Here is a 57671-nt window from a genome sequence, read left to right as displayed (position 1 = left end):
TGGCTGAAGGCCGCAGTGATCCGCGGGTTCAGACACTGATCGCCCTGGCTGCGGAAAATCGCGTGGCCGTCGGCCAGGCCGAGCGCCGTGAGCTGGATGCCTGGGTTGAGGGTGTGCACCAGGGCGTCGTGGCGGATGTGAGCCCGAGCCAGGTCTGGGGCGAAGCGATGCTCGACGAGTTGCTCGATCGCACCGAAGGCGCGCCGCTGCTGCTGGTGCTCGACGGCGTGACCGATCCGCACAATCTGGGCGCTTGCCTGCGTTCGGCCGATGCGGCCGGTGCGCTGGCGGTGATCGTGCCGAAGGACAAGTCAGCCACCCTGACCCCGACGGTACGGAAGGTGGCTTGTGGTGCGGCGGAAGTGATTCCGTTGGTCGCCGTGACCAACCTGGCGCGAACCCTGGAAAAACTCAAGCAGCGTGGCTTGTGGGTTGTCGGTACGGCGGGCGAGGCTGAGCAGAGTCTGTATCAGCAAGACATGACCGGCCCGACCATCCTGATCATGGGCGCGGAAGGCAGTGGCATGCGTCGCCTGACTCGCGATCTTTGCGACTACCTGGTGCATCTGCCGATGACGGGCAGCGTCAGCAGCCTCAACGTGTCTGTGGCGACTGGCGTTTGCCTGTTCGAGGCCCAGCGCCAGCGCAGCGTCAAAGCTGCGGCGGGTGGCAAGAAGTCTTAAGCCGGTTGTAATCCCTGTGGGAGCGCACCTGCTCGCGAAAGCGGAGTAACATTCAGCATCAATGTTGAATGTCATGCCCCCTTCGCGAGCAGGCTCGCTCCCACAGTGGTTTGTGTCAGGGCGAAAAGTTGCGGTGCGAACGAACTGTTCAAATAATCACCAATTGCCTTGCACCTCTTCTATCCCTTCTCTACAATTGCGCCCCTTGCTGTGACGGCAGGCACTCACGTGTCTATCGCAAGCAAGTCCATAAGTGTCATTCACTCCTTGTCTGACCGTTTTTGAACGGCAGGCTACAACCCGTAAGGAGCATTCATGCGTCATTACGAAATCATCTTTTTGGTCCACCCGGATCAAAGCGAGCAAGTCGGCGGCATGGTTGAGCGTTACACCAAGCTGATCGAAGAAGACGGCGGCAAAATCCACCGTCTGGAAGATTGGGGCCGTCGTCAACTGGCCTACGCAATCAACAATGTTCACAAGGCTCACTACGTGATGCTGAACGTTGAGTGCACTGGCAAGGCCCTGGCCGAGCTGGAAGACAACTTCCGCTACAACGATGCAGTGATCCGTAACCTGGTCATCCGTCGCGAAGAAGCCGTTACCGGCCAATCCGAGATGCTCAAGGCTGAAGAAAACCGCAGTGAGCGCCGTGAGCGTCGCGACCGTCCTGAGCACGAAGGCGCTGAAAGCGCTGATAGTGATGACAGCGACAACAGCGATAACGCTGACGAGTAATCCACGGACCTTTTAAGGAGCCTATCAAATGGCACGTTTCTTCCGTCGTCGTAAATTCTGCCGCTTCACCGCTGAAGACGTGAAAGAGATCGATTACAAAGATCTCAACACTCTGAAAGCCTACGTATCCGAGACCGGCAAAATCGTTCCAAGCCGCATCACCGGTACCAAAGCTCGTTATCAGCGTCAGCTGGCCACCGCTATCAAGCGCGCCCGCTTCCTGGCCCTGCTGGCCTACACCGACAGCCACGGCCGCTGAGACCGGGCAGTCGACACGTAGCAAAGGATTGAATGCATGCGCGCCTTAGCTGAGTTCATCATGCGCGGCCGTATGCAGGCCACTCTGGTAGTGGCTGGATGCGCAATACTGCCGTTGTTGTATTGGTTGGGTGCTGCCGCCGGATGCCTTGTGCTCCTGCGGCGCGGATTGAAGGACGCCATTGGCGTACTTGCTCTGGGGCTGCTGCCGGCGTTGATCTGGTGGCTTTACTCCGATGACCCACGGGCACTTCTGGTGCTGCTGGGGTCTTCGAGCCTTGCGTTGGTTTTGCGCGCAAGCGAGTCCTGGAACCGCGTGCTGCTGGTCAGCATAGCGATGGGAGTGGTGTTTGCAGTGGTGCTGGGGACAGTTTTTGCTCCCCAAATCGAGATGCTGGCGCAGGCTTTGATAAAAGTCATGCCGTCGCTACTCGGTGATGTCTACCAGAAGTTGTCGGTAGACGAGCAAGCGCATTTTGCGTCCCTGATTGCACCGGTCCTGACCGGCCTGATTGCGGCCTTGTTGCAAATCGTCAGTGTGCTGAGCCTGATTGTCGGGCGCTACTGGCAGGCGTTGTTGTACAACCCGGGTGGTTTTGGTCGCGAGTTTCGCGCCATCCGATTCCCGCTTTTACCAGCGATGTTGCTGCTGGCGTTCATGCTTCTGGGACCGAACATCGGTCCACAGATGGCCATGTTGACGCCGTTGTGCAGCGTACCGCTGGTGTTCGCCGGGCTGGCCCTGATTCACGGGCTGGTGGCGCAAAAGCGACTGGCCAGGTTCTGGCTGGTGGGGTTGTACGTCACGCTGTTGCTGTTCATGCAGCTGATCTATCCGTTGCTGGTGGTCTTGGCCATCGTCGACAGCCTGATTGATTTTCGCGGTCGTTCGACGCCGAAAGACGTCGATAGCGCGAACGGTGAAGGTTAAAAGTTAAGAGGATTTTCACATGCAACTGATCCTTCTGGAAAAAGTCACCAACCTGGGCAACCTGGGTGACAAAGTAAACGTTAAGGCTGGTTACGGTCGTAACTACCTGCTGCCTTACGGCAAAGCTACCGCTGCGACCGCTGCCAACCTGGCTGCGTTCGAAGAGCGTCGCGCTGAGCTGGAAAAAGCCGCAGCAGACCGTAAAACTTCGGCTGAAAGCCGTGCCGCCCAACTGGCTGAGCTGGAAGTGACTATCACTGCCACCGCTGGTGACGAAGGCAAGCTGTTCGGTTCGATCGGTACTCACGACATCGCTGATGCACTGACCGCCTCTGGCGTTGAAGTGGCAAAAAGCGAAGTTCGTCTGCCGAACGGCACCATCCGCAACGTAGGCGAATTCGACGTAGCCGTGCACCTGCACGCCGAAGTTGAAGCCACCGTACGCGTTGTCGTGGTAGCAGCTTAAGCAGCACTTGTCGGCTGGCACCCTCGGGTGCTTGCCGGTAACATCGGGCACGATCCTGTTTACAGGTCGTGCCCTTTGTCTTTCTGAAACCCCCAATTTCTAGTGGCCATGAACGATATCTCCGCTCCCGAGCAATACGATCTGCAAACCGCTGCCCTGAAGGTGCCGCCGCATTCCATCGAGGCCGAACAGGCCGTGCTCGGTGGTTTGATGCTGGACAACAACGCCTGGGAACGCGTGTTGGATCAAGTGTCGGACGGCGATTTCTATCGGCATGACCACCGTTTGATCTTCCGCGCGATCGCCAAGCTCGCCGACCAGAACTCCCCCATCGACGTCGTGACCCTTGCCGAGCAATTGGACAAGGAAGGTCAGACCTCGCAGGTCGGTGGTCTCGGATACCTGGGTGAGCTGGCGAAAAACACGCCGTCCGTCGCCAACATCAAGGCGTATGCGCAGATTGTTCGTGCGCGGGCAACCTTGCGCCAACTGATCGGCATTGCCTCCGAAATTGCCGACAGTGCCTTCAACCCGGAAGGCCGTACCGCTGAAGAGATTCTCGACGAAGCCGAGCGCCAGATCTTCCAGATCGCTGAGGCCCGGCCAAAAACCGGCGGCCCGGTGAGTGTGAATGACCTGTTGACCAAGGCTATCGACCGCATCGACACCTTGTTCAACACCGACAACGCCATTACTGGTCTGTCCACCGGTTACACCGACCTCGACGGAATGACCAGTGGCTTGCAACCGTCTGACCTGATCATCGTCGCCGGCCGTCCATCCATGGGTAAAACCACCTTTGCGATGAACCTGGTGGAAAACGCCGTGTTGCGCAGTGACAAGTGCGTACTGGTCTACTCGCTCGAGATGCCAGGCGAATCGCTGATCATGCGTATGCTGTCGTCCCTCGGCCGTATCGACCAGACCAAGGTCCGTGCCGGTCGCCTGGACGACGACGATTGGCCGCGCCTGACCTCGGCGGTCAACCTGCTCAATGATCGCAAACTGTTCATCGACGATACGGCCGGCATCAGCCCGTCGGAAATGCGTGCGCGTACCCGACGCCTGGTGCGTGAGCACGGCGACATCGCCCTGATCATGATCGACTACCTGCAATTGATGCAAATCCCGGGTTCGGGCGGTGACAACCGGACCAACGAGATTTCCGAGATCTCCCGTTCCTTGAAGGCCCTCGCCAAGGAATTCAACTGCCCGGTGGTGGCGTTGTCCCAGCTCAACCGCTCCCTGGAGCAGCGACCGAACAAACGCCCGATCAACTCCGACCTCCGGGAATCCGGAGCGATCGAGCAGGATGCTGACGTGATCATGTTCGTTTACCGGGACGAGGTGTACCACCCGGAAACTGAGCACAAAGGCATCGCCGAGATCATCATCGGCAAGCAGCGGAACGGCCCGATCGGCACGTCGCGGCTGGCGTTCATCGGCAAGTACACCCGCTTCGAAAACCTCGCACCGGGCAGCTACAACTTCGACGACGAGTAACGCCCAGGCAGGACGCTTGCCTGTGGGGAGCTTGCTCCCGCTCGGCTGCGCAGCAGTCGCAAAGCTGAGGAATGCGGTCCGTCTGGAAAAATTCGGTCGAAGGTTTTGGGGCCGCTTCGCTGCCCAGCGGGAGCAAGCTCCCTCGCCACAAGGGTTGCGCCTGGCCTCTGGATCTTTGCGCGAAACGGGCGCCGCAATTTCCGACCATAGCCGTCGGAATTGGTTGTTTTTTGTGCTATATTCCGCGCCCGCGATTTTTCATCTCAACACCGGTCATCGTCATGCAAACAGCCAAGCCGTTATTTGACTATCCCAAGTACTGGGCCGAATGTTTCGGCCCGGCGCCATTCCTGCCGATGAGCAGGGAGGAGATGGATCAGCTTGGCTGGGATTCCTGCGACATCATCATCGTCACCGGTGATGCGTACGTTGACCATCCGTCGTTCGGCATGGCAATCATCGGCCGGCTGCTGGAGTCGCAAGGCTTCCGCGTCGGGATCATTGCCCAGCCAAACTGGCAGTCCAAAGACGACTTCATGAAGCTCGGCGAGCCGAACCTGTTCTTCGGTGTCGCGGCCGGCAACATGGATTCGATGATCAACCGCTACACCGCCGACAAGAAAATCCGTTCCGATGACGCCTACACCCCGGGTGGCCTGGCGGGCAAACGTCCGGACCGCGCGAGCCTGGTTTACAGCCAGCGCTGCAAGGAAGCCTACAAGAATGTACCGATCGTGCTCGGCGGCATCGAAGCTTCCCTGCGTCGCATCGCCCACTACGATTACTGGCAGGACCGGGTGCGCAACTCGATCCTGATCGACGCCTGCGCCGACATCCTGCTCTACGGCAACGCCGAGCGTGCGATCGTCGAAGTCGCCCAGCGTCTGTCCTTCGGTCACAAGATCGAAGACATCACTGACGTGCGCGGCACCGCGTTCATCCGTCGTGACACGCCGAAAGACTGGTACGAAGTCGATTCCACGCGCATCGACCGTCCGGGCAAGGTCGACAAGATCATCAACCCGTACGTGAACACCCAGGACACCCAGGCCTGCGCGATCGAGCAGGAAAAAGGCCCGGTTGAAGACCCGAGCGAAGCCAAGGTCGTGCAGATCCTGGCCAGCCCGAAAATGACCCGCGACAAAACCGTGATTCGTCTGCCCTCGGTCGAGAAAGTCCGTGGCGATGCGGTTCTGTACGCTCACGCCAACCGCGTGCTTCACCTGGAAACCAACCCGGGCAACGCCCGCGCCCTGGTGCAGAAGCATGGCGAAGTCGACGTCTGGTTCAACCCGCCGCCGATTCCGATGACCACTGAAGAAATGGACTACGTGTTCGGCATGCCTTACGCACGGGTTCCGCACCCGGCGTATGGCAAGGAAAAAATTCCTGCCTACGACATGATCCGCTTTTCGGTGAACATCATGCGTGGCTGCTTCGGTGGCTGCACCTTCTGCTCGATCACCGAGCACGAAGGCCGGATCATCCAGAACCGTTCCGAAGAGTCGATCATTCGCGAAATCGAAGAGATCCGCGACAAGGTTCCAGGCTTCACTGGCGTGATTTCCGACCTCGGTGGCCCGACTGCGAACATGTACCGCATCGCCTGCAAGAGCCCGGAAATCGAATCCGCGTGCCGCAAGCCGTCGTGCGTGTTCCCGGGCATCTGCCCCAACCTGAACACCGATCACTCATCGCTGATTCAGCTGTACCGCAGCGCCCGTGCCTTGCCGGGTGTGAAGAAGATCCTGATCGCGTCCGGGCTGCGCTACGACCTCGCGGTCGAGTCGCCGGAATACGTCAAAGAGCTGGTGACCCACCACGTCGGCGGTTACCTGAAGATCGCCCCGGAACACACCGAGGAAGGTCCGCTCAACCAGATGATGAAACCGGGCATCGGCAGCTATGACAAGTTCAAGCGCATGTTCGAGAAGTACTCCAAGGAAGCCGGGAAAGAGCAGTACCTGATTCCGTACTTCATCGCCGCCCACCCAGGCACCACCGACGAAGACATGATGAACCTGGCCCTGTGGCTCAAGGGCAACGGCTTCCGCGCCGACCAGGTGCAGGCGTTCTACCCGTCGCCGATGGCCACCGCCACCGCGATGTACCATTCGGGCAAGAACCCGCTGCGCAAGGTCACTTACAAGAGCGACGCGGTGACCATCGTCAAGAGTGAAGAGCAGCGTCGCCTGCACAAGGCGTTCTTGCGTTATCACGACCCGAAAGGCTGGCCGATGCTGCGTGAAGCGTTGACCCGCATGGGCCGCGCCGACCTGATCGGACCGGGCAAGAACCAGTTGATCCCGCTGCATCAGCCGGCGACCGACAGCTACCAGAGCGCCCGTCGCAAGAACTCGACGCCGGCCGGCAGTCACAAGGTTGCAGGGGAAAAAACCACCAAGATCCTGACCCAGCACACCGGCCTGCCACCGCGTGCCAGCGATGGCGGCAATCCGTGGGACAAGCGTGAACAGGCCAAGGCGGCGGCATTCGCCCGCAACCAACAGGCGGCCAAAGATCGCAAGGACGCGGCCAAAGGCAAGGGACCGAAGCCTGCGCGCAAGCCGGTAGTGCCGCGCTAAACGCTGACCGCTGATAACAGAACGCCAACCTTCGGGTTGGCGTTTTTTATTGTCTGCTGATCGTTCCCGCGCGCTGCGTGGTAATGCCTCAAGGGACGCTCCGCGTCCAGTGACGCAGAGCGTCACGGGCTGCATTCCCACGCAGAGCGTGGGAACGTTCGTAGTTATCTCGCCACATTTGCGTGCAATCCTCTCAAACCAATTTCCCGCATCGCCCGATTTTGGTGCTGTACTGCCTCAAGCAATCGAAGAAAGCGCCAGCGCTGCTGGATGGCATAAGTCTTGCGCGCTTTCCCAATACGCTTAAGGCTCGCAGGAGGCACGCCGTGTCGATTCATGTCGCATTGCACCACGTCACGCATTACCGCTACGACCGCGCCGTCGAGCTCGGTCCGCAGATCGTTCGCCTGCGCCCGGCCGCCCACAGTCGCACGCGGATTCTGTCCTATGCGCTGAAAGTTTCCCCCGAGCAGCATTTCATCAACTGGCAGCAGGACCCCCAGGGCAATTACCTGGCGCGGTTGGTGTTCCCGGAGAAAACCGCTGAGCTGCGTATCGAGGTCGATCTGCTGGCGGAGATGGCGGTGTTCAATCCGTTCGACTTCTTCCTTGAGCCCTACGCGGAAAAGATCCCGTTCACCTACGCCTCGGATGAGCGCAAGGAACTGGCGCCGTACCTGGAAACCTTGCCCCTGACGCCGAAGTTCAAGGCCTATCTGGACGGCATCGACCGCACACCGCTGCCGAGCGTCGACTTCCTCGTGGCGCTCAATCAGCGCCTGAGCGAAGACATCGGCTACCTGATCCGCATGGAGCCGGGGGTGCAAACTCCCGAGCACACCCTTGAGCATGCGTCCGGTTCCTGCCGTGACTCGGCGTGGTTGCTGGTGCAGTTGCTGCGTAACCTCGGGCTGGCGGCGCGTTTCGTCTCTGGTTATCTGATCCAGCTGACCGCCGACGTCAAAAGCCTCGACGGTCCCTCGGGCACGGAAGTGGATTTCACCGACTTGCACGCCTGGTGCGAGGTCTATTTGCCCGGCGCCGGCTGGATCGGCCTGGACGCGACGTCAGGGCTGTTTGCCGGTGAAGGACACATTCCGTTGGCGTGCAGCCCCGATCCGGGCTCTGCGGCACCGATCAGTGGCCTGGTGGAACCGTGCGAGTGCGAGTTCACCCACGAAATGTCCGTGGAGCGGATCTGGGAAGCGCCGCGAGTAACAAAGCCCTATACCGAAGATCAGTGGTTGGCGATCCAGGCGCTGGGGCGGCAGATCGATGCCGACCTGCTGGAGGGCGACGTGCGCCTGACCATGGGCGGCGAGCCGACGTTTGTTTCCATTGTCGATCCGGACGGCGCCGAGTGGAACACCGCCGCACTTGGCCCGGACAAGCGTCGGCTGTCCGCCGAGCTGTTCCAGCGCATGCGCAAACACTACGCGCCCAAAGGCCTGGTGCATTTCGGTCAGGGCAAGTGGTATCCCGGCGAACAACTGCCACGCTGGTCGCTGAACTGCTACTGGCGGCGCGATGGCGTGCCGATCTGGCACAACAGCGCGCTGATTGCCGATGAGCAGGAAGACTACGGTGCCGATGGCGAACTGGCCGGGCGTTTTCTGTCGAGTGTCGCCGAACGCCTGAAAATTCCGACACGCTTTGTTTTCCCCGCCTACGAAGACAATTTCTATTACCTCTGGCGCGAAGGCACGTTGCCGCTGAACGTCAGCGCCGAAGACTCGCGTCTTGAAGAACCGCTGGAGCGGGCCCGCCTGCGTAAAGTCTTCAGCCAGGGCCTGGACAAGGTGATCGGTCAGGTCCTGCCGCTGGCGCGCACCGCCAAGGGTGATCAATGGCAGAGCGGTCGCTGGTACCTGCGTGACGAGCACTGCCGACTGGTGCCCGGTGATTCACCGTTGGGCTATCGGCTTCCGTTGGGCTCGCAGCCATGGGTAAAAGCGGCGGAGTATCCGTTCATCCATCCTAACGATCCGAATCAGGCATTCCCCTCGCTACCAGACACTCAGCAGTTGAACAGTCCGGGAGCACCGGCCGAACCGGTCGAGCGGGAACTGAAAGTCGATGAATCCGCCGACTGGCTGACCCGCACCGCATTCTGCGCCGAGGCACGGGAAGGTCGGTTGTACCTGTTCATGCCGCCGCTGGAACGGGTCGAAGATTATCTGGAACTGGTCACCGCGATCGAGGCCACGGCGCAGGAACTGCATTGCCCGGTGCTGCTGGAAGGCTACGAGCCGCCGAGCGATCCGCGCTTGAGCAACTTCCGTATCACCCCTGACCCGGGCGTGATTGAGGTCAATGTGCAGCCGTCCGCCACGTGGGATGAGCTGGTCGAGCGCACCGAGTTCCTCTACGAAGAAGCGCGCCAGACCCGACTGACCACCGAGAAATTCATGATCGACGGCCGGCACACCGGCACTGGCGGCGGCAACCATTTCGTCCTGGGTGGCGCGACGCCGGCTGACTCACCATTTCTGCGCCGTCCCGACCTGCTGCGCAGCCTGATCAGTTACTGGCATAACCACCCGTCCTTGTCCTACCTGTTTTCCGGCTTGTTCATCGGCCCGACGTCCCAGGCGCCGCGTGTCGATGAAGCACGCAACGATGCCTTGTACGAACTGGAAATCGCCTTCGCCCAGATGCCGGAGCCGGGCGAGGAGTGTGCGCCGTGGCTGGTCGACCGGTTGCTGCGCAACTTGCTGATCGATGTGACCGGCAATACGCACCGCGCCGAGTTCTGCATCGACAAGCTCTATTCGCCGGATGGCGCGACGGGGCGGCTTGGATTGCTTGAGTTGCGCGCCTTTGAAATGCCACCGCATGCGCGCATGAGCCTGGCGCAACAGTTGCTGCTGCGGGCGCTGGTGGCGCGGTTCTGGCGCGAGCCGTATGCACCGCCGAAACTGGCGCGCTGGGGCACTGAGCTGCATGACCGGTTCCTGCTGCCGCACTTTATCGAGCAGGATTTCGCCGATGTGATCGTCGATCTCAATGCCGCCGGTTATCCCGTGCGCGCAGAGTGGTTCGCCGCGCATCTGGAATTTCGTTTTCCCAAGGTTGGCGATTACGCGGTCAGTGGCATCGAACTGGAAGTGCGTCAGGCGCTGGAGCCTTGGCATGTACTGGGTGAGGAGGGCGCGGTCGGCGGCACGGTGCGCTACGTGGATTCGTCGCTGGAACGCTTGCAGGTGAAGCTCACCGGTCTGGCACCGCAGCGTTATTTGCTGACGTGCAATGGCGTTCCCGTACCGTTGCAGCCGACCGGCCGCGTCGGCGAGTTCGTTGCCGGCGTGCGTTTCCGCGCCTGGCAACCGGCCAACTGCCTGCAACCGACCATCCCGGTCCACGCGCCGTTGGTGTTCGACCTGCTCGACACCTGGATGCAGCGTTCGCTGGGGGGCTGTCAATACCACGTCGCCCATCCGGGCGGGCGTAATTACGACAGCTTGCCGGTGAATGCCAATGAGGCCGAGAGCCGACGGATGGCGCGTTTCTTCCGCATCGGACACAGCCCGGGGAAACTTCCGATACCGATTCTGGAAATTAATGACGAGCTGCCGATGACGCTCGATTTACGACGTTTCTAAACCGTACACGACGCTCGGATTTTTCGTCTATCCGGGCGTCATGAGCCTGCGTTAGTCTGACCGTTCTTTGCTGTCTGCCGAGCTTTCCATGCCTGACCTGCTTGACCGCTACCCGCTGACGGCGGGCACTTATCACGAACTGCTCGACGACAGCGGCGCCGTGCGCCCCCACTGGCGCCGGTTGTTCGACCAATTGCAACGCAGCACGCCAGCGCAATTGGTGCAGCGTCAGGCTTTGTTGACCCGGCAGATCCAGGAAAACGGCGTGACCTACAACGTCTACGCCGACCCCAAGGGCGCGGATCGGCCGTGGGAGCTTGACCTGCTGCCGCATGTGATTGCGGCAGATGAGTGGCAGCAGTTATCGGCCGGGATTGCCCAGCGAGCTCGGTTGTTGAACGCCGTGCTGGCAGACCTTTACGGCCCGCAGCGATTGATTGCCGAAGGGCTGCTGCCGGCGGAACTGGTATTTGGCCACAACAATTTCCTCTGGCCCTGTCAGGGCATTACGCCGCCGGACGGGGCTTTTCTGCATTTGTACGCCGTGGATCTGGCGCGCACGCCGGATGGCCGCTGGTGGGTGACGGCGGACCGGACTCAAGCGCCTTCCGGTGCCGGTTATGCGCTGGAAAACCGCACCATCGTGTCCCGAGCCTTTCCCGAGTTGTATCGCGACCTGAAGGTGCAGCACCTGGCCGGGTTCTTCCGGACACTCCAGGAAACCCTCGTCCGCCAGGCGCCAAACGATGAAGACGCGCCACTGATCGTGCTGCTGACGCCGGGACGTTTCAACGAAAGCTATTTCGAACATCTCTATCTGGCGCGCCAGCTCGGTTATCCACTGGTGGAAGGCGGCGACCTCACGGTGCGCGATGCCACGGTCTACCTGAAGACCCTCAGTGGCCTGCGTCGGGTTCACGCGATCATGCGTCGGCTCGACGATGACTTCTGCGATCCGCTGGAACTGCGTACCGACTCGGCACTCGGTGTGCCGGGCTTGCTCGAAGCCGTGCGGCAGGGGCGCGTGCTGGTGGCCAATGCCCTCGGCAGCGGAGTACTCGAGTCGCCGGGGTTGCTCGGCTTTTTGCCGAAGATCAATCAATTCCTGTTCGGCGAAGAACTGATCCTTCCGTCCATTGCGACGTGGTGGTGTGGCGAAGCGCCGGTGCTGGCCCAGGCGCTGGAGAAACTGCCGGAATTGCTGATCAAACCCGCCTTCCCGTCGCAAAGCTTCGCCCCTGTATTTGGCCGCGATTTGAGTGAAAAACAGCGTCAGGCCTTGGCTGAGCGCATGCAGGCGCGGCCTTATGCGTATGTTGCGCAAGAGTTGGCGCAATTGTCCCAGGCACCGATCTGGCAGGCCGAGGACGGTCAGCTGCAACCGCGAGCCATTGGAATGCGTATGTATGCAGTGGCCAGTCAAGACGGTTATCGGGTGTTGCCGGGCGGATTGACCCGGGTGGCCGCCGAAGCGGATGCGGAAGTGGTGTCGATGCAGCGCGGCGGTGCGAGTAAGGACACCTGGGTATTGGGGGATCGTCCGCCGAGCGGCGAGCAATGGAAAACCCAGCGCACGATCGGTGTGCATGATCTGGTTCGGCGCGATCCGTACCTGCCGTCGCGGGTGGTCGAGAACCTTTTCTGGTTTGGCCGCTATTGCGAACGCTGTGATGACAGCGCGCGATTGCTGCGGATCATGCTGGCGCGCTACGTTGATGGCGATGACCCGCAGGCCTTGGAAGCGGCGGTCGACCTCGGCGAGCGCCTCAATCTGTTGCCAGACGAAGGTGAGTTGCCCGAGCGGTTGTTGGCGGCGTTACTCGGCGATGATTGGCCCTTCAGCCTGCGCTCCAATTTGCAGCGCTTGCAGTGGGCCGCCTCGCAAGTGCGCGGCAAGCTCTCGCGGGAAAACTGGCAGGCGCTGGTGGAATTGCAGCGCGAAGCCATGGAGCTGGAAACCGAAGAGCCGGATTTCGGTGAGTTACTGGATTTCCTCAACCGGCTGGTGATGTCCCTGGCGGCACTGTCCGGTTTTGCCCTGGACGACATGACCCGGGATGAAGGCTGGCGTTTTCTGATGATCGGTCGGCGGATCGAGCGTCTGCAATTTCTCAGCGCCAGCCTGGCGGCGTTTCTGCGCGGTGTCGGTGCCTTCGATCAGGCTGGGCTGGAATGGCTGCTGGAACTGGGCAACAGCAGCATCACATACCGCTCGCGGTACCTGGCGGTGGCACAGTTGATTCCGGTGCTCGATCTTTTGCTACTCGACGAGCAAAACCCTCATGCGGTGCTATTCCAGTTAAAACTGGTGACCCGCACCCTGAAACGCTTGAACGATGATTTTGGCGTGCCTCGCGAAGCCGGTCTGCCGCAACTGGTGGAGCGCCTGGCGCGGTTCGATCTGGGTTGCCTGGAGAATTCGTTGTTCGGCGAAGCCAGCGTTCGCGCCGCCATCAACGGTCTGGCCGATTTGCTGCAAGAGATCGCCGATGCCAGCGGGCAAGTGTCGGATCGTCTGGCCTTGCGCCATTTCGCCCATGTCGATGATGTCAGCCAGCGCACGGTGTCCGTCTGATGAGCGCCCGTTACCAGATTCTCCACGACACCCATTATCACTACGACAGCCCGGTGTCCCTGGCCCAGCAACTCGCGCACCTGTGGCCACGGGCCTGTGCCTGGCAGCGTTGCACTGAACAACACTTGCAGATCAGTCCCGACCCGACCTCGCGCCGGGATGAGCTGGATGTATTTGGCAATCCGCTCACCCGGTTGGCGTTTGAGCGGCCGCATGATGAATTGCTGGTCAACGCCCGGCTCACGGTCGAGGTGCTGGCCCGGCCAACGCTGGATTTCAATCAATCCCCCGCGTGGGAAGAAACCCGCAATGCGCTGACCTACAGCAGTCAGCCGCTTTCTACAGATTTACTGGAAGCGTGCCGTTACCGGTTTGAATCGCCCTATGTGCATTTGAAGCGCAACTTTGTCGAATTCTCGGAAAGCTGTTTTCCTCCGGGACAGCCTTTGTTGCTGGGCGTCCAGGCGTTGATGGAGAAGATTTTCAGCGAATTCACCTTCGACGCCGAGGCGACTCAAGTGGCAACGCCGCTGGTGGAGGTGCTGGAGCGTCGGCGCGGGGTCTGTCAGGACTTCGCGCACCTGATGCTCGCTTGCGTGCGTTCCCGTGGACTGGCGGCGCGTTACATCAGCGGCTACCTGCTGACCCAGCCACCGCCCGGCCAGCCACGACTGATCGGCGCCGATGCCTCGCATGCCTGGGTTTCGGTGTTTTGCCCGGTGCTGGGCTGGGTGGATTTTGATCCGACCAACAATGTGCAACCGGCGCTGGAGCACATCACCCTGGCCTGGGGACGGGATTTTTCCGATGTGTCGCCGTTGCGTGGGGTGATTCTGGGGGGCGGCAATCACGACCCCGAGGTCCGCGTCACCGTGATGCCCCTGGACTAACAAAATCCCCTGTAGGAGCGGTGTAAGTCAGTTCGGGATGGGGTGTTTCAGGTTGGCCTGTGAGGGTCAGCAAGGAACTGCTGACCCTGGACACAGATCCGGTGGGCCTGATCAGATCATCGGGCCCTGAGGGTCTCAGGCGTCGGGCGCCTGATCTTTCGGTGCTTCAGTTTCGTCTGTAGCCACTTCGCCTTCGGCATCCGGGTTCAGTGCTGCTGCTTCTTCTTCAGCTGTAGCTTTCTTGCGCTGAAGCTTTTCCTCTTTCTTCTGCTCCTTGGCCAAGTCTCTCTGACGTTTGGCGAAGGAATAATTAGGTTTAGCCATGGGCGATCCTCTGGGGTCGAAGGTGAGGTTGAGCGGCGCATATTCTGCCCTGTATCGGGACCGAGCCGTTAGCTGGGTTTTTGCTCTGTCCATTTGGGCACCACTGTCGGCTGCCAAGCGTCCAGCGCATCGATCAGGGTTTGCGGCGATTCGCTCACTTGCAGCATGTCACGGTGCGCTTCGCGAACGAAGCCTTCGCCGACGATATGATCAAGAAAACCGGTCAATTTGCTATAGAAACCGTTCACTTCCAGCAACCCGAGCGGTTTGCCATGGTAGCCGAGCTGGCCCCAGGTCCAGACTTCGAACAATTCTTCCAGGGTGCCCAGGCCTCCGGGCAGCGCGATGAAGGCATCGCTGAGCTCGGCCATTCGCGCCTTGCGCGCATGCATGCCGTCGACCACCTCCAGACGAGTCAGGCCGCTGTGGCCGATTTCCTTGTCTTTGAGGCTTTGCGGAATGATCCCGATCACTTCGCCGCCGGCCGCCAGTGCCGCATCGGCGACGATGCCCATCAGCCCGACGGCACCGCCGCCATAAACCAGGGTCAGCTTGCGCTCGGCCAGTGCTCGCCCGAGGGCGACAGCCGCTTCACGATAAGCCGGACTGGTGCCGGTGCTGGCACCGCAAAATACACAAACGGACGCTAAAGACATGCCTTACTCCACGGTCAGGATGGCCATAGAGTAAAGGCAGGCGGGCGGCGCTCCAAGGTCTAAACTTCGCGTTCAGGTGTTTCGTAGGTGCCGCTGGCGCCACAGGCATAAGCGGCGAGCAAACTGCGCAACAGGCTGTTAAAGGACATGACAGGCGCTCCAGATCAGGGATGATGGCCTGATGATAGGGCCGGGCCAGACGTCTGGCTGGTAGATTGTTTCGATAGGTGTCATAGCCCGAAAGTTGTATACAATTTTTGATTCAGGTCATAGGAACTTGCGCAGTTTTCAGGCAGTCTTCTGTCCATTCGCACTTTTGTTAACCCCTGCCTTGGAGATTCACCATGTTTGCCAAACTTGTTGCGGTATCCCTGCTGACACTGGCCAGCAGCCAACTGATGGCTGCTGAATGCAAGGCCACTGTCGACTCCACCGATCAAATGACCTTCAACACCAAGGCCATCGAAATCGACAAAAGCTGCAAGACGTTTACCGTAGAACTGACCCACTCCGGCAGCCTGCCGAAAAATGTCATGGGCCATAACCTGGTGATCAGTAAAGCGGCAGATATGCAGCCGATCGCTACCGATGGCCTGGCAGCCGGTATCGACAAAAACTATCTGAAAGACGGTGATGATCGCGTTATTGCTCATACCAAAATCATCGGAGCCGGAGAGAAGGATACGCTGACCATCGATGTATCGAAGCTGACAGCGGGCACCGATTACGGCTTCTTCTGCTCGTTCCCGGGCCACATCTCGATGATGAAAGGTACGGTTACCCTGAAGTAATCGATTCGAGTACATAAAAAAGCGTCCCGATTGGGACGCTTTTTTTGTGCCTGACGAAAGACCGAGTCATCGTTCTTCGTCGGAACGCCGCCCGGAGCCGGCTCGCCCCACAGGTACAGCGTTGTCCTTGTGGGAGCGAGCCTGCTCGCGATGGCGTCAGTACAGACGCCGCAGCTTCAAGGCGCGAACGGCATCACGCGCTTGTGATGGGTCTTTTTATACGTATCGCAAATAATCCTGAACGCTTCCTCACGCACCGGCTGACCGTGCAGGAACGCGTCGATTTCGGCATAGGTCACGCCGTGGGACGCTTCGTCGGGTTTGCCCGGCGACAGGTCTTCAAGGTCGGCGGTCGGGATTTTTTCCACCAGCGATTCCGGCGCGCCGAAACTGCGGGCGATGTCTCGAACCTGGTTTTTCACCAGGCCACTCAACGGGGCCAGGTCGCAGGCGCCATCACCGAACTTGGTGAAGAAACCCATCACCGCTTCCGCTGCGTGGTCGGTACCGATGACCAGCCCGTGCGCCGCGCCGGCGATGGTGTACTGGGCGACCATGCGCATCCGCGCCTTGGTGTTGCCGAGCACGAAATCCACCGAGACCGCGTGCTTGCCCTCGAAGGCCGCCACTTCATTGGCCAGGGCTTTCACCGCCGGGCCGATGTTCACGGTGTGACGTTCGTCCGGGGCGATGAAATCCACCGAGGCCTGGGCATCGTGTTCATCGAACTGGGTTTCATAAGGCAGGCGCACGGCGATGAACTTGTAGCTTTTGTCGCTGGTTTGCTCGCGCAACTCACGCATGGCGCGTTGGGCCAGCAGGCCGGCGGTCAGCGAGTCGACGCCGCCGCTGATGCCGAGTACCAGGGTCTTGAGCCCGGAATTGACCAGGCAATCCTGAATGAAGCTGACCCGCCGGGCGACCTCGGCCTCAAGGGCTGCGTGGTCGGCGAATGGCGGCTGAACCTTGAGCTGCTCAGCAATCTCACGCTGTACGGCTTGCATGAATTCACTCCTTGCTAGTGGTGCCAGATGTGCTGGAAAGGGCGGCAGGTACTTTGAAAACGTGTCGCAAATAGGCGACGAAATTCGGGTCTTTGCAGTGAGTCTTGCCAGGCTCATCGGAAATCTTTGCCACGGGCTGGCCGTTGCAGGCCGCCATTTTAAGCACGATGCTCATCGGTTCGACACCCGGAATATCACACGTCAGGTTGGTGCCGATCCCAAAGCTGACATTAATCCGACCGCGCAACGCCCGAAATATTTCCAGGGATTTTGGCAGCGTCAGGCTGTCGGAGAACGTCAGGGTCTTGCTCATCGGGTCGATGCCCAGCTTTTGATAATGGGCGATCGCCTTTTCTGCCCAGATCACCGGATCGCCGGAGTCATGGCGCAGGCCGTCGAAGAGCTTGGCAAAGAACAGGTCGAAGTCGTTGAGAAAGGCATCCATGGTGATGCAGTCGGTCAGGGCAATCCCCAGCAGACCCCGATACTCGCGCACCCAGCAATCGAGGGCGGCAATCTGGCTGTCGATCAGTCGGGGACCGAGTTGCTGGTGCGCCATGATCCATTCGTGGGCCATGGTGCCCAAAGGTTTCATGTCCAGTTCCCGTGACAGATGCACGTTGCTGGTGCCGACGAAACGCCCGGGGAAATCGTGCTTGAGCACGTTCACCACTTCTTCCTGCACGCGGAACGAGAAACGACGGCGTGTGCCGAAATCGGCTACCTGCAGTTCGGACAATTCGTCGCTGCTGGCGTTGGCGGTCAACCAGTCGAACTTGCGGTAGAGCTGCTCGCGAGCCTGTTCCAGAACAATTTCGCGGTAGCGATAGCGGTTGCGCACTTCGCTGACGATGGAAAGCAGCGGTACTTCAAACAGAATCACATGCAACCACGGCCCGCGCAGGCGGATGAACAGCTCGCCGTTTTCGATACCCGTGTGGACGTAACGCAGGTTGAAGCGGAACAGCCCGAGAAAACGCAGGAAATCCGGCTTCATGAAGCTGATGCGTTCCATGAAGCTCAACTGGTCGGCGCTCAGGCTCAACTCGGCCAGGCGTTCGATCTGGAAGCGGATTTCTGCCAGATACGGGCGCAGATCCTCACTGTTACGGCAACGAAACTCCCATTCGACTTCCACGTTCGGGTAGTTGTGCAGCACCGCCTGCATCATCGTCAGTTTGTAGAAATCGGTGTCGAGCAGGTTCTGCACAATGCGATCGCCAAACACGCTCTCGCTCATAACGGGGTTCTCCAGGCGGGCCGCGGCCTGTGGTCGCGACGTTTCAGCTGTTTCTATGAATGGGGCTAGTGGCGCATATCAGAGGCAGTTATTGCCAGCGATTTTTTAGACAGTGCATATCCTTGTGGCGAGGGAGCTTGCTCCTGCTGGGGTGCGAAGCGCCCCCAATACAGGACTGCTGCGCAGCCCAACGGGAGCAAGCTCCCTCGCCACAAGAATTAGCCGGGGCTTCAAATCTACGGCGCATCCGGGCTGTCGATCTGCTCGAGCATCCACTTCACAAAATCGCGCACCTTGGGCACTTCCGCCGAGTGCTCGGGATACGCCAGGTAATAGGCATCCGTGCTTGGCATCGCGTGTTTCCAGGGGATAACCAGTTTGCCGTCCGCCAACTCTTCTTCCACCAAAAACCTTGGCAACAGCGCCACGCCGCAGCCGACCTGGGCGGCGCGGATGCACATATAAAACGTTTCGAAGCGCGGGCCGTGGTAGCTGTGTTCAGTGTGGTAGCCCTGGCTGTCGAACCAATCGTGCCAGGCCTGGGGCCGCGAGGCGTTTTGCAACAGGACGAGGTCGGCGAGCTGCGTAGGGTCGGTGAACGGCGTGTCCGGCAGGCTGCCCGGCGCGCAGACCGGCACCAGCTCCTCGCCAAACAGCTTCAGGCATTCGGTGCCGGGCCGCGAGCCTTGGCCGAAGTAGAACGCCAGGTCGCTGCGACCTTGCAGCAAATCGTCGGCTTCCTGCTCGCTGCACAGGTCCAGATGGATTGATGGATGGCGCAGGCGCCAGCCTTTCAGACGTGGCACCAGCCAGCGTGCGCCGAAGGTCGGCGGCGTCGAAACCCGCAAGACTTCGGTTTCGCCACCGTAGGAACGCAGGTAATGGGTCGACATCTCGACCTGGGTGAGGATTTTTCGTACTTCCACCAGGTACAAATCACCGGCCGGGGTCATTTGCAGGCGTCGGCGCACCCGGCGGAACAGCAAGTGCTGCAACAACTCTTCGAGTTGCGCGACCTGTTTGCTGACGGCGCTCTGGGTCAGGTTCAGCTCTTCGGCGGCCCGGGTGAAGCTCAAATGCCGGGTCACGGCCTCGAAACACTGCAGTGCGGTGATCGACGGCAAATAGCGTTTATTCAGCATGGACGGTCCTTTTTCTTGTTTCTTTTACTGCCAGCAATTCAAAGCATGAATAAACGGAATGATATCTCTCTTAAAGGTCGTTTGTTGGGTAACCTCCGGGGAGCTAAAACTACAGGTCTGATCAGCCGTGAATGTCCGGCTGTACGTTTTCTGTTTTTTGCTCGAGGAGTGACCCATGGTTGCCGCATTGCTTGATCGTCTTGGTGTGAACCCGGCCCTGTACCAGAACGGCAAAGTGCCGGTGCATTCGCCGATCGATGGCAGCCGGATCGCTGCCGTGAACTGGGAAGGCGCCGCTGAAGTCGAGCAGCACATCAGTCGTGCAGATCATGCGTTCGAATTGTGGCGCAAGGTCCCGGCCCCGCGCCGTGGCGAACTGGTGCGTCAACTGGGCGACATCCTGCGCGAATACAAGGCCGACCTCGGCGAGCTGGTGTCCTGGGAAGCGGGCAAGATCACACAGGAAGGCCTGGGTGAAGTTCAGGAAATGATCGACATCTGCGATTTCGCCGTCGGCCTGTCCCGTCAGCTGTACGGCTTGACCATCGCGTCCGAGCGTCCTGGCCACCACATGCGCGAAACCTGGCACCCGCTGGGCGTCGTCGGCGTCATCAGCGCCTTCAACTTCCCGGTTGCGGTCTGGGCCTGGAACACCACGCTGGCGCTGGTCTGCGGCAACCCGGTGATCTGGAAACCGTCCGAGAAAACCCCACTGACCGCACTGGCCTGCCAGGCGCTGTTTGACCGCGTACTGAAGAACTTCAGCGACGCACCTCCACACCTCAGCCAAGTGATCATCGGCGGCCGCGATGCCGGCGAAGCGCTGGTCGATGACCCGCGTGTCGCGCTGATCAGCGCCACCGGCAGCACCCGCATGGGCCGTGAAGTGGCGCCAAAAATCGCCGCACGTTTCGCCCGCAGCATTCTGGAGCTGGGCGGCAACAACGCCATGATCCTCGCCCCAAGCGCCGACCTGGACATGGCCGTCCGCGCCATCCTGTTCAGCGCCGTCGGCACCGCCGGTCAGCGTTGCACCACGTTGCGTCGCCTGATTGCCCATGAGTCGGTGAAGGAAGAAATCGTCACTCGCCTCAAGGCTGCCTATTCCAAGGTCCGCATCGGCAATCCGCTCGAGGGCAACCTGATCGGTCCGCTGATCGACAAAAACAGTTTCGAAAACATGCAGGACGCGCTGGAACAAGCCCTGAGCGAAGGCGGCCGGGTGTTTGGCGGCGAACGCCAGCTGGAAGACAAATACCCGAACGCTTATTACGTCTCGCCGGCCATCGTTGAAATGCCGGAGCAGAGCGATGTGGTCTGCAATGAAACCTTCGCACCGATCTTGTACGTGGTCGGTTACAAGGACTTCGACGAAGCGCTGCGTCTGAACAACTCGGTGCCACAAGGCCTGTCCTCGTGCATCTTCACCACCGACGTGCGTGAAGCCGAACAGTTCATGTCGGCGGTGGGCAGCGACTGCGGCATCGCCAACGTCAACATCGGCCCGAGCGGTGCGGAAATTGGCGGCGCGTTCGGTGGCGAGAAAGAAACCGGTGGTGGGCGTGAGTCGGGCTCCGATGCATGGCGCGGCTACATGCGCCGCCAGACCAACACCGTGAACTACTCGCTGGAGTTGCCGTTGGCTCAGGGCATCACGTTCGACTGATCCTCGAGTCGAACAGTGATCCCCTGTAGGAGTGAGCCGCTCGCGATTGCGGTCTATCAGTCAACATAGATGTTGAATGTTAAATCGCTATCGCGAGCAGGCTCACTCCTACATCTTGAACTGTGTGTTGGTTAGGATTCTGTTGGAGTCTGGCAATGCCGTTACGCGAAGAGTGTCTGTGGGAAAAACTGACGCCGCAAAGGCCCGACAATGCCGCGCTCAAGGGCGAAGTTACCGTCGATGTCTGCGTCATTGGCGCCGGTTTCACCGGCCTGTCGGCGGCGGTGCATCTACTTGAAAAAGGTAAAAAGGTCTGCGTGCTCGAAGCCCATCGCGCCGGTCACGGCGGTTCGGGGCGCAACGTCGGTCTGGTCAACGCCGGAATGTGGATTCCACCGGACGAGATCGAAGCCGGGTTCGGCGAAGCGGTGGGCAGTCAGCTCAATCGCATGCTGGGTGCAGCGCCATCGCTGGTGTTCAGCCTGGTCGACAAATACAACATCGATTGCCAGTTACGCCGCGAAGGCACGCTGCACATGGCGCACAACGCCCGTGGCGAAGCCGATCTGCGCAGTCGCGAAGAACAATGGAAACGTCGCGGAGCACCGGTCGAACTGCTGACCGGGCAATCCTGCGAACAAGCGACGGGTACAAAAAAGATTGCTGCCGCGCTGCTCGACAAGCGTGCCGGCACGATCAATCCGATGGCTTACACCACGGGGCTGGCCAAAGCGGCCATCAGCCTCGGGGGCCAACTGTTCGATCATTCTCCGGTGACCCGACTCGAACGTCAGGGCCAACGCTGGTCGGTGCAAACCGCTCAGGGATCAGTGCTCGCCGAGCAAGTGGTCATCGCCTCCAACGCTTATACCGAAGGTGACTGGACGGAGTTGCGGCGCAATTTCTTCCCCGGTTATTACTATCAAGTGGCGTCGGTCCCGCTGACCGAAGACGCCGCGCAGCAAATTCTGCCCGGCGGGCAGGGTTCCTGGGACACGCGCCAGGTACTGAGCAGTATTCGTCGCGACAAAGACGGCCGTCTGTTGCTGGGCAGCCTCGGTAACGGCAATCAGAAACCGGCCTGGTTCCTCAAGGCCTGGGCCGATCGGGTGCAGCAGCACTATTTCCCCTACCTCAAACCCGTGGAATGGGAATGCACCTGGACCGGTTGCATCGCGTTTACCCCGGACCATTTGATGCGTTTGTTCGAGCCGGCGCCCGGTTTAGTGGCAGTCACCGGTTACAACGGCCGGGGCGTGACAACGGGGACGGTGGTCGGCAAAGCCTTTGCCGATTATCTGTGTAACGGAAATCCTGAGGCGCTACCCATTCCCTTTGCCCCCATGCAGCCATTGGCCGGGGTGGGTTTGCGCAGTTGTTTGTACGAGGCCGGTTTCTCGCTGTATCACGCAGGCCAGTGCTTGCGGATCGTTATTTGATTGTTGAAATTTGTTGCTGGGAGCGGCGCTTTTTCGCGCAGCGACTAGCCTGTAAAAGGTGCGGGTTGTAGCAGTTCCGCACCAGCAGTGTGCACTTCGGTGACGCACGTTGTTACAGGCTGGTTGCACGTCGTTTGGCGCCGCGGTTGCAATGATGGCGCACGCGGGTTGCGCCTTTAAAAATAAATGGTTTCACCTTCTGCGGTTTAGACGGTTGCACGCCCAATGAAAATGGGATCGAAACAGTCGAAATAACAATAAAGCAGCGACTTTTTTCAGAATAAAAAACCGATGGCACGGCCCTTGCTCTGAGCATTCAGAGAAGTCGCAGTGCCAACTAAAAAAAACCTTGGAGCACCACCTCATGTCCCAGACGTTTTACAAGAAAGGCTTTCTGGCCCTCGCAGTGGCAACTGCGTTGGGTGTTTCTGCGTTTGCACAGGCTGATGTGAAAATCGGTGTGGCGGGTCCGATGACAGGCGCCAACGCGGCATTTGGCGAGCAGTACATGAAGGGTGCACAGGCTGCAGCCGACGCGGTCAACGCGGCGGGCGGCGTTAACGGGGAAAAAATCGTACTGGTGAAGGGCGATGACGCCTGCGAACCGAAACAGGCTGTGACGGTCGCCAAGGACCTGACCAACCAGAAAGTCGCCGGCGTAGTCGGTCACTTCTGCTCCTCGTCGACCATCCCGGCCTCCGAGATCTACGACGAAGCGGGCATCATTGCAATCACTCCGGGTTCCACCAACCCAGCGGTTACCGAACGCGGCCTGAGTGCCATGTTCCGTATGTGCGGGCGTGACGATCAGCAAGGCATCGTGGCCGGTGACTACATCGTCGACGTGCTCAAGGGCAAGAAAGTCGTTGTCCTGCACGACAAGGACACCTACGGCCAGGGCCTGGCGGACGCTACCAAGGCCCAACTGGAAAAACGCGGCGTGAAGCCTGTGCTGTATGAAGGCCTGACCCGTGGCGAGAAAGACTTCAGCACCATCGTCACCAAGATCCGCGGCGCTGGCGCCGATGTCGTCTACTTCGGCGGTCTGCACCCGGAAGCCGGTCCTCTGGTCCGTCAACTGCGTGAGCAAGGCCTCAAAGACGTCAAGTTCATGTCCGATGACGGCATCGTGACCGACGAACTGGTCACCACTGCTGGCGGTCCGCAATTCGTTGACGGCGTACTGATGACCTTCGGCGCCGACCCACGCCTGCTGCCAGACAGCAAAACCGTGGTGGACGAGTTCCGCAAGAAAGGCACCGAGCCTGAAGGCTACACCCTGTACGCCTACGCTTCGGTCCAGACCCTGGCCGCAGCTTTCAACGGCGCCAAGTCCAACAGTGGCGAGAAAGCCGCCGAGTGGCTGAAGAAAAACCCGGTCAAAACCGTGATGGGCGAGAAGACCTGGGACGCCAAGGGCGACCTGAAAGTCTCCGACTACGTCGTTTACGAGTGGGACAAGGACGGCAAATACCACCAGCTGGAAAAACAGAAGTGATATGACCTGATCTGCCCGGTGCCTGTTGCACCGGGCAGTCTATGAACATGTCCGTGCAGTACCTGTCTTTTCTCGTAGAGCTGCACACAACCGTGTTGCCCCGGCGGCTGAACCCCGGTCCGTTGCACCCGGCTTCTGTGCAGTCTCTCAAATGCGTGAGATTGCGTTATGGATGGTATTTTCCTGCAGCAACTGGTCAACGGCCTGACCCTCGGGTCGGTCTATGGCCTGATCGCCATCGGCTACACAATGGTCTATGGCATCATTGGCATGATCAACTTCGCCCACGGCGAGGTTTACATGATTTCCGCTTACCTCGCGGCAATCAGTCTGGCTCTGCTGGCGTACTTCGGTATTGAATCCTTCCCGCTGTTGATGCTCGGCACCTTGATCTTCACCATCGTGGTCACGGCGGTGTATGGCTGGGTCATCGAGCGCGTCGCCTACAAGCCCCTGCGCAACTCCACCCGACTGGCACCGCTGATCAGCGCCATCGGGATTTCGCTGATCCTGCAAAACTATGCCCAGATCGCCCAAGGTGCCAAGCAACAGGGCGTTCCGACCTTGTTGACGGGGGCCTGGCGCGTCGAAATCGGCACCGGCTTCGTGCAGTTGACCTACACCAAGGTGTTTATCCTGATTGCCGCATTCGCCGGCATGGCCCTGCTGACCTACATCATCAAGTACACCAAGCTCGGCCGCATGTGCCGCGCCACCCAGCAAGACCGCAAGATGGCCTCGATCCTGGGGATCAACACCGACCGCGTGATTTCCTACGTGTTCATCATCGGTGCAGCGATGGCGGCCCTGGCCGGCGTGCTGATCACCATGAACTACGGCACGTTCGACTTCTATGCCGGCTTCATCATCGGCATCAAGGCGTTCACGGCTGCGGTACTTGGCGGCATCGGCTCGCTGCCTGGTGCGATGCTTGGCGGGATCATTCTCGGGATCTCCGAGTCGCTGTTCTCAGGTTTGGTCAACTCGGACTACAAAGACGTTTTCAGCTTCTCGCTGCTCGTTCTCGTTCTGGTCTTTCGGCCCCAAGGCCTGCTCGGCCGTCCTCTTGTGTCGAAGGTGTAAGCGATGTCTTCAACCACTAAAAAAACCATTGATCTCAAAAGAAGCCTGGTTGACGCGATTCTTGCCGGCCTTGTCGCCCTGATTGTGTTCGGCCCGATTGTCGGCGTGGTCCTCGACGGCTACGGCTTCAATCTGGAAACGACCCGGGTGGCCTGGATTGTCGCCATCGTCATGGCTGGCCGGTTTGCCCTGAGCCTGTTCCTGCAAACGCCCAAGGGTCTGAAAATCCTTGAAGGCTTTGAAAGCACTGGTTCCGGGGTTCATGTACTGCCGCCTGATTACAAATCCCGCCTGCGCTGGATCATCCCGCTGGTGATCCTCGTTGCCGTGGTGTTCCCGTTCTTCTCCAACTCCTACCTGCTGGGCGTGGTCATTCTCGGGCTGATCTACGTATTGCTCGGCCTGGGCCTGAACATCGTGGTCGGCCTGGCCGGCCTGCTCGATCTGGGTTACGTGGCGTTCTACGCCATCGGTGCCTACGGCCTGGCGCTGGGTTATCAATACCTCGGTCTGGGTTTCTGGACGGTGCTGCCGCTGGCGGCTATCACCGCGGGCCTTGCCGGTTGCATCCTCGGGTTCCCGGTGCTGCGATTGCACGGTGACTACCTGGCGATCGTGACCCTGGGATTCGGTGAAATCATTCGCCTGATCCTCAACAACTGGTTGTCCCTGACCGGCGGCCCGAATGGCATGGCGGCTCCATTGCCAACCTTCTTCGGTCTCGAGTTCGGCAAGCGCGCGAAGGAGGGGGGCGTCCCGTTCCATGAGTTCTTCGGCATCGCCTATAACCCGGACGTGAAGTATTACTTCATCTATGCGGTGTTGTTCCTGGTGGTGCTGGCCGTGCTGTACATCAAGCATCGTCTGGTCAAGATGCCGGTCGGCCGCGCTTGGGAAGCCTTGCGTGAAGACGAAATCGCCTGCCGCTCCATGGGCCTGAACCACGTACTGGTCAAGCTTTCGGCGTTCACCATCGGTGCCTCGACGGCCGGCCTGGCCGGGGTGTTCTTCGCCACGTATCAAGGCTTCGTCAACCCGACCTCGTTCACCTTTTTCGAATCGGCTCTGATCCTCGCCATCGTGGTCCTCGGCGGTATGGGCTCGACCATCGGCGTGGTGATTGCAGCCTTCGTGCTGACCGTTGCCCCGGAACTGCTGCGCGGCTTTGCGGAATATCGCGTGCTGCTGTTCGGCGTGTTGATGGTGTTGATGATGATCTGGCGACCGCGCGGCCTGATTCGGATCAGCCGTACCGGTGTGACCCCGCGTAAAGGAGTAGCGCCATGAGCGAAGTCGTACTCTCGGTCGAGAAGCTGATGATGCACTTCGGCGGCATCAAGGCGTTGAGCGATGTCAGCCTCAAGGTGCATCGCAACTCGATCTTTGCCCTGATCGGCCCCAACGGCGCCGGCAAGACCACCGTGTTCAACTGCCTGACCGGTTTCTACAAGGCCTCCGGTGGCAGGATCGAACTCAATACCCGCGGCGAACGCACCGATGTCATCCAGCTGTTGGGCGAATCGTTCAAAGCCACGGATTTCGTTTCGCCGAAAAGCTTCATCACCCGGATGCGCTACAAAATGTTCGGCGGCACCCACCTGGTGAACCGTGCCGGGCTGGCGCGCACCTTCCAGAACATTCGCCTGTTCAAGGAAATGTCGGTACTTGAAAACCTGCTGGTAGCCCAGCACATGTGGGTCAACCGCAACATGTTGGCCGGCATCCTCAATACCAAGGGCTACCGCAAGGCCGAAAGCGACGCGCTGGACCACGCCTTCTACTGGCTGGAAGTCGTGGACCTGGTGGACTGCGCCAACCGTCTGGCCGGTGAACTGTCCTACGGCCAACAGCGCCGCCTGGAAATCGCCCGGGCCATGTGCACCCGGCCGCAGATCATCTGCCTCGACGAACCGGCGGCCGGCCTCAACCCTCAGGAAACCGAAGCGCTGAGCGCGATGATCCGTCTGCTGCGCGACGAGCACGATCTGACCGTGGTGCTGATCGAACACGACATGGGCATGGTAATGAGTATTTCCGACCACATCGTGGTGCTGGACCACGGCGTCGTCATCGCCGAGGGCGGACCTGAAGCGATTCGCAACGACCCGAAAGTGATTGCGGCCTATCTGGGCGCTGATGAAGAGGAAGTGGTGCTATGAGTCAACCCATCCTCGAACTCAAGGATCTGGATGTGTTTTACGGGCCGATCCAGGCTCTGAAAAAAGTCTCGCTGCATATCGAAGAAGGTGAAACCGTCAGTCTGATCGGCTCCAACGGCGCCGGTAAATCGACCTTGCTGATGTCGATCTTCGGCCAGCCGCGAGCGGCTAGCGGGCAGATCATTTATCAGGGCGTGGACATCACCCACAAGTCGTCGCACTACATCGCGTCCAACGGCATCGCACAGTCGCCTGAAGGCCGACGGGTGTTCCCCGACATGACCGTCGAGGAAAACCTGCTGATGGGCACCATCCCTATCGGTGACAAGTACGCTGCCGAGGACATGCAGCGCATGTTCGAGTTGTTTCCACGGCTTAAGGAGCGCCGTAACCAGCGGGCCATGACCATGTCCGGCGGTGAGCAACAGATGCTCGCCATCGCTCGTGCGTTGATGAGTCGGCCCAAGCTGCTGTTGCTTGATGAACCGAGCCTTGGACTGGCGCCGATCGTGGTGAAACAGATCTTCGCGACCCTGCGGGAACTGGCGAGTACCGGCATGACCATCTTCCTGGTCGAGCAGAACGCCAACCACGCGTTGAAGCTGTCGGACCGGGCATACGTGATGGTCAACGGCGAGATCCGCATCACGGGCACCGGCAAGGAGCTGCTGGTCAACGAGGAAGTGCGTAACGCCTATCTCGGCGGGCACTGACACGCTGCCGAAATATCCACAGCCCCGACGAGCAATCGCCGGGGCTTTTTTACACCTCGAATACACCACGAATCCCCCTGTGGGAGCGAGCCTGCTCGCGAAAGCGGAGTGCCAATCGACAGGTGTTCAATGGCCCACCGCTTTCGCAAACAGGCCCGCTCCTGCAAGGGCCAAGTGTGCTTTCCGGAAATTGTGGAAAACAATATTCACAAGCTCTCAAAGCGCGACATAAAGCCGCTGCAAATAGTTGTTTTGTCACGCTTTTGACTTGTCCCCGTTTACTGTGGAGCTGGCTGTGAATAACGTGGGAGTAGCTGTCTGAGAGCCTTTGAATCCGTGGCTTGTAGCGATGTGGTTGTTTTTTGATCAGGCGTTTTTGCTTGACCCGGAACAGGCTTTGTCAACCTTTTTGTTGGATGGCAAAGTGGCTGGAAATGCAATGGGCCAGCCTGTGGATAAGTCTGTGGTTAAACTCTGGAAAGACTCGGCTGAGGGCCGTAGTTACTGGCTTGGCGCCATCGTCGGTTTGCCCATCACATCGTGCAAAATGCCATGGGCTACACAGCTGGTACCCGAGGGTCAAGCAAAAAACTTTGTAATCTACCCGCAAAGCCTTGTGGATAGCGGCTTGCAGCTTTTCCACTTGCCCCCGGAAACTGTGGACCGGCCTGTGGATAAGGTGCGTGTACATGGCTGCAAGCCACGGTGCCTGTGGCTTTGGAAGGTCTGGTTGTTTTTTGTACAGTTTTTGCGGCGGTTGCCGCTGTGGGCAAGGCCGGGCATGCTGCCAGCTGATTTTCTATTCCAATGGCTGTCGATCAGCCGAAGCAAGGAGAACACGATGTCCAACACCCTGTTTATTACCGGCGCGACCTCTGGTTTTGGTGAAGCCTGTGCCCGTCGTTTTGCCGAGGCCGGCTGGAAACTGGTGCTGACAGGCCGTCGTGAAGAACGCCTCAATGCCCTGTGCGCCGAGTTGTCGAAGCAGACCGAGGTGCATGGCCTGGTGCTCGACGTGCGTGATCGCAAGGCCATGGAGGAGGCGATCGCCAACTTGCCGCCGTCCTTTGCCAAGCTGCGCGGGCTGATCAACAACGCCGGTCTGGCGCTGGGCGTTGACCCGGCACCGAAGTGCGATCTCGACGATTGGGACACCATGGTCGACACCAACATCAAAGGCCTGATGTACGCCACTCGCCTGCTGTTGCCACGCCTGATCGCCCACGGCCGCGGTGCCGGTATCGTCAACCTCGGCTCCGTCGCCGGCAACTATCCGTACCCGGGCAGCCATGTTTATGGTGGGACCAAAGCATTCGTTGGCCAGTTCTCGCTGAACCTGCGTTGCGACCTGCAAGGCACTGGCGTGCGTGTCAGCAATATCGAGCCGGGCCTATGCGAGAGCGAGTTCTCGCTGGTGCGTTTCGCCGGTGACCAGGAGCGCTACAACGCGACCTACGCCGGTGCCGAGCCGATCCAGCCGCAGGACATCGCCGATACCATTTTCTGGGTGCTTAATGCCCCGGCGCACATCAACATCAACAGCCTCGAATTGATGCCTGTGAGCCAGACGTGGGCCGGGTTTGCGATTGAGCGTAATGCCAAGGGTTAAGACCGCATAACGGCTTTCGCGGGCAAGCCGCGCTCCCACAAGACTTGTGTTGAATCGTGATTTCGCGAACGACAAAAAACCTGTGGGAGCGGCGGTGCGGCGATCCGAATTGCCCGCGATAGCTATCTGTCAGTCAGCCGAGATAATCGACCAGCCCTCGATAGCAAGTGGCCAAGTGATAAGGCGTGGTCGATGGCATGTCCTTGCGGCTGACTTCGCCCTGCTCGTCGCGACATTCATACCACCCCCTCGCATGCAAAAAGCGTTGCTGCAATGCCTGCAATTGGCGTTGCACCGAGCCTTCGCTATTTGGACGCAAGGTCAGCGCGCGCAGGTATTCAGCCTGGGCCCAGATGCGTTGAGTGGCATCCTTGGCAGAGCCATTCAGATCGAGCATCGCCGTCACCGCACCCGTTTGTGGATCAACACCCAGTTGTTCGGTGAGTACAAACGCGCGCTCCAGCGAAGCATGCAGTTTTGAGCCGTGCAGCAGTGGCGAAGACTCCAGCAGGAAATACCATTCGAACTGATGCCCCGGTTCAAACCAGTTATCCACAGCGCCCAGCGGTTTTTCCATCAGCACGCTGTGGTGCGGGTCAATAAAACGCTTCTGCATGGCTGTGCATAACTCGACCAGCGCGCGCTGTACGGCGATGTCTTCTCGCACCGACAAGGTCGCGAGGAAAGCTTCGGCCAGATGCATCAAGGGATTTTGCAGGGGGCCGGAGTCGAGCGAGGACCAGTCGCGGTCGAGGCTGGCTTCGTACAGGCCGTCGCCTGTGGCGAAGCGCTGCGCCAGCACTTCCAGTGTCGCGTTGAGGACCGATTCCACCAGCGGCTCGCGCACCTTGCCCCAGTAATGGGCGCAGGCGAACAGGATAAAGGCGTGGGTGTAGAGGTCTTTGCGCTGATCCAGTGGCGCACCTTGCGGGTCGATGCTGTAGAACCAGCCGCCGTGCTCGGCGTCGTGAAAATGCTGTTGCAAGGAACGGAACAGCGCCGCAGCGCGTTCCTCGGCGGCCGGCACCTGGCCGATCAGGCTGGAAAACAGATACAGCTGCCGCGCGCAGGCCATCGCCCGATAGCGTTGGGGCGGCAGCGGTTGATGCCCGGCGTCCAGCGCTTCATAAGGCAACGCCATGTCGGCATTCCAGCCGGGGCCTTGCCAGAGCGGCACGATCACGTCCTGGAAATGCTGTTGCACCGAGGCGAACAGAGCGGTCAATTCAGGCTGGGAGGCAGAGCGGGAAACAGGCGGCATTGGCTGGCGTCGTCACGGCAGGGTTGATTGCGCGACATGTTAGCAGGCCTGAGAGATGCGGTGTCTGTCAGGCCGTCTTCGCGAGCAGGCTCGCTCCCACAGGTGTACGCATTCCAATGTGGGAGCGAGCCTGCTCGCGAAGGGGCCATCACAGGCAATAAAAGATCAACCTGCGAGCAACCACGCACCAGTCGCCGCCGAAGCCGCACCGGCCAATCGAACCAACGGCGCCGCCGCTTGCGGCAACACGCGCACCACGGCATAACCCGCGGCATGCAACGCCGCCGTCGCCGCCACAAACCCTGCGGCATACGCCCAAGGGCTCGACATGTCCGGCAACTCCAGCCCATGGGCCACACCATGGAACAGCGCAAACAAAGCCGTCGCACCGACTGCCACGCTCAACGGCGGACGCACGGCCAGGGCCACGGCCAGGCCCAGCGCCAGCACCGACGCCGCAATGCCGCCTTCCAGCGCCGGCAGGTTCAATCCTTCAAAACCCAGCAGTCCGCCAATCAGCATGGTGCCCACGAAGGTGCACGGCAGCGCCCAGCGCGCGGCGCCTTTTTGCTGCGCCGCCCACAAACCCACCGCCACCATCGCCAGCAAGTGATCAAGGCCGCCAATCGGGTGGCTGATGCCGGCGATCAAACCGTTGTCGCCATGACCCGGGTGCGCGAAGGCGATGGCCGGGGTCAGCAGCAGGGCCAGGGTGCCCAGGATGCGTTTCAGTGTCATGGATAAGCTTCCTTGTTGATAAGTCGTGATCAGGCTGCGGTCAGCAGGCCTTGGCGTTCGATGAAGGCGATGATTGCTTCCAGGCCCAAGCCGGTTTTCTGATTGCTGAAGACAAACGGCTTGCCGTTGCGCATGCGCGTGGTGTCGCTGTCCATCAGTTCCAACGACGCGCCCACCAGCGGCGCGAGGTCGACCTTGTTGATCACCAGCAAGTCGGACTTGCAGATCCCCGGCCCGCCCTTGCGCGGCAGCTTGTCGCCCGCCGAGACGTCGATCACGTAAATGGTCAGGTCGGACAGTTCCGGGCTGAAGGTCGCCGACAGGTTATCGCCGCCGGACTCCACCAGAATCAGATCCAGCCCCGGAAAGCGGCGGTTCAGTTGATCCACCGCTTCGAGGTTGATCGAGGCGTCTTCGCGGATCGCCGTGTGCGGGCAGCCGCCGGTTTCCACGCCGATGATGCGCTCAGGGGCCAGGGCTTCGTTGCGCACCAGGAAATCGGCGTCTTCGCGGGTGTAGATGTCGTTGGTGACGACGGCCAGGTTGTAGCGGTCGCGCAGGGCCAGGCAGAGCGCCAGCGTAAGGGCGGTTTTACCGGAACCGACCGGTCCGCCGATGCCGACGCGCAGGGGTTGTGTGTTCATGTGATTCTCCAAGTAAAAAGGCCCTAGGAACGGAACAGACGGCTGTACTGGCGCTCATGGGCCATGCACGCCAGGGACAGGCCGAACGCGGCGCTGCCGTAGTGTTCGGGGTTGATTCGGGTGGCGTCCTGCTGGGCTTGTTGCAGCAGTGGCAGCAGTTCGCTGGTCAGGCGTTGCGCGGCTTGCTGGCCCAGGGGCAGGGTTTTCATCAGCACCGCCAATTGATTTTCCAGCCAGCTCCAGAGCCACGCCGCCAGCGCATCTTGCGGGCTGATCTGCCAGGCGCGAGCGGCAAGCGCCCAGCCGAGGGCCAAATGCGGCTCAGGGCGCTGCTGGAGAAAGGCGCGGGCCGGCGCATCGAGTTCCGGCAAGCCGTTGAGCAGTTGTTGCAATGAATAGCCCATCTGCCGGCTTTCCTGATGCAGCTCGCGGGTTTCCCGGCTGGCACGATGTTCTTCGCAGCGTTGCAGCAACTGGCCCCAGTTCTCATCAAAGGCAGCGGTGCAATGGGCGAGCAGCAGCGGCGCTTCGAAGCGTGCCAGGTTCAGCAACAACTGATCGCTGATCCAGCGTCGCGCGCTGTCTGCATCGTTCACCCGGCCGTTATCCACCGCCATCTCCAGGCCTTGCGAATAGCTGTAGCCGCCAATCGGCAATTGTGGACTGGCCAGGCGCAACAGCGCCCAGGCCGGGTTCATAACCGGACGCCGAACTGGTGCAATTTCGGCGGGTAGTTGAAGTCCTCGTCGCCGTGGCGGGAATGGTGATGGCCGCCCCCATAGGCGCCGTGTTCCGGCTGGAACGGTGCCTCGATGTTGTCGACGTTGGCCTCCAGCTGTTCGAGCATGGCCTTGAGTACGTAATCATCGAGCAGGCGCAACCATCCATCACCGACTTGCAGGGCGACGTGGCGATTGCCCAGGTGATAGGCCGCGCGAGTCAGTTCGAACGCGTTGGCGCACGTAACATGCAGCAATTGTTCGGGGCGGGCGCAGACGCGGACGATGCGCCCATCTTCGGCTTGCAGGCACTCACCGTCATACAGTGGCGGCTGACCGCGCTCCAAAAACAAACCGACGTCCTCGCCTTCGGCACTGAAACAGCGCAAACGGCTTTTGCTCCGGGCCTCGAAAGTCAGGTGCAACTCGGCGGCCCAGACGGGTTGAGGGTCGATTCTGCGATGAATCACCAGCATCGGAAGGCTTCCAGCAATGGACGATGTTCAGGCTAGAGCAAGGGGCTTGCCAATCGGGCGATACGTAGGAAATACCTGTCGGAGCGTAGTGGGTGGCTCAGGCTGTTGCGGGATTTTGAACTGGAATGGTGCGGGGATTTTTCGGTGGCACCAAATTGATGCCTTGACTGGTTTTGTGGACGTGAGCCTGCTCGCGATAGCGTCGGCACAATCAACATTTGATGTGGCTGACATTCCGCTATCGCGAGCAGGCTCGCTCCTACAGGGTTTATTCAGTGCTGCCGAGGCCTTGCCAATGCTTGAGGCCGATGAAGATGAAGCGCAGTTGTTGAGTGATTTTTGCCTGTGGCGTCAGGTGCTCAGGCAGCGCCTCGGCCGGTGGATCGATAATGTCCGGCAAGGTCGCGAACACACTTTTGACGATCAGGTCCGCCATGACGCTGAGGCCGGCGATGTCCAGATGCTGCAATTTCGGCATCAAGGACAGGTCGGCCGCGAGGTCCGAGCTGATGTCTTCCCGCAGGCGACCAATGGCCTGGCGCACGGGCAGCGATCCGCCGTACTGCTCCCGGGCCAGAAACAGGAACTGCGAGCGATTGGCCGAGACCACGTCGAGAAAGATCCGAACCGAAGCGTCAATGATGCCGCCCATGACGAACTCGTTATGGCGCACCAGGCGAATGGTCTCGCGAAAGGTCTGGCCGACTTCGCTCACCAGTACCAGGCCCAGTTCGTCCATATCGGCGAAATGCCGGTAGAAACCGGTGGGCACGATGCCGGCGGTTTTCGCCACTTCGCGCAGGCTCAGGCTGCCGAATCCTCGACCACATTCCATCAGGTGACGGGCAGCGTCCATCAGGGCGTTGCGGGTTTGTTGTTTCTGTTCGGCGCGGGGCAGCATCGCAAGGGTGTTTTTCTGGACAGGGACAGCGGCGCACTCTAGCAAATCGGCTTCGCTGGCGTCGAACGACTATCGGGGGATCAAGCGGGGATGTACAACTTCCAATGAGGCAAAACCCTATAAAGTCAAAAGCCCAATCCAGGGATTGGGCTTTTTTTCAGGGCCGCCATGGGCTCAGCTCACAGCGCTGTTGCGTTCGATGACACGGTCACCACCACCTTCGGCGAGTGTTTGGCCTGGGGTGCGATCGGAACCATCGGCAGCCAGTGTTTGGCCTGGAGTGCGGTCAGAACCATCGGCAGCCAGTGTTTGACCTGGGGTGCGGTCGGAACCATCGGCAGCCAGTGTTTGGCCTGGAGTGCGGTCGGAACCATCGGCAGCCAGTGTTTGACCTGGGGTGCGGTCGGAACCATCAGCGGCGAGAACCTGGCCTTGTGGCGTTTTGTCATAACCGTCTTCAGTGATCAGGCCTTTTTCTTTCAAGCGATCATTGCCACCTTCGGCAAGGGTCTGGCCTTGTGGAGTGCGGTCGGAACCATCGGCAGCGACGGTTTGGCTGAACACCGAGCGGCTGTCTTTGACTTGTGGAGTGGCCTGGTCAGCAGCAGGCAGAGCGAAAGCGGTGCTGGCCAGCATTGAGAGGGTAAGGCTAAGCAGTAATTGGCGTTTCATGATGGGTTGCTCCTTGGGAGGGCGATAAAGTGGGTACGAGGGCAATGCTACTCTCGATAAGTCGATATAAAAGTTCATAAACGCAATGGTAATAATCAACGGAATTGATTGTTCTGCCGAAGCGCTCTAGAACGGGTGTCTCCGGCGATCGCTTTTGCACTGGAGTGGGTATTTTCGACCCACTGATGCCGCACAAAAGTGCGGGGGCGGTAACGCTGGATTCGGGGGCAGTCTCTCCCCGGTCGATTATTTGAGGATTAATCGATGTTTCGGTTAAACCTGCGGGCCGTTTTTCAGTCGTAGATTCCATGGCAGGCCGGTTCTGGCCTGTCGTTTCACACGTGCGTCGCAGTCAGGGCGCTCAGTCGTATCAGGAGCCCTGTGCAATGACGCGCACTCGTAAAATTGTTACCTGGACCTTCGCCAGCCTGATTGTCTTGCTGGCGGTATTGGTTCTGATCATCGCGTTCTTCGATTGGAACCGGATCAAACCGCCCCTTAACGCCAAAGTTTCTGAAGAGCTGCATCGTCCGTTCGCCATTAATGGCAACCTCGCGGTGGTCTGGCAGCGCGAGCCCGACGAGGGCGGTTGGCGGGCTTGGGTGCCGTGGCCGCACGTGGTGGCCGAAGACCTGAGCCTGGGCAACCCGGACTGGTCGAAAAAACCACAGATGGTCACCCTCAAACGCGTCGAGCTGCGTATTTCACCCTTGGCATTGCTGGCGCAACGGGTGGTGATCCCGCGTATTGACCTGACCGAGCCGAATGCCGACCTTCAGCGCCTGGCCGATGGCCGTGCCAACTGGACGTTCCAGTTCGACCCCAAAGACCCGAACGCCGAGCCTTCGAGCTGGGTGGTGGACATCGGTGCCATCGGCTTCGACAAGGGCCACGTCACCCTCGACGACCAGAACCTCAAGACTCAGCTCGATGTGTTGATTGATCCGTTGGGCAAACCCATTCCATTCAGCGATATCGTCGGCGACAAAGCCGCAAAAACCGCGCAGGAGAAAGGCGCGGCTCCCCAGGATTACGCGTTCGCGCTGAAGGTCAAAGGCCAATACCACAATCAGAAACTCGCGGGCGAAGGCAAGATCGGCGGGTTGCTGGCATTGCAGGATGCGGCCAGGCCGTTCCCGCTCCAGGCGCAAGTGAAGATCGCCGATACCAGTGTCGAACTGGCCGGAACGCTGACCGATCCGCTGAACCTCGGCGCCCTGGACCTGCGCCTGAAACTGGCCGGTACCAGCCTGGGCAATCTCTATCCGCTGACCGGTGTGACGCTGCCGGATACGCCGCCCTACGAGACCGACGGGCATTTGATCGCCAAACTGCATGAGCCGGGTGGTGCGGTGTTCCGCTATGAAGCATTCAACGGCAAGATCGGCGAGAGCGACATCCACGGCAGCCTGGCCTATGTCGCCAGCCAGCCGCGGCCGAAACTCAGTGGTTCGCTTGTTTCCAATCAACTGCTGTTCGCCGACCTGGCCCCGTTGATCGGCGCTGATTCCAACGCCAAGCAAAAGGCCCGTGGCGGCGAAAGCAAGCAGCCGACGGATAAGGTGTTGCCGGTCGAGGAGTTCAAGACCGAGCGCTGGCGTGACATGGACGCCGACGTCGAATTCACCGGCAAGCGCATCATCCACAGCGAAAAATTGCCGTTCAATGACCTCTATACGCACCTGGTGCTGACCGACGGTGTTCTCAGTCTGGAGCCTCTGCGTTTCGGCGTGGCGGGCGGCAACCTGGATGCGCAGATTCGCCTCAATGGCCGCACCGAGCCGCTGGAAGGCCGGGCCAAACTGACCGCGCGCAAGTTCAAGCTCAAGCAGCTGTTCCCGACCTTTGAACCGATGAAAACCAGTTTCGGCGAACTCAACGGTGATGCCGACATCACCGGCCGTGGCAACTCGGTGGCCAAGCTGCTGGGCAGCGCCAATGGCAATCTGAAAATGCTGATCAACGATGGCGCCATCAGCCGCGAGTTGATGGAGCTGGCCGGGCTCAACGTCGGCAACTATGTGGTGGGCAAGATCTTTGGCGACAAGGAAGTGAAGATCAATTGCGCGGCGGCCGACTTCGATATCAAGACCGGTTTGGCCACCACCCGACTGTTCGTCTTCGATACCGAGAACGCGATCATCTATATCGACGGCACGGCGAACATGGCGACGGAGCAGTTGGACCTGACGATCACCCCGGAATCCAAAGGCTGGCGGTTGATTTCGTTGCGCTCGCCGCTATACGTGCGGGGCAAGTTCATCAAGCCGGATGCGGGCGTGAAGGCGGTGCCGCTGATTTTGCGTGGCGCCGGGATGGTTGCACTGGGCGTGATTGCAGCGCCAGCGGCGGGGCTGTTGGCGTTGGTGGCACCGAGTGGGGGTGAGCCGAATCAGTGTGCGCCATTGTTGGAACAGATGAAGGCGGGCAAGGCGCCGGTGACCGTTAAACCAACGAAATAATGGGGTGTCAGTGTGGCTGCCTTCGCGGGCAAGCCTCGCTCCTTCAGGAGAATACTAAACCTGTAGGCGCGAGGCTCGCCCGCGAAGGCGATCTGAAAGGCGCTAAAGATCTTTCAGAATGTCAGCCATGTCATCCGCATGCTCTTCTTCCTGAGCCAGGATGTCTTCAAAGATGCGCCGGGTCGTCGGGTCTTTTTCGCCGATGTACTGAATGATCTCGCGGTAGCTATCGATGGCAATCCGCTCGGCGACCAGGTCTTCGTAGACCATCTCTTTCAGTGAATTGCCCGCCACATATTGCGCGTGGGAGTTTTTCGACAGCAAGTCAGGGTTGAACTCCGGCTCACCGCCCAGTTGCACGATGCGCTCGGCCAGTCGGTCGGCGTGCTCGGCTTCCTGGGTTGCGTGCTCGAGGAATTCGTCGGCCGCGACGTTGGCTTTCAAGCCGCTGGCCATGAAGTAGTGGCGCTTGTAGCGCAACACGCAGACCAGTTCCGTGGCCAGCGACTCGTTCAGCAGGCGCAATACTTCTTCACGGTCAGCGCTGTAGCTTTCGGTCACCGCGCCGTTCTCGACGTTCTTGCGGGCCCGTTCGCGAAGGGTGGTTACGTCAGACAAATGCATGTCACTCATCTCGTTCTCCTGGAGGCTAATCCGGTTTGCGTCACCTTCTGGGGAAGTGATCGCTACTTAAGGTGTGAGTGATGAGCGCGGCGAAAAGTTTTATGCCATTTGTCCATCGTAAAAAGCGCCCGAAATGGTCACGCCAACCCATGCCCGGACAACAGCGCCTCCTCGCGCAGCCACGCAAAAAACGCCCGCACCGGCGGATGCCGTTCGCGTCCCGGCACACAGAGTGCGCTATAGCCGGCGCCATCGACCTGGACCTCGCCCCGGTAGGCGACCAGTAAACCGTTGGCCACGCTTTCCGACACCAGGATATTGCTCGCCAGCACCAGCCCCTGCCCGGCGATCGCGGCTTGCAGGGCGTAATGCTCTTCGTCGTATTCACGCACCGCCGGTTGCCCTGTCAGCCAACTTTCGCCGGACTGCGCGCACCAGGCCGCCCAGCCGTGGGCATAGAGTTTGGAGTTGTGCCAGCGCACGCTGATCAGCGTGGGTGCCCGCTCAGCCGCCAGAGCCACCTGCCCGGGCGAGCCATAGACGCCGAACGATTCGTCGAACAGGCACAGTCCATAAAGGTTCGGGTAATCACCCAGGCTGTAGCGCACCACCAAATCGACGCTGGCGTCCTGATGCAGATCGATGACTTCGCAGTGGGTGTCCAGGCGCAGGTTGATGTTCGGATGGCGGGCGTAAAACCGACCCAGACGCGGCACCAGCCACAACGCCGCGAAGGCCGCCGTGGTGGAGATCGTCAGGCTCGCGCCGCTGCGTTGCGGGCGCAGGGTATCGATGCTTTGCGCCACTTCCAGCAGCGCGCCGTGCAGGCTGCGGAACAACCGTTCGCCGCCGTCGGTGAGGCGCACCTGCCGTGGCAGCCGCTCGAACAGCGGCACGCCAAGCCAGTTCTCCAGCGAACGAATCTGGTGCGACACCGCTGTGGGCGTCACCGAAAGTTCTTCGGCGGCGGCCTTGAAACTCAGCAGGCGCGAGGCGGATTCGAAGGCGCGCAGGGCGGTGAGCGGCAACGAGGCAAACATTCAAATACTCCATGGATGAAATGGATTCATCCAGACTGATTTCTACTCAGTTGAAGAAGGGCGGCTGTGAGCTTCAATCTGCAAGCCACAGGCAGTTTAGCCCTTAAGGAGATTCAGATGAGCAAGATTCTTGCGATCCATGCCAGCCGCCGTGGCGAGCGTTCCCATTCCCGGCGTCTGGCGGAAGTGTTTCTTGGCGCTTGGCAAGCGCGACATCCTCAGTCGCAGCTGACTCGCCGGGAAATCGGTCGGGCATTGATACCGCCGGTTAACGAGGCCTTTGTGGCCGCGGCCTTTTACCCCGAGCCCCAAGCGCGTCCCTTGTCGATGCAGGCCGACCTGGCGTTCAGCGATGAGCTGGTCGGCGAGTTGCTCGGTCACGATTTGCTGGTGATTTCCACGCCGATGCACAACTTCAGCGTACCCAGCGGCCTCAAGGCCTGGATCGATCAGATTGTGCGGCTCGGGCTGACGTTCAATCACACCCTGGACAATGGCGTGGCGCAGTACGAGCCGTTGGTGCACGGCAAAAAAGCCCTGATCGTCACCAGTCGCGGCGGCTTCGGTTTCGGGCCGGGCGGCGAGCTGGAGGCGATGAACCATGCCGATCCGTTGCTGCGCACTGCGCTGGGGTTCATCGGCATCACCGACATCACCGTGGTGGCCGCCGAAGGCGAAGAGTCGGCTGAGCGCACGTTCGAGATTTCGCTGGCCGAAGCCGAGCAGCGCTTGCTGACGCTGGCCCGGGAGTTCTGATGGCCTGGCTGTTTCTGCTGATCGCCGCCGGGTTCGAAGTTACCTTCGCCATGGGCATGAAGTACGCCGAAGGCTTTACCCGGCTCTGGCCATCGCTGATCACGGTGGTGGCCGCCGTCGGCGGGATTTACTTCCTGACCCTGGCCATGCGCGAGTTGCCGGTAAGCATCGCCTACCCGATCTGGACCGCCATCGGTTCACTGGGCACGGTGTTTCTCGGCTTTGCGCTGCTGGGTGAAAGCCTGACGGCGATCAAACTGGTGTCGGTGGGGCTGATCGTGGCAGGCGTGGTGGGGCTGAAGTAGGGTGGATGTCATAGACTGGTCGTCGAGTTGTCATCTTGGGTGACGATGCTTGGCTGACGTCTTGCATCGCGCCTTGCTTCATCTCACCGATCACAAGGATGTCCGTCCATGTCGCAAGGTTCTGCCACGCGTTATCCGTTGGTGCTGGTCCCGGGAATGCTCGGGTTTATCCGTCTGGTGCTGTATCCGTACTGGTACGGGATCATTTCGGCGTTGCGCCGGGGCGGGGCGACGGTGTTTGCGGTGCAGGTCTCGCCGCTCAATTCCAGCGAGGTGCGCGGCGAGCAGTTGCTGGCGCGGATCGAGGAGATTCTGCGGGAAACCGGGGCCGAGAAGGTCAACCTGATCGGCCACAGCCAAGGCTCGCTCACAGCCCGTTACGCGGCCGCCAAACGTCCGGATCGCGTGGCGTCCGTCACGTCGGTCGCAGGGCCGAATCATGGCTCGGAGCTGGCGGATTATCTGGAAAAGCATTACCCGGCCGACACGTTCAAAGGACGGGTTCTCAGCGTGTTGTTGCGCTGGATCGGCGCGTTGATGAGCCTGCTGGAAACCGGCTATCGCGGGCCGAAGTTGCCTGTGGATATCCCGGCTTCACACCATTCGCTGACCACTCAAGGCGTGGCGCTGTTCAATCAGCGTTATCCACAGGGCCTGCCTGAAACCTGGGGCGGGCACGGGCCGGAAGAGGTCAACGGCGTGCGCTATTACTCCTGGTCCGGGACGTTGCAACCGGGCAAGACGGACCGCGGCGGTAACCGGTTCGACGGCACGAACCGCAGTTGCCGGCTGTTTGCCAGAACCTTTGTGCGCGAAACCGGGCATTGCGACGGGATGGTCGGGCGTTACAGCTCGCACTTGGGGACGGTGATTGGCGATGAGTATCCGATGGATCACTTCGACATCGTCAATCAGTCGCTGGGGCTGGTGGGGAAAGGGGCGGATCCGGTGCGGTTGTTTGTCGAGCATGCGGCCCGATTGAAAGCGGCTGGCGTGTAAACGTCAGTTGGACCGCGAAGGCGTCGGGTCAGGCAACGCTGACCTTACGGCCCAACACGGTAGTCCAGCGCTCCGAAAGCACCACCCCACCCAGCGTCAACACCCCACCCACCAGGTGATACATCGCCAACTGTTCATTCAGTACCACCGCCGCAATCAACGCCGTAATCAACGGCAGCAAATTGAAAAACAGCGTGGTCCGGCTCGGTCCCAGGCGCACCACGGCCTGCATCCACGCCAATGGCGCCAGCATCGAAGCCAGCAAGCAGGCATAAAGCACCAGCGGAATATTCTGCAAGGTCGGTCCGACCTTCGGTGAAGCGACAAACAGCGGAAACAGCACCACCACCGCCACCAGCACCTGCAAATACAACAACACCAGTGGCGGCAAGCGCAGCTGCCATTTTTTCAGCAGCGTGCTGTAGATCGCGTAGGCCAGCGTGGCGATCAGCATCATCGCGTCGCCCAGGTTCACGCCGTGCTCAAGCAGTGCGCCGAGGCTGCCGGACGACACCACCACCAACACGCCGGCGAACGACAACACCGCGCCGGCCAATGCGCCCGCAGTCAGGCGCTGACCGAGGCTGACAATTGCCATGGCCAGCGACATCAAGGGCATCAGCGACAAGATGATCCCCATGTTGGTGGCTGTAGTCAGCGTTGCGGCGAAGTACGCCAGGCTCTGATAGACGGCCATGCCGAGCACGCCAAGGATGAAAATCTTGCCCAGGTTCGGGCGAATCTGCGGCCAATGCGCGATCACCGGTTTGAGCATGAACGGCGTGAACAGAATCCCGGCCAGCAGCCAGCGATAGAAGCCGATTTCTGCGGGGAAGATCGCGCCGACCGCCAGTTTGTTGATCACGGTGTTGCCGGCCCAAATGAAAATGGCCAGCAGGGGATAAGCGTATTGCATCAGAAAAACCATCAACGTTAGTGAGGAGCGATTATCCGCCTGTCTGGATGCAAGCCTATACTTCAATCCAGACAACCTGCCCTTGATGACGGACAGCATGACCAGTAAACACATCGACCTGCTCGATTTCGCAGAATTGCCGTCCCCGGTCTATTTCCGTTATGCCGACTTCGACACCCATGAATATGCCTCGACCCACCGTCACCCGTGGGGCACCCTCGAGTATTCGGCCAACGGTGTGTTGCACATGGAAATTGGCAGCAGCCGCTTCATGTCGCCGCCGCAATACGCGGTGTGGGTGCCGCCGCAGACCGAGCACAGTTTCTACAGCAATCAACCGATCAACTATCGCGCGGTCTGCCTGGCGCCGGTGTTGTGCACCGCGTTGCCACAACAAGCGTGCACGCTGGCAATCAGCGACATTCTCAAGGCGATCCTCAAGGACTTCGCCGCCCGCGACGTGAAAATTCCCGACCACGATGCGGACAAACGTCTGGCGCAGGTGTTGGTGGACCAGTTGCAACTGGCACCCATCCAGGAGTGTTATTTGCCTTACGCCAGCAGTTCGGGATTGCTCGTAATACTTGAAGCCCTGCAAGCCGAGCCCGGGGACAATCGGCCATTGGCGCACTGGGCCGCGCAGATCCATGTCAGCGAACGCACCTTGGCGCGGCAGTTTGTCCGTGAGCTGGGCATGAGTTTCGGCGAGTGGCGGCAACGCTTGCGTTTCCTCGCGGCGATCGAAGCGCTGGACAGTCAACGCAGCATTCAAAACATTGCCTTCGACATGGGTTACAGCACCGGTTCGGCATTTATTGCGATGTTTCAACGCCAGGCCGGGTGTACGCCTGAGCAATATCGTCGGCAACGAATTATCTGAGATAAATAAGTCAGTGGGTGTTGGAAGTTTTAAGTGGTGAAGTTTCTTACAGGCTAATCGGAATTGAACTTCATTTGATTGAGTGATTAACGTTGTACGCTAGTTGCATAAGCCGTTTCTGTTCAGCAAACTTATGCAGAGTATCAATGTGACCACTTCAATCCGGATCGATGAAATATCAGCAACCGCAATACAACAAAAAAGCAAACATCACGAACTTATAAAAAATGCTATCCCGGAATGGATGCGCCAAACTTCACCCCACAGAATCAGCGCGTTAAAAACCGTGATAGCCCCACTTCCGGAATGGATTAGCACCGCTTCACCGATGCAGCTCGCAGCCCTGCAGCGCGCCTCGGAGGAAAGCTGGCGGGCTCAAAACGATGTCGACCAGATGCTGAGCGAGGCGCAAGATGTCTACGCCTTTGCTGAACCGCTGCTTCGTCAGGCGCTGAAAGATCAATACGGTGTAGACGTCGATGTAAAGGAAACTTTCTTGCAGTTGTTTTCTCCGCCCCATTTATCCCCTTGGGCCAACAATTTCAATAACGGCGTGGAATCGCGCATTGTTTCGTTGCTGGATGCGGCATTACATAACTTTTCGGATAAAGAAGTATTAACCTCTGATTCGCAGTTTATTACCCGGCCGGACAAATCGAATCGATTCGATATAACCAGTGTTCGTAACAACATGAGTGTCGACCAATTCAAGACACTTTGCCGCACTCTGGATATCGGCGCTCACTATAAAGCCCATCTTGAAGGCTATGTGCGCCCTGTCGACGGGCTGGCGCGTAGTGTGGTGCAGCAAACAGTCATAAAAAGCCAAAAGGCTGCGTTAAAAGCAGCCCTGTATCTGGCCAGCCTTAAAAATGACATCTCGGCCAGTGGCTACCTGGCCGTACAAAGCCTGCTCAAGGATATTAAAGCGTGGAAGATGGATGGCCTTCCCGTTCATTACTATCAGCTGAAAATTCTCGATGTCCAGTTGAGAGGCATCGTGCTGATCGCCCCTGATCTGCATATCCACGACAGCGCCGCCCGGCGAGTCATTGTCTATGTGCCACATGACCCGGAGCATCCACTGAAAGAGTACGCCTCGAAGGCCGAGTTCGCCCGTGAGCTCACTCGCCAATTGCGGGATGCCCCAAGGAATTCCACAAACAGTTATCAGCAGTTCTTCAGCCGTTTTGTCGACCATCAACAACGGGGGCGCTTCTTCTCGGCACTCAATGCCGCGCTGGTGGAAATAACCCAACACGACAAAATTCCGGGCGTCGATCAGCCGGTATGGCGCGAAACGCCCATCGAGAATCCGCGCCTGCACTTTGAGCACGTTCGGTTCGAGAACGACATCCATACCTTTTTTACGGGCGACCCTTGGCTTTATCTCTACCAGCAACAGCAAAACAAAATCCTGAACGATGCCCGGGAGATGGTCATCTCGACGCAAGATGCCGATCGTATGGAGCGCTGGGCGTGGTTCGACAACCTGGAAAAAATGCTTTCCGACGTCTTCAATGCCGCGTTAATGGTGGTGGGGCCTTTCATACCCTTTGTGGGCGAGGTAATGATGGGTTACATGGTTTATCAGTTGGTCAGCGAGGTCGTCGAAGGCATTGTGGATCTGGCTGAAGGTCTCTATCTGGAAGGGGCCGAGCACATCATTGGGTTTGTCGAAAGCCTGGTCCAGTTGGTGGCCTTCGCCGGCGGCATGAAAATCGGCAGTGAGGTGGTACTGCCCAAGTTGTCATCGTTCATCGAGTCGACAACACCGGTCACGCTGGCCAACGGCGCCAAACGCCTGTGGAGCCGCGACCTTGAGCCCTATCAAAAACAAAACCTGACCCTGACTGCGGATTCAAAGCCTGATGAAACCTGGCTGCACCGGCATGAGGGCAAGCCGATTCTCAAGCTGGACACCCGGCACTTCGAACTGACGAAAGATCCACAGAACGGCAAACACAGGGTTAAACATCCGACCCGCTCCGACGCCTATCAACCCGTGGTGGAGAGCAACGGCGAAGGTGCCTTCGTGATTGAAGGCGAGCAGCCTCTCACGTGGGATCACACGACCTTGATGGCGCGACTCGGCCCGGACATGGGTGAACTGGCCGATGCCTACGGCGACATCCGCACGGTCAGCCAGACCGATGCCAGTGCGATCCGCCAAATGTATGCCGACAATGAGCGGCCATCGCCGTTGCTCAGCGATACCGTGAGCCGGTTTCGTATCGACCGTGACATCCAGACCTTCATCGAGCAGATGGGCAGCGAGCGTGCGCAAGATTACTCAAGCGCCGATCCCGAGATGCAATTTCAGCTGCTCGATGGTCTGTGGCCCGGCAATGCGATTGAGCTGGTAGACGCCAGGGGCGAAGTGCTTCGGGTCATCGGTCGCGCGGGCGGGCCGGGTGTCCAGATAAACAGCAATCGTCTGGCTGACGTCGATCTGCTCAAGACGCTGTTATCGCACCTGGATGAAGCACAACTGAACACCTTGTTGGGCGTCGAGTTTCATATCACGCCCAGCACGCTGGAGCTGAACGCCAAAAATCTGCGGGCCGAGTTGGCGAAACGGGCCAGGAGCAAGCGCACGTCGCTGTTCAACGCACGTTATCGTCGTGTCGAAGCTGCCACGAGTGACAGCGCAAAAACGATCCAGGCCCAAGTGCCGGGCCTGCCTGGCACTGTCGCCCGGGAGTTGCTGTCCATCGCCACGCCCTCCGAAGTCCAGGCGATTGAGCGCGGGCAGTTGCCCGCAAGGCTGGAAAACCTCGCGCGTTGGGCGCTGCGAGACGTGCGCATGAGCCGTGCTTATGAAGGTTTTTACCTCGACTCGGTCGACAGTCCCGACATGGACCGACTGGCGCTGCACTCCCTTGAGCATCTTCGCGGCTGGAATCCCGATGTGCGCATTGAGGTCCGACGGTTCGAGTACGACGGAACCCTGCTCGACAGTATCGGCCAGGACGACGCAGGGATTCGCCGTACGCTCGTCGAGCTTCATGACTCGACATTCGTCGCTTATGACGAAGACGCAAATGCCCTGCATTCGGGCATGGATCTGTTTTCCGCTATTTTGCAGGCGTTGCCGGACGCCGAGCGTAACGCGCTGAACATCTATATCGGCCAGGGCCCCAAACTGAAGCTGGCCCTGCGCGACAACGCATTGCAGCCCTATCAGTTGCTGAAGGTGCTGGACGGTCTGCCGGTTCTTGACCCGCTCACTTACGATCCTCAATTGATGCGCCTGCGTGGTGGCTCGCCGGGCGCGGGCGGCGAACGTGCAGTCCTGGAAGACATCGGCGGCCAATACAGCGACCTGGTCACGGTAGCGTTCCATCCTTCTGTTTCGGCATTCAAGCGATTCGATTATCTGCGCGGCCTGAAACTGATTCACGACAGCCTTCCACAGGATTATCTTTTCGACCTTTTCGAGGCGCTGAACGCAGCCAATGCGACCGGAGAGGCCGGGCCAGGCCTGCGGATCGTCCAAAGTATCGAGGCGTTGCCTGATCTGCAGAAGCTGATGCTGCCAGAGCAGTTCAACGCGTTGACCGGGCGCCTGTTTACCAAAGAGGGCCTGGTGCCGCTCACGGAACTGGAACGAAACCTGGGGTTGAATGCGCGCAATCTGGAACAGACCGGGCGGGCCAATGCCTACCAGGCGCTGTTACATTCAGTCCGGGAGAACGGTGTAACGCCAAGTCCGGAGCTGGCTGATTTAAGCAGCTATGGGGAGTGGTTTTCCCAGGCCGTGGTCGAGACCGAAGGGCCGGTTCAGGTATCGCCTCAAACCATGGCCAACTTGAAAATGGCGCAGGACGCGATCTATCGAGCCAAGGAGCTCCTGCCGTTATCGGGGAATCAGTTGCCAAGCATGTGGGAAAACGGCGGTTCGGCGATTGCCAAAATCAAAGGCCTGCGAGGGATGGACCTTGAGGAGGGCGGGTTCTCTGCAAAATTGACCACCGCTGAGGCCGCTCGCAAAGCCATTGATATCAAGGGCGGGAATTGTTCGGAGAACTCGAAGGTCACGTTTTCGATTCTCGCCAGCCAGCCCCGGACGTCCAGCATTCACATTGTCAGGGCCACCCGTTTTGATCATCAATATGTAGTGATAGGAGATGATCTGAGCAATCTCGATGCTCTGGTCGTCGCTGACTCGTGGCCGGAATTTCCCGCAGCGCACTTGGCCAGCAATGCACACTTCAATTTCGAAATGCCGCCGGTGACCACACTGACCCCCGGGCCGGCCGTGGCCGAGTACGCCTTTATCAATGAAGCCGCGCCAGGGCCGGCGGTATTGCCTGCGGTTTCCGAGGCGAACACGTTCCGGCAGATAAAAATCAACAAGCTCTATGAGGAGGGTGCGGCATATGCCCAATGGACGTCGTTGCGTGAGCTTGGACAGACTTATGCGGTCGAGGGGGGCACGCCGGTCTTGTTCGAGCGGATGCCCGCGTCGGTCATTGATAACCGGGTTGATGCTTATCAGCGATACCGGGAAGCCTTTAAAGATCTTCTGGAATCGGAGGTTGATTGAGAACCATCGATTGCGGCGGTGGATGAATGTGTAACAGGGGTTGTCTACACTCCAGATTGAGGCCGCACCCCTCGGTGCGGCAACAAGGAGAAAACTCCATGATGATGTTGCGTGTCCCTTTGTTGATGATCGGTTTGCTGCTTAGTGCCCAGGGCTTCGCCGCCACTGAGCAACAGAACAAGATGACCACCTGCAACGCTGACGCTACCGCGAAAGGCCTCAAGGGCGACGAGCGCAAAGCCTTCATGAGCACCTGCCTCAAGGCGGCGCCGGCCGCCAATGACGCCAAGACTCTGACCCCTCAGCAAGAGAAAATGAAAACCTGCAACGCCGATGCGGCGACCAAAGCGCTTAAGGGTGATGAGCGCAAAGCATTCATGAGTGATTGCCTGAAGAAAAAATAAATAACTGAGTCATAACGGGCGGCAGATTGTGATGGCTGTGAGGGCCCCTTTGCGAGCAAGCCCGCTCCCACAATGGAACTGTGTTCGCAGGACTGATGTGGGAGCGAGCCTGCTCGCGAAGGGGCCAGCATGGCCGCTATAAAAAATCGCCCACGCCCCACTAAGGTCGCCCTACACAATCCCTAGTGCTGGCCTGCGAACGCTGGCAGACTGCCAATCCTTTTACGTCGTTCGTTTTGAGGCTGTATGCCAACGTTTTCTCAACGCCACGTTTTGCTGCTGATCAGTTGGGTCATCATCTTTGGTGGTTTGCTGCTGGTGATCCCGCTGCGACTGCTGCCTAGCCTGCTGGCCGGGTTGCTGGTGTTCGAACTGGTCAACATGCTCACCCCGCAGTTGCAGCGGCTGATCGAAGGTCGACGCGCGCGCTGGCTGGCGGTGGCGTTGCTGGGGACGTTAGTGGTCAGCGTGTTGACCCTGATTTTTGCCGGCGCCATCAGCTTTTTGCTGCACGAGGCGGAAAACCCGGGCGCATCGCTCGACAAATTCATGCACGTGGTTGACCGCGCGCGCGGGCAACTGCCGCCGTTCATCGACGCCTATCTGCCCGCCAGTGCCGCGGAATTTCGCGTGGCCATCGGCGAGTGGATGAGCAAGCACCTGAGCGACTTGCAACTGGTCGGCAAGGACGCGGCGCACATGTTTGTGACGCTGCTGATCGGCATGGTGCTCGGGGCGATCATCGCCTTGCAGCGCATACCGGACGTGACCAAGCGCAAGCCGCTGGCTGCCGCGTTGTTCGACCGCCTGCACCTGCTGGTCCAGGCGTTTCGCAATATCGTCTTCGCCCAGATCAAGATTTCCCTGCTCAACACCTTCTTTACCGGGATCTTCCTGGCGGTGATCCTGCCGATGTTCGGCGTCCAGCTGCCGCTGACCAAAACCCTGATCGTGCTGACCTTCCTGCTCGGTCTGTTACCGGTGATCGGCAACCTGATGTCGAACACGCTGATCACCATCGTCGGCTTGTCGCTGTCGATCTGGGTCGCCATGGCGGCGCTGGGTTATCTGATTTTTATCCACAAGCTCGAATACTTCCTCAACGCGCGCATTGTCGGCGGGCAGATCAGTGCCAAGTCGTGGGAGTTGCTGCTGGCAATGCTGGTGTTCGAGGCCGCGTTCGGCCTGCCAGGGGTGGTGGCGGGGCCGATTTATTACGCGTACCTGAAGAGTGAGTTGAAGCAGGTGGGGATGGTGTAACCACCCCATGATCGTTCCCACGCTCTGTGGTGGGAACGATCACTTCCTCGGGTTGCGAATCAGTCCATCGTGCCGTAACGCTTCATCGCCTCGATCGCCAACCCGCTGCCGATGCTGCCGAAGATGTTCCCTTCCACATGCCGCGCATTCGGCAACATCGCCGACACGCTGTGGCGCAGCGCCGGAATGCCGCTCGAACCGCCCGTGAAGAACACCGTGTCGACCTGATCGACCCGCACGTTGGCGTCGTTCAGCAGTTGGGTCACGCTGTTGCGCACGCGCTCCAGCAGGTTGTCGATGGCCGACTCGAACAGTGCGCGACTCAGCTCAACGCTCAAGCCCGGCTCGATGCGGTCCAGCGGCACATGGCGGCTGTCGGCGTGGGTCAGCTGGATCTTGGTTTCTTCCACTTCCATGGCCAGCCAGTGTCCGGCGCGCTGGTCGATCAGCTTGAACAGGCGATCAATACCGCCGGTGTCTTCTATGTCGTAGCGCATGCTGCCCAGGGCCAGGGTCGACTTCTGCGAGTACACCGAGTTGATGGTGTGCCAGGTCGCCAGGTTCATGTGGTGGCTGGTGGGCATGTAGGCGCCGCTCTTCATGCGGCTGCCGTAGCCGAACAACGGCATCAGGCCCTGCAGGCTCAACTGCTTGTCGAAGTCGGTCCCGCCGATGTGCACGCCGCCGGTGGCGAGGATGTCGTCGTGACGGTTGTCGTGGGTGCGGCGCTCCGGGGACAGGCGCACCAGCGAGAAGTCGGAGGTACCACCGCCGATGTCGACGATCAGCACCAGCTCTTCCTTTTCGATGGTCGACTCGTAGTCGAATGCCGCCGCAATCGGTTCGTACTGGAACGACACATCCTTGAAGCCGATGGCGCGCGCCACGTCCACCAGGGTGTTCTCGGCCTCCTGGTCGGCCATTTCGTCGTCATCGACGAAGAACACTGGGCGGCCCAGCACCACTTCCTCGAATTCCCGACCGGCGGCCGTCTCGGCGCGCTTCTTCAACTGGCCGATAAACAGCCCGAGCAGGTCCTTGAACGGCATCGCCGTGCCGAGGACGCTGGTGTCGTGCTTGATCAGCTTGGAGCCCAGCAGGCTCTTGAGCGAGCGCATCAGCCGGCCTTCGTAGCCTTCCAGGTACTCGTGCAGCGCCAGCCGACCGTACACCGGGCGGCGTTCTTCCATGTTGAAGAACACCACCGACGGCAGGGTGATCTTGTCGTCCTCCAGCGCGATCAGCGTTTCCATGCCGGGGCGCAGCCAGCCGACGGTGGAGTTGGACGTGCCGAAGTCGATACCACAGGCACGGGCTGGAGATGCGTTTTTCATGTCTTTCAGGTTCCGGTTAAAAAACGGCCGCGCAGTGTATGTCAGTGCGGCGCAGATTCGAAGGCCGACTATCCGCTAAATACACCAATGGCGCCTTGATAAGATGGCCGGATGCCCCAAACTTGTCTGCATTGAGCCTGGCAGCCATCGGACGGTCGCAAGAACCGCCCACTGCTGCCGATAAACTTCTGACGCGCTACCCGGTCACAAACTTGAGATCGGTCAACCCGGCGCCTGGAAATACGCGCAGACTACGGTGACGGCGCGATATCGATAACGGATGGTGATCCTTAGATGGACTTCAAAGACTATTACAAGATTCTCGGTGTGGAACCGACCGCGGACGATAAGACGATCAAGGCGGCTTATCGGAAACTGGCGCGCAAATACCACCCCGATGTCAGCAAGGAAAAGGACGCCGAGGCCAAGTTCAAGGACGCCTCGGAAGCTTATGAAGCGCTGAAAAGTGCCGACAAGCGCGCCGAATATGACGACTTGCGCAAATACGGCCAGCACGGCCAACCGTTCCAGGGGCCGCCGGGTTGGCAGGGCCGTGGCGGCGGTGGGTTCGGCGGTGGTCAGGACACGGGCGATTTTTCGGACTTCTTCAGTTCGATCTTCGGCAACCGTGGTCCGGGTTTTGGTGGTGGACAGTCGGGCCGCAGTGCCGGGCGCCGAGGGCAAGACGTGGAAATGGAACTACCGATTTTTCTGGAAGAAAGCCTGTCGAACGAGTCGAAGAAGGTCTCCTTCCAGGTGCCGCAGTACAACGCGGCCGGCCAGCACGTCAGCAACACCAGCAAAAGCCTGAACGTGAAAATCCCGGCCGGTGTGACCGACGGCGAGCGCATCCGCCTCAAGGGCCAGGGGGCGCCGGGCATCGGTGGCGGGGCCAACGGCGATCTGTTCCTGATCATTCGCTTTGCGCCGCACCCAAAATTCGACGTCGAAGGCGAGAACCTGATCATTACCTTGCCGCTGGCGCCCTGGGAGTTGGCGCTGGGTACCGAAGTCGCCGTGCCTACACTGACCGGCAAGATCAACCTCAAGGTCCCGGCCGGCAGCCAGAACGGCCAGCGCATGCGCGCCAAGGGGCACGGTCTGCTGAACAAGGCGGGCGAGCGAGGCTACCTGTTCGTGCAATTGAAAGCCGTGATGCCCAAGACTTCGAGCGACGAGGTCAAGGCGCTGTGGGAAGAACTGGCGAAAAAAGCCGCTTTCGACCCGAGAGAAAATTTCTGATCCAAGAGACGGAGTAGCCCATCATGAGCAAGCCCCTGATCGTTCAACTGGACATGGCAGAATTCTGTGAGGCGACCGAGCTGTCGGACGTCTACGTGATCGAAATCGTCGAGCACGGCATCCTCGAACCTCAGGGCAAGCAGCCCAAGGATTGGGTTTTCAACGATTACGAGCTGGCTCTGGCCAAGCGCGCCGCCAAGCTGCGGCGCGATCTGGAGCTGGAGTGGGAAGGCGTCGCCCTGGCGCTGGACCTGCTTGAAGAGGTCCAGCAGCTGCGGGCGGAGAATCGCATGCTCAAGCAGCGGTTGGGGCGGTTGGTCGTCGAGTAGTGTTCTGCTGGTTTTGTGTCGTTTGACACGGCCCCTTCGCGAGCAGGCTCGCTCTCACATTGGATCGGGTTCTTCCAGAAGGAATACGGTCAACTGTGGGAGCGAGCCTGCTCGCGATGAACGATGACGCGGTCCGTGGTATTAAACCTTGCGCGGCAACACCACGGTAAACAGCGTGCCGTCCGCTTCGCTGGAACTGACTTCGATCGTCCCGCCGTGTGCATCGACCACTTCCTTGACGATAAACAACCCCAAACCAAGGCTGGTGGAGGGTTGGCCGAGCTGCTCGTCAGCGCTGCGCACCAGCGGATCGAAAATCGTGCCGATCGCTTCCTCGGGGATCGGAGCGCCATAGTTATGCACCGTGAGGCGAACCGTGTCCGGCTCGCCCGTCAGGGTCACCGTTACGTCACGCTTGTTCAACCCATGCTGCAAGGCGTTGCCGATCAGGTTCTGCAACAGTTGACTCACTCGTCCGGCATCCCAGGCGCCTCGGGTGTCACCCTTTACGTGGACCGTCGGATCGCACTCGGGGTTACCGGCGCAGGCTTCGGCAATCGCCGCATGGGCGGCATCGGCCAGGTCCATGGGGGCCCGTTCGATCGGCAGGCTTTTACCCAGGCGACTGCGCACCAGCTCCAGCAAATCGCCGACCATCGCCGCCATGTGCCGCGCGCCGTGCTTGATATTGACCGCGCAGGTCAGCGCATCGCCTTCAAGCTTGGCTTTGCGCAGCAGTAATTCGGTGGACATGCTCACCGCTTGCAAGGGTGCCCGCAGGTCATGCCCCAGGATCGCCAGAAAGATATCCCGCGAACGATTGACCTGCTCGGCGTAGGCCGCGGTGGATTCGGCGAGTGCTTCGTCAATGGCTTCGTTGAAACGGATCATGTCCTGGAAATAGGCCATGTCCGGAGACGCCAGGCTGTCGACCCACAAACGGATGACGCAGGCACGCAAATGACGGAATTCCGATGTCATCTGTACCAGATCAAACCCCACGGTATGCCGCAGTTCGCCATGACTGGCACCGGCCTCGTCCAGGCTCGGGGTTTTTTCCGGGCCTTCGCCCTTGGCCTTGGCCATCTGTTCGTTGGAGGTTTGCGCGGTGGTCATGTCACGCGCGGCGGCCAGCAAAATGACCTTGGCGTGATCGCGCAGGGCGACCTTGTCCATGTGCTCGGCCGCCGGAGTAATGGTGCTGGCGAACTGCTCCCATTCATCGACGATACGGTCTACGTGTTGCCTGATGAAATCGGGTAGGCGCATGTCCGGTTTCCTGATGGGAATTCTGGCGCATCTTAGCCCCTTTGCTGCCCGCTAAAAACTACCATTACGCGGGGGAGCACTTTTGCACGGGGTTCGGGTGGTAATTGCCTGTTTTTTAGATTCTTAAATCGAATGCGACGTTGATGTATTCGTGATTTCGGCGCTGTTTTTTGAGCTTTTGTTTTCGTCGCCAGCCAATAATCTGGTGGTTCAATTCGTCGCATAAGGATTTGCGAAATGAGTGAACGTTCGGACAGCCCGGGTCGGCCAGCCATTGCCGGGCAGGCAAGAGAAGTGAATAACAATGTGTATCGTGATTATCTGCTGGGCAAACTGCCCGCGCCGGTCAAAGACGCGCCCGCCTCACGCCTGGTTGCCTTTGCCCATTCGAAACCGGAGTTTCCTGAGTGGTATTTGAATTCAAGCGCCATTGATCGCCAGTACCTCAAGGAGTTGATCGACGAGCGCTGGCGCCTTCAGGGGCCATTGGACGAGGCGCTGAAGAATGTACAGCAGGACATTCTTGCCTTCGCCGAGCCCTTGCTGGTCCAGGCTTTGAAAGAGCATTTGAACCTGGAACTGGACGTCAACGCGACGCTGATTCGGCTGTACGTCCCCGCCAATCTGGCCATTGGCATCGATACCCATGCCAGTCGGCTCAGGCAATCATCATTGCTGGAAGCGGCCCTGCACAATTTCGAGGCCCCCGAAACGCAGGAGGGCGCGTTTCGCGATGGCTCGGGCATCTTCATCAGGGACGACGAAAACGAACTTCAGCGGCATACGCTGACGGTCGAAAAATTTGCCGCCCTGTGCCGCACGCTCGATATCGGTGCGCACTATCAGCGTCACATCAAGGCATTGCTGATGCCCGAAGAGGTGACGGCCAGAGCGAACGTCGTGAATCAATGCACGGCCAGTGAAAAAGCCGCGTTTCACGAATCGGCGCTGATCGCGTATCTGAAAAAAGACATCACGTCCTATGGCTACGGGAAACTCCGGCAGATTCGTGACAACGAACAAGGCATTTTGATGGGCCGTCGGCCCCTGCAATGCCACCGGCTGGCGATTATGGGGTTCAGGCTGTCCGGCATTGTGTTGTTCAGTGCAGTGGCGGACCCTTCAAAAATCAAACGGGTTTACGACGCGCTGATTCCACAGCATCAACGAACGATGCTGGAATGGTCGCGACGTCTGACACTGCTCCCGGGGCAGGAGTTTGATCAGTTCAAGTTGCTCCAGGCGTTTTTCGCCAATGGCCCCAGCGGTCTCGTTGAGGCCATGTTGCAACGGGACGATGCTTATCAACAAAGTCGTCTGGAGGGGACGCTGATTGCGTATGTCCCCGATGATCCCGACCACCCCTTCAAGGAATACGAGTCCTTCACTGACTTCATGAAGGCGCTGACGAGCCAGTTGCGCTCGCCGGGTTATCAACAGTTTTTCAGCCGTTTTGTCGCGCAAAAAGACCAGGGCAAGTTTTTTGCCCGGGTTCGCGAGCGCCTCTCGACCTTCACCTGGAAACAGCGCGAGCCGCTGGACATGGGGCCGTGGTGGCGGGAGAGCGCCGTTGAAAATGCCAACGCAGAGCCTGTCACCCATATCATTTCGGGCGATCTCTGGGCGCAAACAAGTCTTTGGCGCAGGGAGAAAGCGATTGCCGATGCGCGGCACATCGCTGTGCCGACCGGCGATGAAGACGCCACCACCCGTTGGAACCGGCTGATCAGCTATCTGAACATCGGCTGGAACGTGTTCAATTTCGGCGCCATGCTGGTGCCCGGCCTGGGCGAAGCGATGCTGGCCGCCATGGTCGGGCAGATGGTCCTGGAAACCCTCGAAGGCTTCGAAGACTGGAGCAAGGGCGACAAGGAAGACGCGGCGTCCCATCTCACCGGCGTCATGATCAATTTCGCGCAGTTGGCCATTATGGGCGCCGGGCATGTCTTGCCGGCCGGTGCGGCGGCGTCGGTCAAACCATCGGCGTTTATCAACCGGTTGAAAAAGGTTGATCTGGCCAACGGCCAGACGCGCCTCTGGAAGCCGGACCTTTCACCCTACGCCCATGACGTGGTGTTGCCCGCCGAGGCGAAGCCAGGCGAGCAGGGGCTGTATCGGCACAGCGAAAAGGACTTCCTCAAGCATGAAAACCAACACTTCGAAGTGATCAACGATTCACGCACCGGCCAGCCACGCTTGCAACATCCGGCCCGGCCACAGGCTTATCAGCCGACACTGGAGCACAACGGTGGCGGCGCGTGGAAAACCGAACTGGACCATCCCATCGAGTGGGACAAAACCACCCTCATGCGGCGCCTGGGCCCGACGGTCGAGGGCTTTTCTGATAACACCCTGGAGCATATTCGTCTCGTCAGCGGCATGGAGGAGGACGAATTGCGTCGCTTGCATGTGGTCAGCGAACCGCCGCCTGCGTTGCTGACCGACACGATCGAACGCTTCCAGGCCTGGGCCGAAGTGCAAAAACTACCCGGGCAGATAAGGCTCAACGAGGTTCCGCAAGCATTCGTCGAGCAGGTGCCCCGCTTGCTGGTTGAATGGCCCGGATGGCCCGAGCAAAAAGGCATCGAGCTGTTTGACGGCCCTGGGCATAGCGGGCGCTCGATCAAATTCGGCAACGTCGATGCTCTGCCCGCCGACACGCTGAAGATAAGCCGTGCCGAGGTTCGTTCAGGGAAACTGCCGGAGCGTGCCGTGAAGTTTGCGAACGAGGCCGATATCCACGCGATGCTCGGGCAGGGCATTTCAACGGACGAGCAAGTCCGCATCGATGCCTTGAAAAACCAGCTGGCCGGGCGAGCAGACAGTCGCCGCGCAGCTCTGCTTGACGCGCTGAGTCGCCGTTTGCAGCAAACCGACAACCCGCAGGTGCAGGTGCTTCAGGATGCGTTCAATGGGCTCCCCGCTGCGGTAGCCCGGGAACTGCTCGCCGACATCGAGCCGCAAGACCGGCTCGACATCACCGAGCCGTCGCGCATCCCCTTGCAACTCAGGGAGCGGGTAAGAGTGGCCTTGCGGGCCATACGAACCGCGCGCGCTTATGAAGGGCTCTTTCTCGACGCGGCGCTCGGTGTGGACACCGAGCGGCTGGCGTTGCACTCGATGCAGGCGCTACCCGGCTGGCCCGAAAACGTGCGGATCGAAATCCGTGAGTTTTCATTCGATGGCCCGTTGCGCGACAGCGTCGGCCCGACGGACGCCACCCACCGCAGAATCCTGGTCAGCGAGGACGGCCAATACCAGGCGCGCGATACCGATGATCTGCAATTGCACGGGGCCGATGATTTATACGCGTCGGTGTTGCATGCCTTGCCGGATGCCGAGCGAAACGCGCTGGGGTATCACGTCAACCAAGGTGCCACGCTCAAGTCCGCCATTCAAAAAACGCCGTTGCCACGGGACAGGTTCAGCGCGCTTCTGGGCGATAACCCTGTACGCAAACCGGCGTATGACCCCGTCACGATGCGCCTGCGTGGCGGCATGCGCGGGGTGGCTCATGGGCTAAGTCGAATCAACGAACCCATGACGCCGCAAGAGCGGGTGCGAGTTGTCCGCCCCGGATGGACGGAGGCCGAAGCCTTGGCCTATCTGCAGATGAGTGGCAGCGAACTCAGTCTGGAGCAGAGGGCCAGCGCACTCGAAGCGGAATTCGATCGGCTCAACGCCAATTTTCAACGCTGGTTGAAATCGCCGACCGAAGCGTACAGCTTCACGCCTGCCGGCGTCGCCGAATGGCAAGCCAGAAACGCTTTATACAAAGAGATCAGGGAATGCTGGCAGCACACCGGGTTGCGCCACGTGGATTCATTCGGTCATCTGCAGGGCGTTGTGCTCGACCTGGAAAACATCCCGCTGGGGCGTCATCTGCGCACCATGCCTGCCCTGGAAGGTAATTTCGATCACGTCACGCGCCTCAATCTGACCCTGTCCGAATTGACCGACGCACACAGTTCCTTTCTCGATCATTTTCCCCGCTTGCGTTCGCTCAACCTCAACGGCAATGCGTTCTCCGCTGTTCCCGGTGCCATCCGCCGCATGCGCGCGCTGACGGAACTCAACATGCGAGGCAACCGTATTGTCCTGGATGCACAAGGCGTCGCGGACCTGCGCAACCTGACACGACTGGAGGTTCTGGACCTGTTTGGCAATCCGTTGGGGCAAGTCCCGGATATTGGCGGCATGAGAAGGTTGCATACGCTGATCCTGGCGGACACCGGCGTGCACACCTGGCCGCAGGGGCTGTTCGCACAACCGCGGTTCCGGCATTTTTTCCTGGATTTGCAGCGCAACGAAATCACCCACATTCCGGCAGTGCCCC

General features: G+C 59.7%; 47 protein-coding genes (2 of these 47 only partly in view). 30 read left to right on the top strand and 17 right to left on the bottom strand.

All coding sequences use genetic code 11. The features are described from left to right. The 10 genes from rlmB to AC1ROI_RS21435 form a co-directional block, all read left to right on the top strand. Positions 1-683 carry the 3' portion of a 23S rRNA (guanosine(2251)-2'-O)-methyltransferase RlmB gene (gene rlmB / locus AC1ROI_RS21480; RefSeq protein WP_010464188.1) on the top strand. Its footprint begins 85 nt before the window's first position, so only the last 683 of its 768 coding nucleotides appear in the window; its start codon lies beyond the left edge, outside the window; the stop codon is at positions 681-683. Positions 684-998: 315 nt separating this feature from the next. Then, entirely contained in the window at positions 999-1421 is a 423-nt protein-coding gene (rpsF, locus tag AC1ROI_RS21475) for a 30S ribosomal protein S6 (RefSeq protein WP_003217491.1), read from the top strand. Between the two features lie 28 nt (positions 1422-1449). After that, complete coding sequence (gene rpsR / locus AC1ROI_RS21470; RefSeq protein ID WP_002551829.1) at positions 1450-1680, top strand: 30S ribosomal protein S18; 231 nt, start codon at positions 1450-1452, stop codon at positions 1678-1680. A 36-nt stretch (positions 1681-1716) separates the two neighbouring features. After that, positions 1717-2610, top strand: coding sequence for a YybS family protein (locus AC1ROI_RS21465; RefSeq protein ID WP_010464187.1), 894 nt, complete (start codon positions 1717-1719; stop codon positions 2608-2610). A 19-nt stretch (positions 2611-2629) separates the two neighbouring features. After that, entirely contained in the window at positions 2630-3076 is a 447-nt protein-coding gene (gene rplI / locus AC1ROI_RS21460) for a 50S ribosomal protein L9 (RefSeq protein ID WP_003197251.1), read from the top strand. Positions 3077-3184: 108 nt separating this feature from the next. Beyond that, positions 3185-4579: a replicative DNA helicase gene (dnaB, locus tag AC1ROI_RS21455; RefSeq protein WP_010464182.1), complete on the top strand. Its 1395-nt coding sequence runs from the start codon at positions 3185-3187 to the stop codon at positions 4577-4579. Positions 4580-4860: 281 nt separating this feature from the next. Further along, complete coding sequence (locus tag AC1ROI_RS21450) at positions 4861-7164, top strand: YgiQ family radical SAM protein (protein ID WP_077748929.1); 2304 nt, start codon at positions 4861-4863, stop codon at positions 7162-7164. A gap of 326 nt (positions 7165-7490) precedes the next feature. Continuing rightward, entirely contained in the window at positions 7491-10766 is a 3276-nt protein-coding gene (locus AC1ROI_RS21445; RefSeq protein WP_102594079.1) for a transglutaminase family protein, read from the top strand. A gap of 88 nt (positions 10767-10854) precedes the next feature. Beyond that, complete coding sequence (locus tag AC1ROI_RS21440; protein ID WP_102594078.1) at positions 10855-13341, top strand: circularly permuted type 2 ATP-grasp protein; 2487 nt, start codon at positions 10855-10857, stop codon at positions 13339-13341. Next, a complete protein-coding gene (locus tag AC1ROI_RS21435) occupies positions 13341-14231 on the top strand; it encodes a transglutaminase family protein (RefSeq protein ID WP_010464171.1) in 891 nt (296 codons plus the stop codon). The genes AC1ROI_RS21440 and AC1ROI_RS21435 overlap by 1 nt, the downstream gene beginning before the upstream one ends. A 135-nt stretch (positions 14232-14366) precedes the next feature. Here AC1ROI_RS21435 and AC1ROI_RS21430 read toward each other — a convergent pair whose 3' ends face one another. Next, entirely contained in the window at positions 14367-14555 is a 189-nt protein-coding gene (locus AC1ROI_RS21430; protein ID WP_007947526.1) for a hypothetical protein, read from the bottom strand. A gap of 68 nt (positions 14556-14623) precedes the next feature. Beyond that, positions 14624-15211, bottom strand: coding sequence for a cytokinin riboside 5'-monophosphate phosphoribohydrolase (locus tag AC1ROI_RS21425; protein ID WP_010464168.1), 588 nt, complete (start codon positions 15209-15211; stop codon positions 14624-14626). 344 nt (positions 15212-15555) lie between these two features. Between AC1ROI_RS21425 and azu the strand changes: the two genes are divergently transcribed. Continuing rightward, positions 15556-16002, top strand: coding sequence for an azurin (gene azu, locus AC1ROI_RS21420; RefSeq protein WP_027921968.1), 447 nt, complete (start codon positions 15556-15558; stop codon positions 16000-16002). 176 nt (positions 16003-16178) lie between these two features. Here the strand turns inward: azu and nadE are convergent, their stop codons facing one another. The 3 genes from nadE to AC1ROI_RS21405 all read right to left on the bottom strand — a co-directional run bounded on the left by nadE (position 16179) and on the right by AC1ROI_RS21405 (position 19388). Continuing rightward, positions 16179-17006, bottom strand: a complete 828-nt coding sequence (gene nadE / locus AC1ROI_RS21415) for an NAD(+) synthase (RefSeq protein ID WP_010464159.1) — start codon at positions 17004-17006, stop codon at positions 16179-16181. Positions 17007-17010: 4 nt separating this feature from the next. Further along, complete coding sequence (gene pncB, locus AC1ROI_RS21410) at positions 17011-18246, bottom strand: nicotinate phosphoribosyltransferase (RefSeq protein ID WP_010464157.1); 1236 nt, start codon at positions 18244-18246, stop codon at positions 17011-17013. A gap of 236 nt (positions 18247-18482) precedes the next feature. Next, entirely contained in the window at positions 18483-19388 is a 906-nt protein-coding gene (locus AC1ROI_RS21405; RefSeq protein WP_083375171.1) for a LysR family transcriptional regulator, read from the bottom strand. Between the two features lie 175 nt (positions 19389-19563). Here AC1ROI_RS21405 and amaB point away from each other — a divergent pair, with 175 nt between their 5' ends. From amaB to AC1ROI_RS21365, 8 genes are all read left to right on the top strand, one after another. Continuing rightward, the gene (gene amaB, locus AC1ROI_RS21400; RefSeq protein ID WP_010464154.1) at positions 19564-21054 is read left to right on the top strand and encodes an L-piperidine-6-carboxylate dehydrogenase; all 1491 of its coding nucleotides are present in this window, start codon (positions 19564-19566) and stop codon (positions 21052-21054) included. 155 nt (positions 21055-21209) lie between these two features. Beyond that, positions 21210-22493, top strand: coding sequence for an L-pipecolate oxidase (gene amaA / locus AC1ROI_RS21395; RefSeq protein ID WP_010464152.1), 1284 nt, complete (start codon positions 21210-21212; stop codon positions 22491-22493). A gap of 364 nt (positions 22494-22857) precedes the next feature. Continuing rightward, positions 22858-23991, top strand: coding sequence for an ABC transporter substrate-binding protein (locus AC1ROI_RS21390; protein ID WP_010464151.1), 1134 nt, complete (start codon positions 22858-22860; stop codon positions 23989-23991). Between the two features lie 168 nt (positions 23992-24159). Next, positions 24160-25074: an ABC transporter permease subunit gene (locus tag AC1ROI_RS21385; RefSeq protein WP_010464150.1), complete on the top strand. Its 915-nt coding sequence runs from the start codon at positions 24160-24162 to the stop codon at positions 25072-25074. A gap of 3 nt (positions 25075-25077) precedes the next feature. Continuing rightward, positions 25078-26361 (top strand): high-affinity branched-chain amino acid ABC transporter permease LivM, encoded by a 1284-nt coding sequence (gene livM, locus AC1ROI_RS21380; protein WP_010464149.1) that lies wholly within the window; start codon positions 25078-25080, stop codon positions 26359-26361. Then, positions 26358-27233, top strand: coding sequence for an ABC transporter ATP-binding protein (locus tag AC1ROI_RS21375; RefSeq protein WP_010464147.1), 876 nt, complete (start codon positions 26358-26360; stop codon positions 27231-27233). The genes livM and AC1ROI_RS21375 overlap by 4 nt, the downstream gene beginning before the upstream one ends. After that, positions 27230-27946, top strand: a complete 717-nt coding sequence (locus tag AC1ROI_RS21370) for an ABC transporter ATP-binding protein (RefSeq protein ID WP_083375170.1) — start codon at positions 27230-27232, stop codon at positions 27944-27946. Before AC1ROI_RS21375 ends, AC1ROI_RS21370 begins: the two co-directional genes overlap by 4 nt. Positions 27947-28787: 841 nt before the next feature. Further along, complete coding sequence (locus AC1ROI_RS21365; RefSeq protein WP_010464142.1) at positions 28788-29555, top strand: SDR family oxidoreductase; 768 nt, start codon at positions 28788-28790, stop codon at positions 29553-29555. 133 nt (positions 29556-29688) lie between these two features. Here the strand turns inward: AC1ROI_RS21365 and AC1ROI_RS21360 are convergent, their stop codons facing one another. From AC1ROI_RS21360 to AC1ROI_RS21330, 7 genes are all read right to left on the bottom strand, one after another. Continuing rightward, positions 29689-30816 carry an AGE family epimerase/isomerase gene (locus AC1ROI_RS21360; RefSeq protein ID WP_010464140.1) on the bottom strand — a complete coding sequence of 376 codons (1128 nt, stop codon included), beginning with the start codon at positions 30814-30816 and terminating at the stop codon, positions 29689-29691. 165 nt (positions 30817-30981) lie between these two features. Beyond that, on the bottom strand, positions 30982-31554 hold the full coding sequence (locus tag AC1ROI_RS21355) for a HupE/UreJ family protein (protein WP_077748937.1): 573 nt from the start codon (positions 31552-31554) through the stop codon (positions 30982-30984). Positions 31555-31583: 29 nt separating this feature from the next. Further along, positions 31584-32198 (bottom strand): urease accessory protein UreG, encoded by a 615-nt coding sequence (ureG, locus tag AC1ROI_RS21350; RefSeq protein WP_010464137.1) that lies wholly within the window; start codon positions 32196-32198, stop codon positions 31584-31586. A gap of 23 nt (positions 32199-32221) precedes the next feature. Beyond that, the gene (locus AC1ROI_RS21345; protein ID WP_083375168.1) at positions 32222-32896 is read right to left on the bottom strand and encodes an urease accessory protein UreF; all 675 of its coding nucleotides are present in this window, start codon (positions 32894-32896) and stop codon (positions 32222-32224) included. Next, positions 32893-33393, bottom strand: coding sequence for an urease accessory protein UreE (gene ureE, locus AC1ROI_RS21340; protein WP_010464135.1), 501 nt, complete (start codon positions 33391-33393; stop codon positions 32893-32895). The genes AC1ROI_RS21345 and ureE overlap by 4 nt, the downstream gene beginning before the upstream one ends. A gap of 268 nt (positions 33394-33661) precedes the next feature. Continuing rightward, positions 33662-34294: a TetR family transcriptional regulator gene (locus AC1ROI_RS21335; RefSeq protein WP_010464134.1), complete on the bottom strand. Its 633-nt coding sequence runs from the start codon at positions 34292-34294 to the stop codon at positions 33662-33664. A gap of 174 nt (positions 34295-34468) precedes the next feature. After that, positions 34469-34966, bottom strand: a complete 498-nt coding sequence (locus tag AC1ROI_RS21330) for a hypothetical protein (protein WP_077748940.1) — start codon at positions 34964-34966, stop codon at positions 34469-34471. Positions 34967-35352: 386 nt separating this feature from the next. Here AC1ROI_RS21330 and AC1ROI_RS21325 point away from each other — a divergent pair, with 386 nt between their 5' ends. Next, entirely contained in the window at positions 35353-37428 is a 2076-nt protein-coding gene (locus AC1ROI_RS21325; protein ID WP_083375167.1) for an AsmA family protein, read from the top strand. Positions 37429-37530: 102 nt separating this feature from the next. Here AC1ROI_RS21325 and AC1ROI_RS21320 read toward each other — a convergent pair whose 3' ends face one another. Next, positions 37531-38061 carry a ferritin-like domain-containing protein gene (locus AC1ROI_RS21320; protein WP_010464129.1) on the bottom strand — a complete coding sequence of 177 codons (531 nt, stop codon included), beginning with the start codon at positions 38059-38061 and terminating at the stop codon, positions 37531-37533. Between the two features lie 128 nt (positions 38062-38189). Further along, on the bottom strand, positions 38190-39092 hold the full coding sequence (locus tag AC1ROI_RS21315; protein ID WP_102594076.1) for a LysR substrate-binding domain-containing protein: 903 nt from the start codon (positions 39090-39092) through the stop codon (positions 38190-38192). 117 nt (positions 39093-39209) lie between these two features. Between AC1ROI_RS21315 and AC1ROI_RS21310 the strand changes: the two genes are divergently transcribed. The 3 genes from AC1ROI_RS21310 (at position 39210) to AC1ROI_RS21300 (ending at position 41152) form a co-directional block, all read left to right on the top strand. Further along, positions 39210-39848, top strand: coding sequence for an FMN-dependent NADH-azoreductase (locus AC1ROI_RS21310; RefSeq protein ID WP_102594075.1), 639 nt, complete (start codon positions 39210-39212; stop codon positions 39846-39848). Next, on the top strand, positions 39848-40153 hold the full coding sequence (locus AC1ROI_RS21305; RefSeq protein WP_007947555.1) for a DMT family transporter: 306 nt from the start codon (positions 39848-39850) through the stop codon (positions 40151-40153). Before AC1ROI_RS21310 ends, AC1ROI_RS21305 begins: the two co-directional genes overlap by 1 nt. 108 nt (positions 40154-40261) lie before the next feature. Continuing rightward, positions 40262-41152 (top strand): esterase/lipase family protein, encoded by an 891-nt coding sequence (locus AC1ROI_RS21300; RefSeq protein ID WP_077748945.1) that lies wholly within the window; start codon positions 40262-40264, stop codon positions 41150-41152. 28 nt (positions 41153-41180) lie between these two features. Here AC1ROI_RS21300 and AC1ROI_RS21295 read toward each other — a convergent pair whose 3' ends face one another. Next, complete coding sequence (locus AC1ROI_RS21295; protein ID WP_010464117.1) at positions 41181-42068, bottom strand: DMT family transporter; 888 nt, start codon at positions 42066-42068, stop codon at positions 41181-41183. 97 nt (positions 42069-42165) lie between these two features. On the opposite strand from AC1ROI_RS21295, the gene AC1ROI_RS21290 reads away from it, so the two are divergent. From AC1ROI_RS21290 to AC1ROI_RS21275, 4 genes are all read left to right on the top strand, one after another. Then, the gene (locus AC1ROI_RS21290; RefSeq protein ID WP_172962163.1) at positions 42166-42948 is read left to right on the top strand and encodes an AraC family transcriptional regulator; all 783 of its coding nucleotides are present in this window, start codon (positions 42166-42168) and stop codon (positions 42946-42948) included. Positions 42949-43096: 148 nt separating this feature from the next. Continuing rightward, positions 43097-47497 (top strand): dermonecrotic toxin domain-containing protein, encoded by a 4401-nt coding sequence (locus AC1ROI_RS21285; RefSeq protein WP_256580119.1) that lies wholly within the window; start codon positions 43097-43099, stop codon positions 47495-47497. Positions 47498-47595: 98 nt separating this feature from the next. After that, entirely contained in the window at positions 47596-47901 is a 306-nt protein-coding gene (locus tag AC1ROI_RS21280; protein WP_010464113.1) for a PsiF family protein, read from the top strand. Between the two features lie 246 nt (positions 47902-48147). Next, positions 48148-49161 (top strand): AI-2E family transporter, encoded by a 1014-nt coding sequence (locus tag AC1ROI_RS21275; RefSeq protein ID WP_010464112.1) that lies wholly within the window; start codon positions 48148-48150, stop codon positions 49159-49161. A 59-nt stretch (positions 49162-49220) separates the two neighbouring features. Here the strand turns inward: AC1ROI_RS21275 and AC1ROI_RS21270 are convergent, their stop codons facing one another. Then, positions 49221-50495 (bottom strand): Hsp70 family protein, encoded by a 1275-nt coding sequence (locus tag AC1ROI_RS21270; protein WP_010464110.1) that lies wholly within the window; start codon positions 50493-50495, stop codon positions 49221-49223. Positions 50496-50789: 294 nt separating this feature from the next. Here AC1ROI_RS21270 and AC1ROI_RS21265 point away from each other — a divergent pair, with 294 nt between their 5' ends. Both AC1ROI_RS21265 and AC1ROI_RS21260 read left to right on the top strand, forming a co-directional pair. Further along, positions 50790-51737, top strand: a complete 948-nt coding sequence (locus AC1ROI_RS21265; RefSeq protein ID WP_010464109.1) for a DnaJ C-terminal domain-containing protein — start codon at positions 50790-50792, stop codon at positions 51735-51737. A 23-nt stretch (positions 51738-51760) separates the two neighbouring features. Further along, positions 51761-52066: a chaperone modulator CbpM gene (locus AC1ROI_RS21260; RefSeq protein WP_010464108.1), complete on the top strand. Its 306-nt coding sequence runs from the start codon at positions 51761-51763 to the stop codon at positions 52064-52066. Between the two features lie 141 nt (positions 52067-52207). On the opposite strand, the gene AC1ROI_RS21255 is transcribed toward AC1ROI_RS21260, so the two are convergent. Beyond that, entirely contained in the window at positions 52208-53335 is a 1128-nt protein-coding gene (locus AC1ROI_RS21255; protein ID WP_102594494.1) for a sensor histidine kinase, read from the bottom strand. A gap of 237 nt (positions 53336-53572) precedes the next feature. Between AC1ROI_RS21255 and AC1ROI_RS21250 the strand changes: the two genes are divergently transcribed. Then, positions 53573-57671, top strand: the 5' portion of a protein-coding gene (locus AC1ROI_RS21250) for an NEL-type E3 ubiquitin ligase domain-containing protein (RefSeq protein ID WP_102594495.1). The gene runs 1187 nt beyond the window's last position; only the first 4099 of its 5286 coding nucleotides appear in the window; it begins with the start codon at positions 53573-53575; its stop codon lies off the right edge, out of view.

It is taken from the genome of Pseudomonas sp. GW823-FHT02C02, assembly GCF_058797635.1.
The sequence above is the reverse complement of the archived record's forward strand: the minus strand, read 5'-3'. Positions and strand labels throughout refer to the sequence as shown.

What these genes read in the sequence shown, in the direction of transcription:
- rpsF (WP_003217491.1), top strand. Translation starts at nt 999, where the DNA reads ATGCGTCATTACGAAATCATCTTTTTGGTCCACCCGGATCAAAGCGAG.
- rpsR (WP_002551829.1), top strand. Translation starts at nt 1,450, where the DNA reads ATGGCACGTTTCTTCCGTCGTCGTAAATTCTGCCGCTTCACCGCTGAA.
- AC1ROI_RS21465 (WP_010464187.1), top strand. Translation starts at nt 1,717, where the DNA reads ATGCGCGCCTTAGCTGAGTTCATCATGCGCGGCCGTATGCAGGCCACT.
- rplI (WP_003197251.1), top strand. Translation starts at nt 2,630, where the DNA reads ATGCAACTGATCCTTCTGGAAAAAGTCACCAACCTGGGCAACCTGGGT.
- dnaB (WP_010464182.1), top strand. Translation starts at nt 3,185, where the DNA reads ATGAACGATATCTCCGCTCCCGAGCAATACGATCTGCAAACCGCTGCC.
- AC1ROI_RS21450 (WP_077748929.1), top strand. Translation starts at nt 4,861, where the DNA reads ATGCAAACAGCCAAGCCGTTATTTGACTATCCCAAGTACTGGGCCGAA.
- AC1ROI_RS21440 (WP_102594078.1), top strand. Translation starts at nt 10,855, where the DNA reads ATGCCTGACCTGCTTGACCGCTACCCGCTGACGGCGGGCACTTATCAC.
- AC1ROI_RS21435 (WP_010464171.1), top strand. Translation starts at nt 13,341, where the DNA reads ATGAGCGCCCGTTACCAGATTCTCCACGACACCCATTATCACTACGAC.
- AC1ROI_RS21430 (WP_007947526.1), bottom strand. Translation starts at nt 14,555, where the DNA reads ATGGCTAAACCTAATTATTCCTTCGCCAAACGTCAGAGAGACTTGGCC.
- AC1ROI_RS21425 (WP_010464168.1), bottom strand. Translation starts at nt 15,211, where the DNA reads ATGTCTTTAGCGTCCGTTTGTGTATTTTGCGGTGCCAGCACCGGCACC.
- azu (WP_027921968.1), top strand. Translation starts at nt 15,556, where the DNA reads ATGTTTGCCAAACTTGTTGCGGTATCCCTGCTGACACTGGCCAGCAGC.
- nadE (WP_010464159.1), bottom strand. Translation starts at nt 17,006, where the DNA reads ATGCAAGCCGTACAGCGTGAGATTGCTGAGCAGCTCAAGGTTCAGCCG.
- pncB (WP_010464157.1), bottom strand. Translation starts at nt 18,246, where the DNA reads ATGAGCGAGAGCGTGTTTGGCGATCGCATTGTGCAGAACCTGCTCGAC.
- AC1ROI_RS21405 (WP_083375171.1), bottom strand. Translation starts at nt 19,388, where the DNA reads ATGCTGAATAAACGCTATTTGCCGTCGATCACCGCACTGCAGTGTTTC.
- amaB (WP_010464154.1), top strand. Translation starts at nt 19,564, where the DNA reads ATGGTTGCCGCATTGCTTGATCGTCTTGGTGTGAACCCGGCCCTGTAC.
- amaA (WP_010464152.1), top strand. Translation starts at nt 21,210, where the DNA reads ATGCCGTTACGCGAAGAGTGTCTGTGGGAAAAACTGACGCCGCAAAGG.
- AC1ROI_RS21390 (WP_010464151.1), top strand. Translation starts at nt 22,858, where the DNA reads ATGTCCCAGACGTTTTACAAGAAAGGCTTTCTGGCCCTCGCAGTGGCA.
- AC1ROI_RS21385 (WP_010464150.1), top strand. Translation starts at nt 24,160, where the DNA reads ATGGATGGTATTTTCCTGCAGCAACTGGTCAACGGCCTGACCCTCGGG.
- livM (WP_010464149.1), top strand. Translation starts at nt 25,078, where the DNA reads ATGTCTTCAACCACTAAAAAAACCATTGATCTCAAAAGAAGCCTGGTT.
- AC1ROI_RS21375 (WP_010464147.1), top strand. Translation starts at nt 26,358, where the DNA reads ATGAGCGAAGTCGTACTCTCGGTCGAGAAGCTGATGATGCACTTCGGC.
- AC1ROI_RS21370 (WP_083375170.1), top strand. Translation starts at nt 27,230, where the DNA reads ATGAGTCAACCCATCCTCGAACTCAAGGATCTGGATGTGTTTTACGGG.
- AC1ROI_RS21365 (WP_010464142.1), top strand. Translation starts at nt 28,788, where the DNA reads ATGTCCAACACCCTGTTTATTACCGGCGCGACCTCTGGTTTTGGTGAA.
- AC1ROI_RS21360 (WP_010464140.1), bottom strand. Translation starts at nt 30,816, where the DNA reads ATGCCGCCTGTTTCCCGCTCTGCCTCCCAGCCTGAATTGACCGCTCTG.
- AC1ROI_RS21355 (WP_077748937.1), bottom strand. Translation starts at nt 31,554, where the DNA reads ATGACACTGAAACGCATCCTGGGCACCCTGGCCCTGCTGCTGACCCCG.
- ureG (WP_010464137.1), bottom strand. Translation starts at nt 32,198, where the DNA reads ATGAACACACAACCCCTGCGCGTCGGCATCGGCGGACCGGTCGGTTCC.
- AC1ROI_RS21345 (WP_083375168.1), bottom strand. Translation starts at nt 32,896, where the DNA reads ATGAACCCGGCCTGGGCGCTGTTGCGCCTGGCCAGTCCACAATTGCCG.
- ureE (WP_010464135.1), bottom strand. Translation starts at nt 33,393, where the DNA reads ATGCTGGTGATTCATCGCAGAATCGACCCTCAACCCGTCTGGGCCGCC.
- AC1ROI_RS21335 (WP_010464134.1), bottom strand. Translation starts at nt 34,294, where the DNA reads ATGCTGCCCCGCGCCGAACAGAAACAACAAACCCGCAACGCCCTGATG.
- AC1ROI_RS21330 (WP_077748940.1), bottom strand. Translation starts at nt 34,966, where the DNA reads ATGAAACGCCAATTACTGCTTAGCCTTACCCTCTCAATGCTGGCCAGC.
- AC1ROI_RS21325 (WP_083375167.1), top strand. Translation starts at nt 35,353, where the DNA reads ATGACGCGCACTCGTAAAATTGTTACCTGGACCTTCGCCAGCCTGATT.
- AC1ROI_RS21320 (WP_010464129.1), bottom strand. Translation starts at nt 38,061, where the DNA reads ATGAGTGACATGCATTTGTCTGACGTAACCACCCTTCGCGAACGGGCC.
- AC1ROI_RS21315 (WP_102594076.1), bottom strand. Translation starts at nt 39,092, where the DNA reads ATGTTTGCCTCGTTGCCGCTCACCGCCCTGCGCGCCTTCGAATCCGCC.
- AC1ROI_RS21310 (WP_102594075.1), top strand. Translation starts at nt 39,210, where the DNA reads ATGAGCAAGATTCTTGCGATCCATGCCAGCCGCCGTGGCGAGCGTTCC.
- AC1ROI_RS21305 (WP_007947555.1), top strand. Translation starts at nt 39,848, where the DNA reads ATGGCCTGGCTGTTTCTGCTGATCGCCGCCGGGTTCGAAGTTACCTTC.
- AC1ROI_RS21300 (WP_077748945.1), top strand. Translation starts at nt 40,262, where the DNA reads ATGTCGCAAGGTTCTGCCACGCGTTATCCGTTGGTGCTGGTCCCGGGA.
- AC1ROI_RS21295 (WP_010464117.1), bottom strand. Translation starts at nt 42,068, where the DNA reads ATGCAATACGCTTATCCCCTGCTGGCCATTTTCATTTGGGCCGGCAAC.
- AC1ROI_RS21290 (WP_172962163.1), top strand. Translation starts at nt 42,166, where the DNA reads ATGACCAGTAAACACATCGACCTGCTCGATTTCGCAGAATTGCCGTCC.
- AC1ROI_RS21280 (WP_010464113.1), top strand. Translation starts at nt 47,596, where the DNA reads ATGATGATGTTGCGTGTCCCTTTGTTGATGATCGGTTTGCTGCTTAGT.
- AC1ROI_RS21275 (WP_010464112.1), top strand. Translation starts at nt 48,148, where the DNA reads ATGCCAACGTTTTCTCAACGCCACGTTTTGCTGCTGATCAGTTGGGTC.
- AC1ROI_RS21270 (WP_010464110.1), bottom strand. Translation starts at nt 50,495, where the DNA reads ATGAAAAACGCATCTCCAGCCCGTGCCTGTGGTATCGACTTCGGCACG.
- AC1ROI_RS21265 (WP_010464109.1), top strand. Translation starts at nt 50,790, where the DNA reads ATGGACTTCAAAGACTATTACAAGATTCTCGGTGTGGAACCGACCGCG.
- AC1ROI_RS21260 (WP_010464108.1), top strand. Translation starts at nt 51,761, where the DNA reads ATGAGCAAGCCCCTGATCGTTCAACTGGACATGGCAGAATTCTGTGAG.
- AC1ROI_RS21255 (WP_102594494.1), bottom strand. Translation starts at nt 53,335, where the DNA reads ATGCGCCTACCCGATTTCATCAGGCAACACGTAGACCGTATCGTCGAT.